Annotated in this window: 26 protein-coding genes; 19 read left to right on the forward strand and 7 right to left on the reverse strand. The window is 61.7% G+C overall.

Annotated features, from left to right (window positions below; genetic code table 11):
- Nucleotides 1–115 precede the first annotated feature (115 nt).
- The 3 genes from actP to acs form a co-directional block, all read right to left on the reverse strand.
- On the reverse strand, nucleotides 116–1,777 hold the full coding sequence (gene actP / locus GKN89_RS23110) for a cation/acetate symporter ActP (protein ID WP_063919657.1): 1,662 nt from the start codon (nucleotides 1,775–1,777) through the stop codon (nucleotides 116–118).
- The gene (locus tag GKN89_RS23115; RefSeq protein ID WP_019453431.1) at nucleotides 1,774–2,085 is read right to left on the reverse strand and encodes a DUF485 domain-containing protein; all 312 of its coding nucleotides are present in this window, start codon (nucleotides 2,083–2,085) and stop codon (nucleotides 1,774–1,776) included. The genes actP and GKN89_RS23115 overlap by 4 nt, the downstream gene beginning before the upstream one ends.
- Nucleotides 2,086–2,176: 91 nt before the next feature.
- A complete protein-coding gene (gene acs / locus GKN89_RS23120; protein WP_154747846.1) occupies nucleotides 2,177–4,135 on the reverse strand; it encodes an acetate--CoA ligase in 1,959 nt (652 codons plus the stop codon).
- 901 nt (nucleotides 4,136–5,036) lie between these two features.
- On the opposite strand from acs, the gene gltP reads away from it, so the two are divergent.
- Both gltP and GKN89_RS23130 read left to right on the forward strand, forming a co-directional pair.
- Entirely contained in the window at nucleotides 5,037–6,353 is a 1,317-nt protein-coding gene (gltP, locus tag GKN89_RS23125) for a glutamate/aspartate:proton symporter GltP (protein WP_015376334.1), read from the forward strand.
- Nucleotides 6,354–6,628: 275 nt separating this feature from the next.
- Nucleotides 6,629–7,972: a condensation domain-containing protein gene (locus GKN89_RS23130; protein WP_154747847.1), complete on the forward strand. Its 1,344-nt coding sequence runs from the start codon at nucleotides 6,629–6,631 to the stop codon at nucleotides 7,970–7,972.
- Between the two features lie 42 nt (nucleotides 7,973–8,014).
- Here GKN89_RS23130 and GKN89_RS23135 read toward each other — a convergent pair whose 3' ends face one another.
- Together GKN89_RS23135 and GKN89_RS23140 are read right to left on the reverse strand one after the other, a co-directional pair.
- Nucleotides 8,015–11,110 carry an amino acid adenylation domain-containing protein gene (locus GKN89_RS23135; protein WP_154747848.1) on the reverse strand — a complete coding sequence of 1,032 codons (3,096 nt, stop codon included), beginning with the start codon at nucleotides 11,108–11,110 and terminating at the stop codon, nucleotides 8,015–8,017.
- 64 nt (nucleotides 11,111–11,174) lie between these two features.
- The gene (locus tag GKN89_RS23140; RefSeq protein WP_154747849.1) at nucleotides 11,175–12,785 is read right to left on the reverse strand and encodes a condensation domain-containing protein; all 1,611 of its coding nucleotides are present in this window, start codon (nucleotides 12,783–12,785) and stop codon (nucleotides 11,175–11,177) included.
- A gap of 533 nt (nucleotides 12,786–13,318) precedes the next feature.
- Between GKN89_RS23140 and GKN89_RS23145 the strand changes: the two genes are divergently transcribed.
- The 3 genes from GKN89_RS23145 (at nucleotide 13,319) to GKN89_RS23155 (ending at nucleotide 19,680) form a co-directional block, all read left to right on the forward strand.
- Complete coding sequence (locus tag GKN89_RS23145) at nucleotides 13,319–15,412, forward strand: TonB-dependent receptor (RefSeq protein ID WP_063919661.1); 2,094 nt, start codon at nucleotides 13,319–13,321, stop codon at nucleotides 15,410–15,412.
- 78 nt (nucleotides 15,413–15,490) lie between these two features.
- A complete protein-coding gene (locus tag GKN89_RS23150) occupies nucleotides 15,491–18,400 on the forward strand; it encodes a condensation domain-containing protein (RefSeq protein WP_370520291.1) in 2,910 nt (969 codons plus the stop codon).
- A gap of 47 nt (nucleotides 18,401–18,447) precedes the next feature.
- Nucleotides 18,448–19,680: a YncE family protein gene (locus GKN89_RS23155; protein ID WP_063919663.1), complete on the forward strand. Its 1,233-nt coding sequence runs from the start codon at nucleotides 18,448–18,450 to the stop codon at nucleotides 19,678–19,680.
- A 59-nt stretch (nucleotides 19,681–19,739) separates the two neighbouring features.
- Here GKN89_RS23155 and GKN89_RS23160 read toward each other — a convergent pair whose 3' ends face one another.
- Nucleotides 19,740–22,022 carry a TonB-dependent siderophore receptor gene (locus GKN89_RS23160; protein WP_025159574.1) on the reverse strand — a complete coding sequence of 761 codons (2,283 nt, stop codon included), beginning with the start codon at nucleotides 22,020–22,022 and terminating at the stop codon, nucleotides 19,740–19,742.
- A gap of 285 nt (nucleotides 22,023–22,307) precedes the next feature.
- Here GKN89_RS23160 and fes point away from each other — a divergent pair, with 285 nt between their 5' ends.
- The 9 genes from fes (at nucleotide 22,308) to GKN89_RS23205 (ending at nucleotide 35,208) form a co-directional block, all read left to right on the forward strand.
- On the forward strand, nucleotides 22,308–23,687 hold the full coding sequence (gene fes / locus GKN89_RS23165; RefSeq protein ID WP_370520292.1) for an enterochelin esterase: 1,380 nt from the start codon (nucleotides 22,308–22,310) through the stop codon (nucleotides 23,685–23,687).
- Nucleotides 23,662–23,868, forward strand: a complete 207-nt coding sequence (locus tag GKN89_RS23170; RefSeq protein ID WP_019453420.1) for an MbtH family protein — start codon at nucleotides 23,662–23,664, stop codon at nucleotides 23,866–23,868. The genes fes and GKN89_RS23170 overlap by 26 nt, the downstream gene beginning before the upstream one ends.
- 32 nt (nucleotides 23,869–23,900) lie before the next feature.
- Nucleotides 23,901–27,845 carry an enterobactin synthase subunit F gene (locus GKN89_RS23175; RefSeq protein WP_370520293.1) on the forward strand — a complete coding sequence of 1,315 codons (3,945 nt, stop codon included), beginning with the start codon at nucleotides 23,901–23,903 and terminating at the stop codon, nucleotides 27,843–27,845.
- Nucleotides 27,846–28,020: 175 nt separating this feature from the next.
- On the forward strand, nucleotides 28,021–29,289 hold the full coding sequence (gene entS / locus GKN89_RS23180) for an enterobactin transporter EntS (RefSeq protein ID WP_019453418.1): 1,269 nt from the start codon (nucleotides 28,021–28,023) through the stop codon (nucleotides 29,287–29,289).
- A 212-nt stretch (nucleotides 29,290–29,501) separates the two neighbouring features.
- Nucleotides 29,502–30,707 (forward strand): isochorismate synthase, encoded by a 1,206-nt coding sequence (locus tag GKN89_RS23185; protein ID WP_019453417.1) that lies wholly within the window; start codon nucleotides 29,502–29,504, stop codon nucleotides 30,705–30,707.
- 7 nt (nucleotides 30,708–30,714) lie between these two features.
- Nucleotides 30,715–32,343, forward strand: coding sequence for a (2,3-dihydroxybenzoyl)adenylate synthase (locus tag GKN89_RS23190; protein WP_154747851.1), 1,629 nt, complete (start codon nucleotides 30,715–30,717; stop codon nucleotides 32,341–32,343).
- Nucleotides 32,344–32,346: 3 nt separating this feature from the next.
- Nucleotides 32,347–33,207: an isochorismatase gene (locus tag GKN89_RS23195; protein ID WP_154747852.1), complete on the forward strand. Its 861-nt coding sequence runs from the start codon at nucleotides 32,347–32,349 to the stop codon at nucleotides 33,205–33,207.
- Between the two features lie 243 nt (nucleotides 33,208–33,450).
- Nucleotides 33,451–34,470, forward strand: coding sequence for a PQQ-binding-like beta-propeller repeat protein (locus GKN89_RS23200; RefSeq protein WP_370456249.1), 1,020 nt, complete (start codon nucleotides 33,451–33,453; stop codon nucleotides 34,468–34,470).
- A gap of 120 nt (nucleotides 34,471–34,590) precedes the next feature.
- The gene (locus GKN89_RS23205) at nucleotides 34,591–35,208 is read left to right on the forward strand and encodes a DUF2238 domain-containing protein (protein ID WP_154747853.1); all 618 of its coding nucleotides are present in this window, start codon (nucleotides 34,591–34,593) and stop codon (nucleotides 35,206–35,208) included.
- 97 nt (nucleotides 35,209–35,305) lie between these two features.
- Here GKN89_RS23205 and GKN89_RS23210 read toward each other — a convergent pair whose 3' ends face one another.
- Complete coding sequence (locus GKN89_RS23210) at nucleotides 35,306–35,932, reverse strand: transcriptional regulator (RefSeq protein ID WP_019453414.1); 627 nt, start codon at nucleotides 35,930–35,932, stop codon at nucleotides 35,306–35,308.
- 316 nt (nucleotides 35,933–36,248) lie between these two features.
- Here GKN89_RS23210 and GKN89_RS23215 point away from each other — a divergent pair, with 316 nt between their 5' ends.
- The 5 genes from GKN89_RS23215 (at nucleotide 36,249) to GKN89_RS23235 (ending at nucleotide 40,035) form a co-directional block, all read left to right on the forward strand.
- A complete protein-coding gene (locus GKN89_RS23215; protein ID WP_154747854.1) occupies nucleotides 36,249–37,523 on the forward strand; it encodes a cation:dicarboxylate symporter family transporter in 1,275 nt (424 codons plus the stop codon).
- Nucleotides 37,524–37,577: 54 nt separating this feature from the next.
- Nucleotides 37,578–37,967 carry a RidA family protein gene (locus GKN89_RS23220; protein ID WP_019453413.1) on the forward strand — a complete coding sequence of 130 codons (390 nt, stop codon included), beginning with the start codon at nucleotides 37,578–37,580 and terminating at the stop codon, nucleotides 37,965–37,967.
- A gap of 21 nt (nucleotides 37,968–37,988) precedes the next feature.
- Nucleotides 37,989–38,960 (forward strand): threo-3-hydroxy-L-aspartate ammonia-lyase, encoded by a 972-nt coding sequence (locus tag GKN89_RS23225; protein ID WP_154747855.1) that lies wholly within the window; start codon nucleotides 37,989–37,991, stop codon nucleotides 38,958–38,960.
- Nucleotides 38,961–38,986: 26 nt separating this feature from the next.
- Nucleotides 38,987–39,493 (forward strand): YbaK/prolyl-tRNA synthetase associated domain-containing protein, encoded by a 507-nt coding sequence (locus tag GKN89_RS23230; protein WP_063919671.1) that lies wholly within the window; start codon nucleotides 38,987–38,989, stop codon nucleotides 39,491–39,493.
- A gap of 119 nt (nucleotides 39,494–39,612) precedes the next feature.
- On the forward strand, nucleotides 39,613–40,035 hold the full coding sequence (locus tag GKN89_RS23235) for a hypothetical protein (RefSeq protein WP_230329028.1): 423 nt from the start codon (nucleotides 39,613–39,615) through the stop codon (nucleotides 40,033–40,035).
- Nucleotides 40,036–40,381 lie beyond the last annotated feature (346 nt).

The raw sequence follows: 40,381 nt of genomic DNA on the forward strand, positions 1-40,381 counted from the left end.
AAAAGCGCAGCTACGCTGCGCTGCTTTACCCAACTTCTCTCCGACAGGCAGCCAGAGAAAAGGCCCCGAAGGGCCTTTGATTAGGGTGTGTTTGCTTTTTTCACTTATTATTCGGTTAATGCGAGCTGCCCTGAGAGATGCCCAGCCCGGTTTGCGAACGGACAAACTGGGCCCGGAAGCGTTCCCTTTCTTGCTGTCCAGCCAGCGAGCCGTCGGTTATCGAGAACAGCCAGGTGCCGACAAAGGCCACGATCATCGAGAACAGTGCCGGATATTCATACGGATAAATCGGTTTTTCATGGCCGAGGATCTGCACCCAGATCGTCGGGCCGAGGATCATCAGAATCACCGCCGTCAGCAGGCCCAGCCAGCCGCCAATCATCGCGCCACGGGTAGTCAAACGCGACCAGTACATCGACAGGATGATGATAGGGAAGTTACAGCTGGCGGCGATGGAGAACGCCAATCCGACCATAAAGGCGATATTCTGCTTCTCGAACAAAATCCCTAGCGCAATGGCGACCAGCCCCAGCACCACGACGGTGATCTTGGAGACCTTCAGCTCATCGCGCTCGGTCGCCTTGCCGTTTTTCATCACGCTGGCGTAGAGATCGTGGGACACGGCCGAGGCGCCGGCCAGCGTCAGGCCCGCAACCACCGCCAGAATGGTGGCGAAGGCTACCGCCGAGATAAAGCCGAGGAAGAAGTTGCCGCCAACGGCATTGGCCAGGTGCACCGCCGCCATGTTGGTGCCGCCCAGCAGCGCGCCGGTGGCGTCTTTGAACGCCGGATTGGCGCTGACCAGCAAGATGGCGCCGAAGCCGATGATAAAGGTCAGGATATAGAAGTAACCGATAAAGCCGGTGGCGTAGAACACGCTCTTGCGCGCTTCCTTGGCGTCGCTGACGGTGAAGAAGCGCATCAGGATGTGCGGCAGGCCGGCGGTGCCGAACATCAGCGCCAAACCGAGCGACAGCGCGGAGATCGGATCGGAGACCAGGCCGCCGGGGCTCATGATGGCGATGCCTTTCGGGTGCACCTTCACCGCTTCGGCGAACAGGGTATTGAAGTCGAAGTTAACCGACTTCATCACCATCAGCGCCATAAAGCTGGCGCCTGCCAGCAGCAGCACCGCTTTGATGATCTGCACCCAGGTGGTGGCCAACATGCCGCCGAACAGCACATACAGCACCATCAGAATGCCGACCAGGATCACCGCCACGTGGTAGTTGAGCCCGAACAGCAACTGGATCAGTTTGCCGGCGCCGACCATCTGCGCGATCAGATACAGCGCCACCACCACCAACGAGCCGCAGGCCGACAGGGTGCGGATCGGTTTCTGCTGCAGGCGGTAAGAGGCGACGTCGGCAAAGGTATAGCGGCCGAGGTTGCGCAGGCGCTCCGCGATCAGAAACAGAATGATCGGCCAGCCGATGAGGAAGCCGATGGAGTAGATCAGGCCATCATAGCCCGAGGTGTAAACCAGAGCGGAGATGCCGAGGAACGAGGCGGCGGACATGAAGTCGCCGGCGATCGCCAGGCCGTTTTGCAGGCCGGTGATACGCCCGCCTGCGGTGTAGTAGTCCTGACGGGAACGGGTGCGTTTGGACGCCCAGTAGGTGATGTACAGGGTGGCGCCGACAAACAGGATAAACATCACGATCGCCTGGATGTTCAACGGCTGACGATGCACTTCGCCGCCGATGGCGTCGGCGCGGGCCAGGCCGGGCAACAGCAGTAGCGCGGCGGCGGAGAGGGCGGAACATAAGCGTTTCATTGTTTCACCTCGCGCAGAATTTCTGCGGTGAGGCGGTCAAACTCGCCGTTGGCGCGAAACACGTAGATTCCGGTCAAGACGAAAGAGATCACGATCAGCCCGACGCCGACCGGGATCCCGCGGGTGATGGTCGATCCGACGGCGATCGGCGTGCCGAGCCACTGAGGATCGAAGGCGATCAATAGAATAAAACCGACATACAGCGCCAGCGTAATCAGCGAAAGCAGCCAGGCGAACCGGCCGCGTTTTCTTACCAGCTCTTTAAAGCGCGGGTTTTCTTCAATCCCTTGATAAATGGTGTCATTCATCAGTGTGTCTCCAGTCGGTATTGAGAGAGTACGCCGCGCCAGGGCCGCTCAACGGCGCGTTATCCGAATGAGCGGCCTGAAGCGGCGTAAATTATGACGGCACTTTCATTGATTGTTTTTCTTCCAACAGCTTGTCGACTACGGCCGGATCCGCCAGCGTGGAGGTATCCCCCAGGTTGCTGGTGTCACCGGCGGCAATTTTGCGCAGGATACGCCGCATGATCTTGCCGGAACGCGTTTTGGGCAGCGAATCTGTCCAATGCAGCACGTCCGGCGTGGCGATCGGCCCTATCTCTTTGCGCACCCAGTTGCGCACTTCGGCATAGAGCTCCGGCGTTGGTTCTTCGCCGTGGTTCAGCGTGATATAGGCGTAGATCGCCTGGCCTTTGATGTTATGAGGAATGCCGACCACCGCCGCTTCGGCGATTTTCGGATGCGACACCAGCGCGGATTCGATCTCGGCGGTGCCCAGACGGTGGCCAGAGACATTCAGCACGTCGTCGACGCGGCCGGTGATCCAGTAATAACCGTCCTCGTCGCGGCGGGCGCCGTCGCCGCTGAAGTACATGCCTTTGAAGGTCGAGAAGTAGGTCTGCTCGAAGCGCTCATGATCACCGAACAGGGTGCGCGCCTGGCCCGGCCAGGAGTCGACGATCACCAGGTTGCCTTCGCAGGCGCCCTCCTGCGGTGTGCCGACGTTATCGACCAGCGCCGGCTGTACGCCGAAGAAAGGCCGCGTGGCGGAACCGGCCTTCAGCTCAGTGGCGCCCGGCAGCGGAGTAATCATGAAGCCGCCGGTTTCGGTTTGCCACCAGGTGTCGACGATCGGGCATTTCGCGTTGCCTATCTTGTTGTAGTACCACTCCCAGGCTTCCGGGTTGATCGGTTCGCCGACCGAGCCCATGATGCGCAACGAATCGCGCCGGGTGCCCTCGATCGCCTTGTCGCCTTCGGCCATCAGGGCGCGAATGGCGGTTGGCGCGGTATACAGAATGTTGACCTGATGCTTGTCGATCACCTGCGACAGGCGGTTGACGCCCGGGTAGTTAGGCACGCCTTCGAACATCAGGGTGATGGCGCCGCAGGCCAGCGGGCCATACAACAGATAGCTGTGACCGGTGACCCAACCCACGTCGGCGGTGCACCAGTAAACGTCGCCATCGTGATAGTCGAAGACATACTTGAAGGTCATCGCGGCGTACACCAGGTAGCCGCCGGTGGTGTGCAGCACGCCCTTCGGCTTGCCGGTCGAGCCGGAGGTGTACAGGATAAATAGCGGATCTTCGGCGCTCACTTCTTCTGGTGGGCAGTCGGCGGAAACGTCCTGAGTCAGCTCATGCCACCACAGATCTCGCCCTTCCTGCCAATACCCCGGTTTACCGGTGCGTTTGAACACCACCACGTTCGCCACGCTGACCACGCCGGGATTTTTCAGCGCGTCGTCGACGTTCTTTTTCAGCGGCACGGCGCGGCCGGCGCGCAGGCCTTCAGCGGCGGTTATCACCAGTTTGGCGTTGGAATCGATAATGCGTCCGGCGACCGCTTCCGGCGAGAAGCCGCCGAAGATCACCGAATGGACGGCGCCGATGCGCGCGCAGGCCAGCATGGCGACCGCCGCCTCCGGCACCATCGGCATATAGATAGCCACCACGTCCCCTTTTTTCACGCCGAGCTTTTTCAGCACGTTGGCGAACTGGCAGACATCATGATGCAACTGTTTGTAAGTCACTTTCTTGGATTGGGTCGGATCATCGCCTTCCCAGATGATGGCGGTTTGGTCGCTGCGCTCGGCCAGATGGCGGTCCAGACAGTTGGCCGACAGGTTCAACGTGCCGTCTTCAAACCAACGAATGCTGACGTGGCCCGGATCGAACGAAGTGTTTTTAACTTTGGTATAGGGTTTGATCCAGTCCAGGATTTGGCCATGCTCACCCCAGAAAGCCTCTGGGTCTTGAACCGACTGTTGATAATACTGTTGGTATTGTGCCGGATTAATCAGGGCGCGTTCTGCAATTGCAGAAGGAATAGCGTGTTTATGCAGTTGGCTCATAGCTTTTCTCCTTGAAGTTGTTAATGATATGTCAACTGAAGGTTAAGTATAGTTTGCTACGATTCTTTGTTTCTTTTTTGCGCGGCAGATCACGCAACAAAGATATTGATTTGTAATAGTTCTGTCGCATTTGCAGGGCGTATCTATCTCTTTGGCGTTTAAATCATCATAAACCCGCGTTTTTAGCCAAAAATACTTATCTAAAGAACAAAAAAGAATAAACAACGCCGAGACTATTTACCCCGTGATTAATAGCGTGGGGAAATATTGGCATTATTCCGCGCTATAAATCTTTTTGGATTATTTTTCGCTATTAATATTCGAAGTTGGTATTAACGCGATATAACGATAGACGGCACATCCTGAAATAACGTTTTATTAACCTTTAATTCCTGATGAAAGGTCGGGTGATACCCGAGGGTATTCACTCTGCGGTATCGCTCGATTTTTAAGCTAAATATAAAGTGGCGCTGCATTTATGAGGGAAAGTGTCACTCGGTAAATTCTCATTTAATTGACTTTTGAGTAACAAAATATAAACATTTGTCGTGGACTAAATATGCAGAATGGACGAAAAATAACGCATTTTAATGGCGTTCAAAAAAACGTCGTCGGCACGGTTATGTACTTCATTATATGAAAAATTATGTTTTTAATAACAAGCAATTATGCCATTTGAAATAGTAACGCGAAATTTTTGTGATTCGATTCAGCGCTCAACCCTGACAAATCAAGGCTTGCAGAGCATGCCGCCCGGATGATACAGATTTATACTGCGTCGCACCCAGGGCAGGTGAACGCTTCCACTGAATTAACATAAGCCTGTAATAAATGATTAAGTATTCTTTTCGCTGTGTTGCGACTTTGTACGGCGGAAAGAGTCTTTGAGGACTTTTTGGGTATGAAAAGTGTAAAAATTAGCCTGGCTTGGCAAATCCTGATCGCGTTGGTACTGGGTATTATTGTTGGCGCGGTATTGCACAACCAGACCGAATCTCGTGAGTGGCTGGTAAGCAATATTCTCAGCCCGGCGGGTGATATCTTTATTCGTTTGATCAAGATGATTGTGGTGCCGATCGTTATTTCCACGCTGATCGTCGGCATTGCCGGCGTGGGCGATGCGAAAAAGCTGGGCCGCATCGGATTGAAAACCATTATTTACTTCGAAGTGATCACCACCGTTGCCATCGTGGTGGGGCTGACGTTAGCCAACGTATTCCAACCCGGCCACGGCATCGATATGTCGACGCTGACCACGGTGGACATTTCGCAGTATGAGAAAACCACCGAACAGGTGCAAAGCGGTTCGCACAGCCTGGTGGCGACCATTCTGTCGTTGATCCCGTCGAACGTCTTCTCGTCGATGGCCAAGGGCGACATGCTGCCGATTATCTTCTTCTCGGTGCTGTTCGGTCTGGGTTTGTCGTCGTTGCCGAAAGAGACCAAAGAGCCGTTGCTGAAGGTGTTCAAGGCGGTGTCCGAGAGCATGTTCAAAGTCACCCACATGATCATGCGCTATGCGCCGATCGGGGTGTTTGGCCTGATTGCGGTCACGGTAGCCAACTTCGGTTTCGCTTCGCTGCTGCCGTTGGCCAAGCTGGTGGTGCTGGTGTACTTCGCCATCGCTTTCTTCGCCCTGGTGGTGCTGGGGGCGGTCGCCCGGCTGTGCAACCTGCGCATCTGGACGCTGATCCGCATCCTGAAAGACGAACTGATCCTGGCCTATTCCACCGCCAGCTCGGAAACGGTGCTGCCGCGCATCATCGAAAAGATGGAGGCTTACGGCGCGCCCAAGTCGATCACCAGCTTCGTGGTGCCGACCGGTTACTCCTTTAACCTGGACGGCTCGACGCTGTATCAGAGCATCGCCGCTATCTTTATCGCCCAGCTGTACGGCATCGAGCTGTCGCTGGGGCAGGAGATTGTGCTGGTGCTGACGCTGATGGTCACCTCGAAAGGGATCGCCGGCGTGCCGGGCGTTTCGTTCGTGGTGTTGCTCGCCACACTGGGCAGCGTCGGCATTCCGTTGGAAGGCCTGGCGTTCATCGCCGGCGTGGACCGTATCCTGGATATGGCACGCACCGCGCTGAACGTTGTGGGCAACGCGCTGGCGGTGCTGGTGATCGCCAAGTGGGAACACCAGTTCGATCGCAAGAAAGCGCTGGCTTACGAAACGGAGTTCCTGGCGCAAAAGGTGAAGCCGGCCAATCAGGCCTAACCACCGAGTATCGCCTACGTTAAAAACGCCCCGGGCCCCGCGCCTGGGGCGTTTTGCTTTTATGTCCTTTCAGCTTGCCACTTTCTTTTCTCTGCCCCCGCTACGTGACTTGCATCCCCGCTTAACAGAATCTAAAGTGTTACCAAATTATTGGAAATGATAATAGATGTTATTATCATTTTCATTTGATGATGTATGGAAACACGCAAAAGCGGTTGAACGGCGGAATGTCGTCCGTGCGGCGCTTTTATTCAGGCTTATCAAAGGTAGGTAACATGTCGGACACCGCTTTGGCCTCTGAATGGTTGCCGCTGGCGCCAGCGCAGCTTGATTTCTGGGAAGAATACACCTTGCACCCCGGGCAGACCTTATCCACCGTCGCGCATTGCACCGAACTGTGCGGCGCGGTAGAGGAAGAGGCGCTGTGTCGGGCGATCGCCGTCACGCTTGCCGAAACGCAGGCGTTTGCCCTGCGCTTTGGCGAACGGCGTGGCGACCATCCTCCGCCGTTACGGCACGATCCTCAGCGCATACCGTCATTGCAACGCATCGATCTGCAAGCGCATCGCGATCCCTGGCAGGCGGCGCAAAGCCTCATGCGCGAGGATATAGCGCAGCACCGGGCGCTGCACAGCGAAGCGTTAGCCGCAACCTGGCTGCTGAAGCTGGCACCGGAGCGCTACCTCTGGTACGTGCGCGCGCACCATATCTTGGTCGACGGTTTCGGCATGGCGCTTATCGAACACCGCTGCGCCGCGTTATATGCGCACTACCTCGGCCAGGGCAACGCAGGCATCCCTCTGGGCGCCTTTGGCCCCTTTCAACAGGCCGAGCTGGCCTATGCCGACTCCGAGCGCTGTGAGCGCGATCGGCGCTTTTGGCAAGCCTACCTGTCGTCGTCGCAGGCGCTGCCGACGGTGCGCAAGGGCGGCGCGGCGTACGGCGTGCGGCGTTTGAGCGCCAACCACCGGCTGCCGGCGGCGGTGTCGCAACGTTTAACGCAGCTGGCGGAGCGCAGCGGCATCAATTGGCCCGACTTGCTGGTGGCGCTGTCGGCGGTCTGGCTGTTTCAAGTGATGCCGCAGCACACCCGGCAGGGCGATACGCTGCCGATGTGGATGCCGGCGATGAATCGCCGCGGGCAGGCCGCCACCAATGTGCCTTCGCTGGCGGTCAATACCCTGCCGCTGCTGGTGTCACCGTCGCAAGCGGAGACGCTGGGGGGCTTTCTGACCGCTCTGACGCAGCAGCTGCGCGAGCTACGCGGCCACGCCGGCTATCGTCTGCGGCAACTGGCCGTCGATCGCGGAGTGGCTCCGGACTCGCGTTTCTTTATTTCCCCTTTCATTAATGTGCAGCCCTTCGATGCGCCCCGTTTCACCGGCTGCAGCGGTGCCCGGCGCGTGCTGGCCGGCGGTTCGGGTGACGGTTTCAACCTGACTTATCGTGGCCGCACCGACGCCCGCGATCTGCAGGTGGATATCGATATCTATCTGGAGCAGTTCCCGACGGAGGATGCGCTGAACTATGGCGAGGCACTGCAAGAATTCCTGTTGCGTGCGCTGCAACGGGATGCGTGGGAACAGCCGCTGGCGGGTCTGACGGCGCTACCCGCCTGATAAAATACGGGCGGGGGATGTCCCCGCCCGAGTGGCATGGCTTCAGTTGGCCAGTAACGCCGCCACTTCACGCGCGTTCTTGCACGGCAGGAGCGAACTGCTCACCAACCGGGTGCCGAAGGCGTCATTGAGGCGCTCCGCCACCTGTTTGATATGCGGCAGTTTCAGCCCCATGGCGATAAACGCCGTCTCTTCTCCCCATTCCGGGCGCGGCGTCACGCCGATCGCCTGCCAGTAAATGGTCAGGATCTCTGCGCTGCGCGCCAAAGGCGCGTGCGGCGGCGGTGCCGCACAGGCGTTCAACGCCGGCGCGGTTTGCTGGTGGCTCAGGTCGGCGCGGATGCGATGGCGGTCGGTTTTACCGTTGGCAGACAACGGCAGCGCCTCGGCATGGATAAAGCGCGTGGGAATATGGGTACAGGGCAGATAGCCGGTGGCGAAGGCACGGATCTCGGACAGCGGCAGCGGTTTGCCGTCGCGAGTCAGATACAGGGCGCCGAGCGCCGCCTCGTTGTTCTCTCCGCTGGGATAATCCACCACCACCATATCCTGAATCGCCGGATGACGGCGCAGCACGTCTTCGATTTCCGGCAGTGAGACGCGTACGCCGCGGATCTTCACATAGCCGTTCACTCGGGTCGCGAACATGATGTTGCCGTCCGCGCGATAGTAACCCTGATCGCCAGTGCGGAAAGCGCGTAGCGGCTGCCCATCCGGCCCTTCGAGGGTGATGAAATCATGCTGCTTCAGCTCCCCCTGTTCCAGATAGCCCAACGCCAGGTTGACCCCGGCGGTATGGATGCGGCCGACCACGCCGGCCGGGCAGTGGCTGCCGTCGTCATGACAGATGAAATAACGGTTGGCCGGCAGCGTGCGGCCGTAAGGCACGGTGCCGCTCTCCTGCGGGGCGATCGGGTGCCAGATGCTCCAGATGGTGGTTTCGGTCGGCCCGCCGAGCGAGAACAGCGCGAGATCCGGGCGCAGGGTGCGCAGGGTTTGCACCGTCGCCGGCTTGATGTAGTCGCCGCCTTGCGCCACCAGACGCAGCGAACGCAGGCTGTCGGCCGTCTTGCAGGTGAGCAGCATCTCCAGAATGGCAGGCACCGAACACCACAGGGTGACCCGATGTTTTTCCACCAGCTGATTCCAGCTGATGGCGTCTTTTTCCTGATGCGGCGCCGGCAGCACCAGCGTAGCACCGGCGCACAGCGAACCGAACAGATCGAACATCGACATGTCATGGTGCGGCGGCGTGACGGAAATGAACACGTCGTCGGCGGTGACCGCCCAGCGCTGCTGGGTCTGGTGGACGACGTTGGCGGTGGCGCGGTTGTTGAGCACCACGCATTTAGGCTTGCCGGTGGTGCCGGAGGTGTACAGGTAGTAGCTCGCGGTCAGGCTGGCGCTGCGTTCCGCCAGCGTCTGTTCATCCGCCAGCGCAGGCGCGCGATCCGTCGGCGCCAGCAGGATCGCCGGCGTGACGCCGATCGGCGTCTCCAGATCGCCGCCGTGCACCACCAGCGTTGGCCGGCAGTTCTCCAGCAGGTAGGCGGTACGTTCCGGCGGCGAGTTGATATCGATAGGCACCCAGATCACGCCCTGCAGGGCGCAGGCGAGGCTGAAGATGACCTGTTCCGGGCTGCGCGGTAGATACAGCGCCACCACATTGCCCGGCTGCACGCCGCGGCTCTGCAGGTTGGCGATCGCCGTGGCGATCCGCTGGCCCAGCTCATTATAGGTCAGCGTCTGCTCGCCGCAGATCAGCGCGTTGCCGCCGTTCTGCGCGCCAAACAGCCGCTCGGCCAGCTGCGCCAGATAAGGATAAGGCGCGTAATTCGCTTCGCTGTCGTTGTGGCGGTAATGCGCCAGATCGATGAAGTCTCGCGGCGCGATTGTCAGGTCGGCGCGTTGGCAACTGTGCAGGATGCGCTGCTGCAAGGCCGCCAGCATGGCCTCGACTTGCTCGCCGTGCAGCGCCTGTTCGGCGTAGTCCACGCACAGCTGCAGGTTCTTTTCACTGTCCAGCGTCAGGCGAATGTCGATGGCGACCTGCGGCGTTTGGGTCAGGCCGTCGTGGAAGCGCACTGGCGCCTCGGCCGGCAGCGTTTCCCAGCCCAGACAGTTGGTCAGGATCACCGGCAGCGCCGGGCCGCCCTGGCTTTGGCCGAGCAACTGTCGCGCCAGATCGACGCCGGAAAATGTCAGGTGGTCGAGCGCGCCAAGCACGTCGTCCTGCAAGGCTTGCGCACGCTGGATAAAGTCTTCGCCGTAGCGGGAATAACGCACCGCCACGAAGCTGGAGGCGTTGCCCAGCGCGCCGTCGGCGGCGGGGAACGCCACCGGTACGCCGACGCACAGCTCGCCGTCGGTGGTCCAGTGGGCCAGCGTATCGAGGATCAGCGCCGACAGCAGGCTGTTGCGCAGCAGCGCATGCGGCGATCCCAGGCGGCCGAGCCGTTTTAGCGTGTCGTGCGGCAGCGTCAGGGTGGCGCGGCGATAGCGTGATGAGGTGAGATTGGCGAGCGGGGCGCGCCACGGCAATGCCGACGGGGTGGTGACATCCTGCAGCTTGTCGCGCCAGTAGGCCGCATCGGCCTGACGCTGCGCCGCCGGGGCGGCCGGGGGCGGCAGCGCGGCGGCGGTCGGCGCCAGAGGGCGATCGTCGAACAGGCGCGCGATCACGCTGGAGATCCCCTGGCCGTCGAGGATCAAGGCATCGAAGCTGGTGAAGATCAGCGTATCGTACGGCGATCCCGTCGGATCCTGCTGTTCGGCAAGCTGGATCACGGCGATGCGCCACAGCGGCTGGCTCGGATCGTGGCGCTGGTGGGAGTAGTGCTCGCGCAGCTGTTCGAGCTGGCGCTGCGCTGCTGCGCCGTCAAGAGAGCGCAAGTCGTGGCGATCCAGGTGCAGCGCAACCTCCGGGCGCACGTGCTGCGTGCCGCGCTGCACATCGATGCAGGTGCGAAGCGCCGGGTAGTGCTGTACCAGCTCGGTCAGACGCGCTTCAAGGCGCGGCACATCCAGCTGCCGGGCGCGGTATTCGCGAAAGTCGTGCATCGCCACGCCGCCGAGCGGCCATCGATCGCTGCGGCCAAGAAGATAGGCCTGCTGCAGTGCGGTTAATGCTGTCTCCATGATACTTCCCTATAGTCGCTAACCGATTAAAACGAGTCGGGCGCCACGCGCCCGGAAACCGATCTCAGTGCTGCGGCGCCAGGGCGGCGAGCAGCGTTTTTGCATTTCGCCCCGCCTCGGGCGAACGTTGGCAAATCAGCGCCGCCAGCGCCGCCGGGGAGGGATGGGCCGCCAGATCCTGCGCCGTCAGCGCCGCCGTCAGATACTTGTTGAGCACCGTCAACAGCGCATTCACCCCGGCATCCGGCAAGGCCAACCGGTGGATATCGTCGTGGTCGCGTAAGTCGGCCTCGAGGGCCACCCGCGCCAACAGCCGATGCAGCACCTGGCGCACCGGTGCCTGCTGCGCCAGCGCGTCGGGCGTACATTGCGCCAGCAGCTGCGACAGCGGGCGATCGAATGCCCCCGCTTGCCGCGCAGCCAGGTGCAGCAGCGCCCGGTAACAGGCCAGCAGGCGCGGCAGCACGTGCTCGGGAAACGCGTCCAGCCGCACGTCCCAGTTGATCAAAATGCCGTCGTCGACGTGGGCGACCTGCGCATCCAGCGCCACCTGCGGCCCCTGAGAGATCACCCAGCCGAGACGGCCGAAGGTGTCGGCGACCCGTTCGGAAAACAGCGTCTTGCCGCGGATGCCGAAGCCGGCGGTAAACACCACCGGCGAAGGCTGCAGGCTGCCGTGCAGGCGCGACAGATCGCGCATCACACTGACGCCGGGGTAATCCGCATGCTCGATCAGCTCCGCCAGCTGCGTCATCAGGCGTTGGCAGAAGGCGTTCAGGTTTTCCGTCGGGTTCAGTTCCACGCCGAGCAGCACCAGGTTAGAGAAGTCGCCGATCAGGCGCTGCGCGTCCTCCCGCTCGCTCTCGCGGTGGAACAGCGGCACGTTGAGCCGAAAGCGCGTCATGTTCCAACCCTGGCCGACGGCCAGGGCGAACAATGCGAGAAACAGCGTCGAGAGGGAGGTGTGGTGCCGTTTGGCGACGTTCTCCAGCGCGCGGCTCTCTTCTGCATTCAGCTGTACGGCCAGGCGATCGCTGCGGCAGCGGTCCGGCGTGCGCAGCAGGCGCGGCGCCGGCGGCACCTGCGCCAGGCGTTCACGCCACCAACGTTGGCCGCGTTCGCGCCGCTGGCGCAGCGCGTCGTCGGCGTCGCGTTGCGCGAGGTGATCGAAATAGGCCGGCGGCGCGTCATGGGCAGGGGGCGGCGGGCATTGGTGATAAAACGCCGTCAGATCTTCCATCAACAGGCGAAAGCTCATGGCATCGCCGGCGATCATGTCGAGATCGACATGCAGGCGGCTGCGCCCCGCCGGCAACAGGCTCAGGCTGATATCGCAGGGAACGCCTTGCTCCAGCGGCAGCAATTGAGTGCTTTTCGCCTGGCGTTTGGCGGCGAGCGCGGCCGCCAGCGTCGTTTCATCGGCGTGTCGCCAGTCGTCGAGATGCAAGGTATGTCGGGGGCCGGGAGGCGCGATCGTCTGCCGGCCATCGTCGGTAATGCGCAGGCGCAACAGCGGATGACGCAGGTACAACGCCTCGACGGCCTGGCGTAGCCGAGCGATATCCAGCTCGCCGCCGTCGAACTCCGCATACAGATGGGCGGCCATGCCGCCCAGAGGAGGAGCGGACTGTCGGCCAACCCAATAGGCGGCCTGCATCGTGGTTAAAGCTTTCATCGGGTATCCATTTTGATTCAGCCAACGAGACTGCAAGAATATATCCAAATGTTAATAGGAATGAAAATTATTATTATTTAATCCGTTTGACGCGAGGGTGCTATCTATAAGGGGTTTTAGCTGTAACGGGCAGGCATGGGGTTGGATATGAATAATTTATTCATATTATTCTTAGCATTGTAATTATTGTCTGTTATTGCAGCGCTTGTTTTACCTGCGAAAGTATAAGGTTTTCTGGCGGTTATCGTGGCCGCTCTCACACCTTTATTGATAATGATTTGCATTAGAAAATGCAAAATATTATCATTCTTAACATTATTTTACGTTTTTATACAAGCCGTCGGCCACTCCGCCGGCGGCTTGGCCGTGGACGGGCTGCGCCCGTTCGGCCGCGCAAGGCATAGGTTTGCCGCAGGGATAAGCAACAGAAAGGTCGGGAAGGCCGCAGCGTCATGGTCTGTGTGAGTGTCGATGTAGGTTGTGTAAAAAAAATCAAATTTTGTGCACCTCTGGGATGAAAGGAGAAGACATCTATGGGCAAGCATTTTGCGGCTCAACGGCATGAAAGCGTAGGAAACGGGGAAAAGGCGGGGTTAAGAGCCATTGGGGCATTTTCCTCCGTATTTTTAGGCGTGTGTTCACTGGCGATCGGTAACGTCAACGCGGCGGAAACTAAGAGCAACGAAACCTACCAGGACGCGGAAACGCTGCTGGTCACCGGTGAGAAGATCAAACGTTCCATTTTCGACACCGGCTCCAGCGTGCAGGTGTTCGACAGCAACCGCATTGCCTCGATGCCCGACGCGGTGCAGATCCCCGATCTGCTGCGCATGACCCCCAACGTGGTGGATCTGGGCATCGGCAACGAACTGCCGACCGTGCGCGGTATCGACGGTTCCGGCCCGAACGTCGGCGCCAATGCTTTCCTCAGCGGCACCCGCCCGCGCCTCAATCTGTCGTTGGACGGCCGTTCGCTGACCTATAACGAACAGGCGTTCGGCCCGCAGTCGCTGTGGGATCTGGATCGCGTCGAAGTGTTCCTCGGCCCGCAAAGCTACATCCAGGGGCGCAACGCCATCGCCGGCGCCATCGTCATGGCCAGTAAAGACCCGACCTTCGAATGGGAAAGCGCCTTCAAGGGCGGGGCAGGCAACCAGCACTCGTCACAGTTGGCCGCCATGGCGTCCGGCCCGCTGGTGGAGGATCAGCTGGCGTTCCGCGTCAGCGTCGATCGCCAGCGCCGCCGCAGCGAGGCTGACCTGCCGGCCTATGCGCCAGTGGGTGATCCGCGTGAAGTGGAAGCCACCACCGCCCGCGCCAAGCTGCTGTTCAACCCGGCCGGCCTGCGCGATCTGACCACCAAGCTGACCTTTAACCACTTCGGCAGCACCGCGCCGCAAAACGAAAGCCTCAACCCGCAGCCGCATCCGACCAATCCGCGTCACGATCCGCGCCGCGCCGTGTTCAAAAGCAACATGAACAGCACTATCTGGGATCTGGCCTGGGAGTCCTCCGATGCGCTGACGTTTGAAAACCGCGTTATCTACACCGATTTCAACATCAACCGTCCGACCGCTTACAACATCCAATACGCCGAGATCGACGGCCAGGAAGTTCACGTGGAGCCGGTGGTGCGCTTCGGCGGCGCGGACAGCCGCCTGCACGGGCTGGCGGGGTTGCGTTATTTCCACGGCACGCAGGATGAGTTCGTCAACATTTTCGGCGGCTCGACCTTCAAGGATAAAACCGATACCCATTCGGCGTTCGCCGAGTTGACCTATGCGCTGACGCCGCAGGTGGACGTGACCGCCGCCAGCCGTCTGGAACGCGAACACCGTCGCCGCGACGGCGGCAGTCAGGCGGTGCGCATCGACTTCGATGAAACCTACACCGTGTTCCTGCCGAAACTGGACGTGGCCTGGAAACCGACGGATACCCAAACCTACGGCGCCAAGATCGCCCGCGGTTATAACGCCGGCGGCGGCGGCATCACGATCGGCACGCCGGTGGTCAGTTACACCTACGGTTCCGAGTATGTCTGGAACTACGAGCTGTACACCCGCCATCACCTGAAAGACGCCAACGTGGTGCTGACGGGTAACATCTTCTACAACGATTACAAAGATATGCAGCTGCCGTACTCGCTGGGTGAGAACTCCAGCGTGATCCGCAACGCCGACAAGGTGGAAACCTACGGGGCGGAAATCGGCGCCACCTGGCAGCCGCGCTGGGACTTCGAGCTGTTCGGCAACCTCGGCCTGCTGAAAACCGACATCAAAAAGTTCTCGGGCAGCGGCGTGGAAGGGCATGAACTGGCGCGCGCGCCGGCTTATACCGCCAACATGGGTGCCAAGTATCAGTTCCTGAAAGGGTGGGAGCTGAGCAGCAACGTGGCGTTCACCGACTCCTACTATTCGCAATACGACAACGACTCGCGCGGGCGCATCGGCTCCTATTGGACGGCCAACGCCCAGCTGGCTTACACCTTCGACTACGGCCGCGCCACGCTGTATGCGAAGAACCTGTTTGACTCCGACCGCCGCGAGATGATCCGAAGCAATGACATCTACACGGCGACGCTCCAGCGCGGCCGCCTGATCGGCGCGGCGGTTGAGCTGAATTTCTAACGCTATCGCAATGACGGGGGACGAATGTCCCCCGTTTTGTGCGCTATCCCGGCATGGCCGGGCAAAGGAGATAACGCAGTGATCGGTGATTTTGACAGCATTCTGAGCGATGAAGAGGCCCAGCGGCTGGAGAGCGCGTTTCAGGCGCTGGGCGCGGAATCGGCGAACGGCGAGCGGCCGGTGAGCGAAGCCGAAGAGCGGGCATGGTTTGCCCATCTGCAGCAGGGTGACGCACGCGGGCAGCGGGCGTTGGCCTGGCGCCTGACGGGGGAAGTGGATATCGCCCGGCTGACGGCGGCACTGCAGGCGCTGGTGCGGGAGACGCCGGGCGTGGACGTGCGCTACGTTTTTGATGACGAAAACGGGCTGGTTAAACGCGCCGCCGGTTCGGCGCCGTTGCCGGTGAGCCTTCGTCAGGTGGCGGACGAACAGCACGCCATTGGCTGCCTGCTGCAGGCGCAGGCGGCACCGTTTGAACTGGAAGGCGAAGCGCCGCTGCGCGGCTTGCTGTTGCTCACGCCGGACGGCGAGGTGATTTTGGGCGCAGTATTGCATGACATCCTGGCGGAAGCGCTGCCGTGGCGCCATCTGCCGCCGATGCTGTCCGCCCGTTATAACGGGGACCCAGTGCCTCTGCCTTTCGCCGCTGAGCCGGTCGAGCTGCCGGAAAGCCCGGAGCCGCAGCTGCCTTGGCTGCGCCAGGCGGTCTCGCTACAGGATTACCGCAGCCCGGCGCAGCGTGCTGAAGCCTTGCCGCCGGTGGGTTCGCGCGTGGTCACTCGCATTGCGCGCACGTTGCTGCCCGCCAACAATACGCCGCGAGCATTGCTGGCGGCGGTGGCGGCACGGTTTGCCGAGTTCGTCGCCGCACAGGCCGGCGGCCAAACGGTGCAGCTGTGCGTGCCGGTAGCCGAAACGGCGGAATTCGTCGGTCTGGAACTGGGCCTGACGGCGGCGCCGCTGATGCGTCTGACCGTGCAGCATGGCGAGCACGACGTCGGGCAGCGGCTGCTGGCGCAGACCGTGGCTGAACAGCCGGACCCGCAGCGGGCACAGCTGCTGGTGGCCTGGCGCGACGATCTGGCTGCAGAGTGGCGGCTGGAAGGCGTTCACGCCGAGCGCCTGCTGCTGCCGCCGCTGCATACGCCGTTTGAACTGGCGCTGCTGCTGGGCTTGCCGGAAGCGGAGGTGCTGACGCTGGAGCTGGTTACCGATCCGCGTTTGTCCCCACATGCCGCGCCTTTCCTGCTGGAACAGTTCAGCGCCTTCCTGGCCGGGCAGCAAATTGCCGTCGCATTGCCGGCGGCTGAGGCCGCCTCCCCGGCGATTACCGCGCCGGCGGCGAACGGCGACGCGGACGAAAGCGTTGCGCCGCTGATTTTGCAGGAGTTCCGTGAGGCGCTGGTGGCGCCGGAAATGACCCTGGATGAAGACTTCTTCGATCGCGGCGGTCATTCGCTGGTCGCCACCCGGGTGATCGGCCGCTTGCTGAGCCTGCATCAGATCGAAATCAACATTAACGACCTGTTCAGCCATCCGACGGCGCGTGGGCTGGCGGGGTATGCCAAACGCCTGAACGTCGCGCAGCCGAATGCCGCGGTGGTGACCGCCGACGATCATGATCGGGCGCAGGCGCCGCTGTCGTTGGCGCAGGAATCGCTGTGGAAGGTGTATGAAGCCTTTGGCCATGACGAGATCTTCAACCTGCCGTTCTCTTTGCGTTTCTTCGATGCAGTGGATGAAACGGCGCTGCGTCAGGCGTTTATCGACGTCATGACTCGCCATACCGTGCTGCGTTCACGCTTTGTTGAGCAGCAGGGCGAGGTGGCGCAGGTGGTGGTGCCGGCTGCCGAACTCGCGGACTACTCGTGGTTCCGCTTCTCTCACGAGACGCCGGCGGGCAACGCCGCCGCCCTGTTGGCCGATGCCGGCCAGCACCGGTTCGATCTGGCCGCCGAGCTGCCGCTGCGCGTCACGATGCTGCGCGATGCGGACAATGGCCAGCAGTTGCTGTCGCTGCTGTTCCACCATGTGGTGCTGGATGAATGGTCGCTCAACCTGATGATGGACGAGCTGGGCGTCGCTTACCGCCATCGCGTCGCTGGCCAGGCGCCGCAGTGGCGCGGGCAGCCGCCGCAGTTCCACACCTTCGCCCGGCAGCAGCGAGCCTCCGGGGTGCAGCAGCAGCATCTGGACTACTGGCTCGACGCGCTGCGCGGCGCGCCGGTCGGCCAGCCGATCTTCCGGCAAGAACCCTCTACCCATCCGGCGGTGCCGGCGCCGGCGGACGTCAACGGCGGCTGGCTGGAGTTCGAGGTCGATCCGGCCGTGGCGGAGGGCCTGTATCAGCTCGCTCGCCGCAACAACGCTTCGCTGTTCAACGTGGTGTATGCCGGTATTACCTCGGCGCTGCGCCTGCTCGGCGGCCCGGCGGATCTGCTGGTGGGCACCTCGACCTCCGGCCGTAACGACGCCGAGTTCTTCGATACCGTCGGCTACTTCACCACCGTGGTGGTGCACCGCGTGCGCTTCGACGAAGGGCTGACGGTGGCCGGCTTGGTCAGCCAGGTGAAAAACACCATCAACGGCTCGCTGCCGTACACCGATATTCCGATCGATCTGGTGGAGGAAGGGCTGTTCGGCGTGGACGCCGACCGCAAGAACCATATGTTCGAAGTGTTTATCCAGATCCACAGCCGCATCAAGCTGAACGGCGAGTTCCGGCTGCAGGACGGCAGTGCGATCGCCTACCGGCAGGTGGAGCCGGAGAAAGCAGAATCGCTGCTCGGCCTGCAGTTTGAGGTGATGGAAGACGATCTGGCCGGGAAGAAATCCCTGCGGGTGATGATGACCTACCGTCAGGATCACTACAGCAAGGAACAGGCTGATTTGATCGCCGATGGCGTTCAGCACGTCTTTACCCAGTTTGCGCAGCACATCGCTGGCGATATCGCTCTGGCGGCGCTGCCGCCCGGGCCGCAGGCATGACGTTGTTTCACTCTAACCGAAAGCATGATTTTCAAGGAGATAAAAGGATGTCTGGAACCCTAGCAACCCCGCGCGCGTTACTGTCGCTGCTGGTGGCGGCCTCTCTGGTGGTCGCCGGCGCCGCGCAGGCGAACGATGTCGGCATCAAACCGCAGGACATCAAGCGCGAGGCGCTGTCGTCGACGGTGGTGGAGATGGCCTACAGCACCTCGCAACAGGCGCTGTTCGTCAGCGCGCCGGACTGGAAGGAAGAGGCGCGCTCCCGCGTGCTGCGGCTGGATCCCAACACCCTGGCGATCAAGGCGGAGATCCCGCTGCAGGTGAAAGGCTTCGGCGTGGCGCTGAACGATGCGGGCAATCGCTTGTACCTGACGCAGGCCTTCAACGGTGAAGTCGGGGTGGTAGACACCACCACCAACCACGCGCTGGGCAGCATCAAGCTGCTGGACAAAGCGGTGCTGGAGCAGGCTTACAAGCAGGCGGGCATCAGCGGCAAGCGCCTGGATTTCCTGCTGGCGGAGCTGAAGAAATTCAAAATCACCGAGGACTACCTGTACCGCCTCCGCGAGCTCAAGTATGACGCGCAAAGCGGCCGTCTGTTCCTGCCGGGCCTGGGCTTCGGCGTCGACAGCGTGCTGTACGTGGTCGATACCAAAGCCGGCAAGCTGGAGAAAGTGATCCCGGGCTTCGGCTACAACGCGGTGGGCATCACGCTGGATGAGAAGGGCCGCAGGGTATTCGTTTCCAACATGCAGGGGCAGGTGATCACCCTGAACGCCGACACGCTGGCCATCACCGCCACACACGAAGTGCAGGCCGATCAGCTGCTGAATCTGGTGTATGACCCGGCGAGCAATCGCCTGCTGGGCGTCGATCAGGGCATCGATCGCGACGACTACCGCAACCATCATCTGGGGCACGACTATGTGAAGCGCAGCAGCGGTCACCGGGTGTTTGCGCTGGATGCGGACAGCGGCAAGGTGCTGGCCAGCGAGCTGACGGATGAGGTGCCGATCGGCCTGCTGCTCGATGAGCGCAGCCAGCGGCTGTATGTCGCCAATCGCAAAGGCGTGCGCGTGGATCACGGTGCCGGCACGCTGACGGTGTTCGACGCCAAGACGCTCAAGCGCCTGCAAACCGTAGACCTGCCGCCGCACCCTAACAGCCTGGCGTTGGATCCGAAAGGCGACGCGCTGTTCGTGACGGTGAAAAACGACGGCGCTTCCACCAAGGCCGGCAAGCCGGAAAGCGTGGTGCGCATTCAGCTGCATACCAAATAACGCAATGGAAAGATAAAAAAAGGGGCGCCGCGGCGCCCCTTTGTCGTTGGGTCATGTCATCAGAAGTGGGTGTTGATGCTCATGTAGTAGGTACGGCCCGGTTCGTTGTAGGTGGCCGCGCCCGCGCCGGCGATGTTGACCGCGCCGGTAATCGGGTCGCCCACGTTCTGCGCGTTACCGGCGCGGAACTGGCGTTTATCGAACAGGTTGTCGATACCGGCGGTGACGCTGACGTTTTTGGTCAGGTCATAGGTCGCGCTGGCGCCGACGACGGCATAAGGGCTGACCTCGCGGGTTTCGCCGCCGGTGGCCGGTTTACCCTGGTAGTTGTACTTCTTCGGCTTCTGACGGCCGTACCAGGTCAGGGTGGACTGCATCGACAGATCCTGCGTGGCCTGCCAGCTGAGAGTCGAGTTGACGGTGAACTTCGGGATCACCGACAGGTAATCGCCGGTGGTCTTGTTCTTGTTCTCGATCATGTAGGTGGCGTTGTTGCTCCAGGTGACGGTCTCGCTGACCGGCACGTTCAGCGAGCCTTCCAGCCCTTGTACGACCGCTTTCGGTACGTTCTCCCACTGATAAACCGCCGTGCCGGTGCTGCTGGTGGCGATGCGCGAGTTACCCGCTTCAATCTTGTTGTGGTAATCGTTGCGGAAGTAGGTTACGCCGGCCAGCCAGCCTTCGTTATGGAACTCCAGCCCGATCTCTTTGTTGACGCTGGTTTCCGCCTTCAGATCGTCGTTGCCCAGCAGGTAGCAGCCGTTTCTGACATCGCTGCCCGCACACCCCTGGCCTTTGCTGTACAGCAGGTAGTTGCCGTTGGTCTGGTACAGGGTCGGTGCCTTATAGGAACGCGCGATGCCCATTTTCAGCGTGAAGTAGTCGCCCAGTTCCTGCGACAGGTTCAGCGCCGGGCTCCAGTTGTTGCCGGATTCTGAATGCAGATCGTAGCGCAGGCCCGGCGTCAGCATGGTGGTGTCGGTCAGCTCGATATTGTCTTCGGCGAACAGCGAGAAGATATGCGCGGAAGCGTAAGGGCTGCGCGTGCCGTTGCCCATGCCGGGAATGGTGCCGCCCATCAGCGTTTGGCTGGTGGAAGTACCGTCTTTCATCCGCTGTTGGGTCCACTCGGTACCCAGCGTGGCGGTCTGTGAAACGCCCAGCTCAAACGGCACGCTGACTTCGCTGTGCGCCAGGAAGTCGTCCAGCTTGGTGGTGCCGAACCCGGTATTTTTGGTGTCGAAGATGCCTTCGGTGCCGCCGGCCAGTCCTTCGTTCAGACGGGTGTTGCGGGTGCGCTCGAACTGCACGTAGTTGTTGGTGCTCACGCCGTTGTCCCAGGCACCGCGATGGGTCAGGCCGAAGGTTTCACGGTAGATGCGGTTGGTCTCTTTGCCGTAGTTGCTCTGCACCAGGGCATTGGTGTTGGTGTTCTGGGTATCGCCGGAATACAGGTTGCCCTGACGGCCATAGGCATACTCGAACTCCAATGACTGCAGATGGGCGAAGTCCCAGTGCAGCAAGGCGTCGATGTTTTTATCGACCACCCCTTCGCGCCCGGCGGGCAGGCTGCTGGCGTAGGCGCCTACGCGTTCGGATTTATGTGATTCGTTAATGTCCCAGGCGTCGGCCTGCGTTTTGCTGTAGCCGCCGAACAGGCGGAAGCTCAGGGAATCGCTCAGCGGGCCGGACAGGCTGAAGTCGGTGCGCTTGGTGGCGCCCTCCTGCTTGTGCTGCGGCACGTTGAAGTAGCCGTTCAGCGAGCCGTGCAGCGCATCGCCGGCCTTCTTGGTGATGATGTTGACCACGCCGCCCGCCGCGCCGTTGCCGTAGCGCGCCGCGGCCGGGCCGCGCAGCACTTCGATGCGTTCAATCATTTCCGGCGGTACCCAGGCGGTATCACCGCGCGAGTCGCGCTCGCCGCGCCAGCCCTGGCGCACCGAGTTGCGGCTGGAGGCCGGTTTGCCGTCGATCAGCACCAGGGTGTTTTCCGGGCCCATGCCGCGGATATCGATCTGGCGGTTGTTGCCGCGCTGGCCGCTGGTGGAGTTGCCGGTCAGGTTAACCCCGGGCATGGTGCGGATAAGTTCGCTGATGTCGCGCGCCGGCGGGCGTTTCTTGATCTCGTCGGCGGTGATGGTGGACACCCCCGGCGCCTGCAGGTTCTGCCGGGCGGCGGTGACGACGATGGTGTCTTCGCCGCGCGGTTTTTTATCCGTGGCGCCGCTGTTTTCTTCCGTGGTGGTGGTATCAGCCTGCTGTGCGGCGTTGGCGAACGCGGACGCGCCCAATCCCAAGCCGATAAGAGTGGCTAAAGAATAACGTGATAGCTTGCTTTTCATTTGAGTGTCCTACCTTGCTGCCATCCCTCGCCGAATGGAGAGAAGGGCGGTTGTAGTTTTTTGTGTAGTCGGAAATAGAAAATCGGCTGCGGCAAGGGATGCCATTGATGTATCCCCGATCCCTGTCCGTTGCGCGCAATACCAGCACGATCTCCAAGCCTTACACACTATTGCAAATGCAAATTATTATCAATAGTATTTGGCGTACAGTGCGTTCGGGCGGTGGCCGGCGATAGGGAAAAGTCGACGTTCCCGGTGCCGCCAACTACAAAATGGGTAGGCGTTGTGAATACAGAACTACAGTCAGAAAGCAGCAGATTATTGGCCAGCAGCAATGCGGGCAGTCCAGGGTGGTGGTTGACGGTGGCACGACGCGGTACGCCATGGGTAGAACCGGCGGGTAACGGCCGGTGGCGAACCACCTTTTTCTGGCGCGATCCTCAGGGATGCGAATTGACCTCCGCCTACCGTCGCGTGTGGATCAACATCAACTGCCTGACCGACCATCATCAGTCGAATCCGCCGCAAAGCCTGCAGCGTTTGGCCGGCACCGACGTGTGGTACTGGCAGACCGAGCTGAGCGGCGCCTGGCGCGGCAGCTACTGCTTTATCCCCTGCTTTGACGAGCGGCCGCCGGCGTTCAGCGGCGACGATGCGCACGCCAACATGCACAACCTGCGGCACTGGTGGCACCAGGTGTTCGCCAGCGCCACCCCCGATCTGCTCAACCCGTACCGCTCCTGGCAAAGCGCCAGCGGCCACAGCGTCTCCGGCCTGCACATGCCGGATGCGCCGCCGCAGCCGGTATGGCGTTCGTTCGATGAGTATGAAATAGCCAGCGGGCGCTGCACGCCGCCGCTGCCGGCGCGTTTGCAGCGCCATACCTGGCAGAGCGAGCGTCTCGGCAACAGCCGCGACGTCTGGATTTACACCACCGGCGACAGCAAGCCGGCCGAGCGCCCGTTGGCTATCCTGCTCGACGGCCAATTCTGGGCGAAGCAGATGCCGGTCTGGGAGCCGCTGATGCAGCTGACCCGCGAAGGGGCGTTGCCGGAAGCGGTGTATGTGCTGATCGATATCATCGATCTGCCGCACCGGTCGCGCGAACTGACCTGCAAAGACGACTTCTGGCTGGCGGTGCAGGAAGAACTGATGCCGCAGCTGGCCGACTGGGCGCCGCACAGCGACAAACCGGCCGATACGGTGGTGGCGGGGCAAAGCTTTGGCGGCCTGGCCTCCCTGTATGCCGGGCTGCGCTGGCCGCAGCGCTTCGGTGCGGTGATCACCCAGTCCGGTTCCTACTGGTGGCCGCGGCGCGACATGCTGCAGCTGCCGAGCATTCCCGACGACGCCTGCTGGCTGATGCAGCAGGTAGAACGTCACGGCCTGGGCAACCACGGCGCGCTGAAGGTCTTTATGGAAGCCGGTTCGCAGGAAAAGCTGGTGCATCGGGTCAGCGGCGAAATGGCGGCACGCCTGAGCGACGCCGGCCATCGGGTGCACTACCGGGTGGTGGAAGGCGGGCATGACGCGCTGTGCTGGCGCAGCGGCCTGACCGACGGGCTGCAGGCGGTATGGGCTTCCGCTTTCGCCACAGCTTATCCGGCATCGGCGACGGCAACGGCACGAGGAACACATGATGGAAAGCCTGAATCCGTTCGATGATCTACAGCAGCGCAGCCTGGTGCTGCGCAACGTACAACAACAATACAGTTTGTGGCCGGATTTCCGCGCCATTCCGTCCGAGTGGACGATCGTCTTCGGCCCGGCGGCGCGCACCGAGTGCGCCGAATGGCTGGAACAGCATTGGCAAGACATTCTGCCGGTCGCAGCACGCGAGGCGTGACCGGCGCCAGGTAATCACGGGAGCAATAAGCAGTGTCACACACCCCTAACTCTCTCAGCGGCCCGGCGCTTGCGGGCGAATGGCCGCTGGTCGCGGCGCAACCCGGCATTTGGGTCGCCGATCAAATTTCCCCGCATCGCAATGCTTACGCGGTGGCGCACGCCATCGAACTCAACGGCCCTGTCGCCGTGGAACCTTTGCTGCAGGCCATTACTCAGGGCCTGGGCGAGGTGGACATGCTGCGCCTGCGTTTTGCGGAACGCGACGGCGTGCCGGTGCAATGGCTGGATGACACGCTGGCGATACACGCGCCGGAACTTGTTGATCTGACGGCGTCGCCGGACCCCGAAGCCGCGGCACGCGCGCTGATGGATATCGATCTGGCGAGCGATCTGCGCGCCGGCAGCGGCGCGCCGCTGTATCGTCATGTGGTGATGCGCCTGGCGGATGACCGCTGGTTCTGGTATCAGCGCTATCACCATCTGCTGGTGGACGGTTTCAGCTTCACCGCCATCGCGCGCCGCGTGGCGGCGATTTATAGCCACCTTTGCCGCGGCGACGCGCTGGAACCGACGCCTTTCACGGCGTTCAGCGACGTGGTGGCGGAATACCAGGCTTACTGGCAGGCCCCGGCCTGGCAGCGCGACGCCGATTTCTGGCTCGAAAAAGCACGGCAGCTGCCGCCACCGGCCACGCTCTGCCCGCAGCCGCTGGCCGGGCAAACGCCCACGCCGCGCATCCACCGGCTGGAACAGCGCTGCGATCCGCAGGCCTTCGCCGAACTGGTGCAGTGCGGCGCGCAGCAGAAGCTGAACGCCGCCGATATGGCGGTGGCGCTGGTGGCGCTGTGGGTGTCGCGTCTGAGCGGCCAACCGAGCTTCAGCGCCGGTTTTATCTTCATGCGCCGTACCGGATCGGCCGCCCTGTGCGCCGCCGGCCCGGTGATCAACGTGCTGCCGATGGAGATGCACCTCGAGCCGCAGGCCACGCTGTATGAGGCCGCCACCCGCATCAGCCGCGAGCTGAAAACGGTGCGCCGCCATCAGCGCTACGATGCCGAACAGGTACAGCGCGATCTGGGGCGCATCGGCGACGGCGAACCGCTGTACGGTACGGTCTTCAACTTCAAAATGTTCGATTACCAGCTGGATTTCGCCGGTATCGAAGGCATTACCCACGATCTGGCCTCCGGGCCGGTGCGCGATCTGGAGATTGCGCTGTTTATCGACGAACACCATCAGCTGAAGGTTGAACTGCTGGCCAACGCCGAGCGTTACAGCCGTCAGGAACTGCTGGCGCATCTGCAGCGGTTGCCGCTGCTGCTGGCGCAGTTCGCCGCGCAGGCAACGTTGCCGATCGGCGAAGCCGATATGCTGACCGCCGACGATCACGCGCTGCTGGCGCGGGTCAACGACACGGCGCACCCGGTGCCGGCGACCACGCTGAGCCAGCTGCTGGCGCAGCAGGCGAAAACCACGCCGGACGCACCGGCGCTGGCGGATGCGCATTTCAGCTTCACCTACCGCGAAACGCGCGAGCAGGTCACGGCGCTGGCGCGCCAACTGGTGGCGCAGGGCGTGCGACCGGGCGACATCGTGGCGGTGGCACTGCCGCGTTCGGTGTTCCTGTCGCTGGCGTTGATGGCGATCGTGGAAGCGGGCGCCGCCTATCTGCCGCTGGACACCGGTTATCCGGACGAGCGGCTGGCGATGATGCTGGAAGACGCCGCGCCGCGGCTGGTCATCACCAACCCGGCGCAGCAGGCGCGTTTCGCCGACAAGGGCGAAATCTTGCTGTATGACGCGCCGCTGGCGGCCGATCACGCCGCTGGGGTGGCGATCGCGGGCCCGACGCCGGACCATGCGGCCTATATCATCTTTACCTCCGGCTCCACCGGGCGTCCGAAAGGCGTGCTGGTCGGCCATCAGGCGATCGTCAACCGCTTACTGTGGATGCAGCACCAGTACCCGCTGGGGGCGGACGACGCGGTGCTGCAGAAAACGCCATGCAGTTTCGACGTCTCGGTGTGGGAATTCTTCTGGCCGCTGATGGTCGGCGCCCGGCTGGTGATGGCGCCGCCGGAGGCGCACCGCGACCCGCAGCAGCTGCAACAGCTGATCGCACAACATCGCATTACCACGCTGCACTTCGTGCCGTCGATGCTGGCGGCCTTCGTCGCTGCCCTGGACGACGACGCGGCGGTGGCGAGCTGCGCCGCGCTGCGCCAGGTGTTCTGCAGCGGCGAAGCGCTGCCGGCGGAGCTGTGCCGCCTGTGGCAAAGCCGCACGGCGGTGCCGTTGCACAACCTCTACGGCCCGACCGAGGCGGCGGTGGACGTGACCTGGCATCCGGCCTACGGCGACGCGCTGGCGAAGGTGACCGGCGCCAACGTGCCGATCGGCCTGCCGGTATGGAACACCGGGTTGCGCATTCTGGACGCGCGCCTGCGGCCGGTGCCGCCGGGCGTGGCGGGCGATCTGTATCTGACCGGCGTGCAGCTGGCGCACGGCTACCTTGGCCGGCCGGATCTGACCGCCAGCCGCTTTGTCGCCGATCCGTTCGGCGAGGGCGGACGGATGTACCGCACCGGCGACGTGGCGCGCTGGCTGCCGGACGGCGCGGTGGAATATTTGGGCCGCAGCGACGATCAGCTGAAGATCCGCGGGCAGCGTATCGAGCTGAGTGAAATCGACCACGCCTTGCTGTCGCTGCCGGGCGTGCGCCAGGCGGTGACGCACGCGCTGGTGTTGCAGGGCACGCCGGTGGACGCCGGCGGCGATGCGCGCCAGCTGGTGGGTTATCTGGTGATGCAACCCGGCGCGAGCTGGGATGCGGAAGTTTTGCGTGCGGCGCTGGCCGACCGCCTGCCGCCGCACATGGTGCCGGTGGCGTTGGTGGAAATGCAGGATTTGCCGCTGAGCGCCAACGGCAAGCTGGATCGCAAGGCGTTGCCGCAGCCGCAGGGCGGTGAACGCAAGGCAGGACGGCCGCCGCAGGCCGGGTTGGAAAGCGAGATCGCGGCGGTATTCGCCCGTTTGCTGCAGCGCGAGCAGGTGTTCGCCGACGACGATTTCTTCGCGCTCGGCGGCCATTCGCTGCTGGCGATGCGCCTGGCGGCGGAGCTGCGCCGCGATCTGGGCAAGGCGGTGTCCGTCGGCCAGGTGATGGTGGCGTCGCGCGTTGAGCAACTGGCCGCCTTGCTGGCGGAAGATCGCACGCAGGAAGAGGCCGATCGCAGTGGCTTCGACAGCGTGTTGCCGCTGCGCGTCACCGAGGGGCCGACGCTGTTCTGTCTGCATCCGGCATCCGGCTTCTCCTGGCAGTTCAGCGTATTGCCGCGCTATCTCGACCAACACTGGTCGCTGGTCGGCATCCAGTCGCCGCGGCCGGATGGCCCGCTGGCGCTGAGCGAAGACATGGATCAGGTAGTGGATGCCCACTTGCAGACGGTGTTGCAGGTGCAGCCGCACGGGCCGTACCACTTCATCGGTTATTCGCTTGGCGGCACGCTGGCGCAGGGCATCGCCGCCCGGCTGCAGGCGCGCGGCGAGCAGGTGGCGTTCCTCGGCCTGCTGGATACCTATCCGCCGGAGACCCAAAACTGGGACGTGATGCTGGACGACAACGTGTTGAAGGAAGTGCAGCGCGAGCGCGAGCAGTTCCTGGCGGTGTCGCAGGACACGCTCGATCCGGCGCTAGGCGAGACGCGCACGGCGATGTTCGACAATATCGAAGCTAACTACGCCGATTCGGTGCGGTTGCTGTCGCGTACCCGCACCGCCCGTTTCCACGGCCAGGCGACGCTGTTCGTCGCTAAACGCACGCTGCAGGAAGGGATGGACGTGCAGCAAACCTGGTCGCAGTACGTCGATGCGCTGCAGGCGCACGAGCTGGACTGTGCGCACGTCGATATCGTTTCGCCGGCGTCGTTCAAAGTGCTGGGGCCGCTGCTGAACCGGATCTTGCGCACGCTGTAATGACGCCCTCATCCCGCCGCCAGACACGGGGATTATCCCGCGTTTGGCGGCGTTTCTTGCGGTCGCTCACAATTGAATATCAATGAGTTTTATTATCATTATTGATTTCGTCATCTGTGCTAGCATAGCGCCCCGCAACTGCAGAATCCCCGTTTAAAGATGTGGTGAACAACCGATGAGTAGCAAACCCTCCATCCTGCTTGATTTTAGCCTGCTGAAAACCAACCGGGCTTTCCGCGCGGTGTTCTGCGCGCGCTTTATCTCCATTGTGGCGCTGGGGTTGATGGCGATCGCCATCCCGGTGCAGATCCAGGCGTTGACCGGTTCCACCCTGCAGGTCGGGCTGGCGGTGACGCTGGCCGGCGGCGGCATGTTCGCTGGGCTGTTGATGGGAGGGGTATTGGCCGATCGCTATGAGCGACGCCGGCTGATTCTGTTTGCGCGTTCCACCTGCGGCGTCGGTTTTGTCGGCCTGTGTCTCAACGCCCTGCTGCCGTCGCCTTCGCTGGCGGCCATTTATCTGCTGGCGGTGTGGGACGGCTTCTTCGGCGCGGTGGGGGTGACGGCGCTGCTGGCGGCCACGCCGGCGCTGGTGGGCCGCGAAAACATCGTGCAGGCGGGCGCCATCAGCATGCTGACGGTGCGCTTCGGCTCGATTCTTTCTCCGGCGATCGGCGGCCTGGTGATCGCCCATATGGGCATCGCCTGGAACTACGGTCTGGCGGCGTTCGGCACCCTGCTGACGTTGCTGCCGCTGCTGAGCCTGCCGCAGCTGATGCCGCCGCCGCAGCCGCGTGAACACCCGCTGCGCGCGCTGGCGGGCGGTTTCGCTTTCCTGTTCCAGAACAAGGTGATCGGCATGGTGGCGCTGATCGGCGCGCTGCTGACCATGGCCAGCGCGGTGCGCGTGCTGTACCCGGCGATGGCGGAAGGTTGGCACATCGACGCTGCCCACCTCGGTTATATGTACGCCGCCGTGCCGCTCGGCGCGGCCATCGGCGCGTTCACCAGCGGGCGCGTGGCGCACGTGGCGCGCCCCGGCTGGGTGATGCTGCTGACGGCAATCGCGGCGTTCGCCGCCATTGGCCTGTTCGGCCTGATGCCGTGGTACAGCCTGGCGTTGCTGTGTCTGGTGGCTTTCGGCTACCTGAGCGCGCTGAACTCGCTGCTGCAATACGGTCTGATCCAGAGCCTGACGCCGGACAACTTCCTCGGCCGCATCAATGGCCTGTGGACGGCGCAGAACGTGGTGGGCGATGCGCTGGGCGCGTTGCTGCTGGGGGCGATGGGCGCCTTTATGCTGCCGGCGATGAGCGCCAGCGGCTTTGGCTTCGGCGCGGCGGCGCTCGGCATCCTGCTGTTGTTCGCCATGACCGGTTTACGTCAGGTCACGATGCACAAACCGGAGCCGCAGAACGAGCCTCAGCCGGCCAGTGAAAAGTAACTCGATGCGTTAATTCGACGCTGTGGGATCAAATAGCAATGCTTATCATCGGCATGCGTAAAACCCACAGCGTTTATGTCATGATTTCGAAATGAAAGAAGTGCTTACGTTTATTGACATAGCAAATATCGGCGAGTAATTTAGCGCGGAATTAACTCAAATGATAATCATTATTATATTGGTTATCACTTCAAATTCTTGAGGGCGAAGCGATGGATACTGCCGTGAACGACATCAATCGAAAGGAAGTGCAGGAGTGCGAAGAGCAGCGATTTGCCGCTGATTTTTCTCCGGCGTCGGGCTTCTTCTTTACTTCTCCTTTCCGCAGTCTGACCACCACCGGTTGTTTCAGCCGCATTCGCCTGCCGGCCGCAGACGGCGCCGATCTGAACGGCGAGTTCCAGCGCAGCGTACGGCAGGCGTTTGCCGAGGCCCGACAGGCCGGCATCAAAAAGCCGCTGCTGTGCGGCGCCATCCCGTTCGATACCCGGCAGCCTTCGGCGCTGTTTATTCCGCAGCAGAGCCGCTGGTTCGATCGCGCCGCCTTTATGGCCGGCGTTAGGCCGGCGGCGGACGGGCCGGAGCTGGCCGGGGTAACGGAGCTGCCGCCACAGCAGCCGTTCATGAACATGGTCAGCGACGCCGTCGACGCGATGAAGGCCGGTGAGTTGGACAAAGTGGTCTTGTCGCGCCTGCTGGAGATCGAAACGCGTCAGCCGGTGGATCGCCATGCGCTGATGGCGCGCGTGATTGCCCAGAACCCGCACGGTTTCCATTTCCATGTGCCGCTGGAGCAGGGCGCACTGTTGGGTGCCAGCCCCGAATTGCTGCTGCGTCAGGACGGCGGCCGTTTCTATTCCAACCCGCTGGCCGGTTCCGCCCGGCGCGAGGCCGACCCGCAGCGCGATCGCGAAGTGGGAGAGCGGCTGATGGCCTCGGCGAAAGATCGCCACGAGCATCGCATCGTCACCGAAAGCATGCGTGACGTGCTGGCCGGCCGCTGCCGCTACCTGAACGTGCCGCAAACCCCTGAATTATTGACCACCACCACGCTGTGGCATCTCTCCACGCCGATCGACGGCGAGGCGGCATCTCCCGACGAAAACGCCCTGTCGCTGGCCTGCCTGCTGCACCCGACGCCGGCGCTGTGCGGCATGCCGACGGCCGAGGCGCACGCCCTGATCGGCAAGCTGGAGCCGTTCGATCGCGGCCTGTTCGGCGGCATCGTCGGCTGGTGCGACGACGAAGGCAACGGCGAGTGGGTAGTGACTATCCGCTGCGGCACCGTTGACGGCAACCGGGTACGGCTGTTCGCCGGCGCCGGCATCGTGGAAGACTCTTCACCCGAATCTGAATGGCATGAAACAGGCACCAAACTCAGCACCATTCTGCGTGCCTTTGGTATGAATCAAGGATAACGACAAGATGAGCATTGCCTTTACCCCCTGGCCGGTGGAGTTCGCCAGCCGCTATCGCGAGCGCGGCTACTGGATTGACAAGCCGCTGACCGAGATCCTCGAACGCCAGGCCAACAACGACGCTCCGGCGATCATCGACGCCCAGGGCAGCCTGTCCTACCGCGAACTGCAGCAGCGCTCCGATCGCCTGGCGGCCGCTTTGCTGCGCCGCGGCGTGAAATCCGGCGACACCGCACTGGTGCAGCTGGGCAACGTGGCGGAGTTCTATATCGTGTTCTTCGCGCTGCTGAAAATTGGCGTGGCGCCGGTCAACGCGCTGTTCAGCCATCAGCGCAGCGAGCTGAACGCCTATGCCGAGCAGATCAAACCGGCGCTGCTGATCGCCGATCGTCAGCACGCACTGTTTGCCGACGATCAATTCCTGAGCGCCTTCCGCGATGCGCATCCTTCGCTGCGGGTCGTGGCGCTGCGCAGCCAGGCCGAGGGAGAGCTGGCGCTGGCCGCCTGGCTGGGCGAAGCGAGCGACGATTTCGTCGCGCAGCCTTCCGCGGCCGATCAGGTGGCGTTCTTCCAGCTTTCCGGCGGCAGCACCGGTACGCCGAAGCTGATCCCGCGCACCCACAATGACTACTACTACAGCATTCGCCGCAGCGTGGAGATCTGCCGTTTCGATGCGCAGACCCGCTATCTGTGCGCGCTGCCGGTGGCGCACAACTATCCGATGAGTTCGCCGGGCGTGCTGGGTGTGTTTTATGGCGCCGGGCTGGTGGTGTTCGCCGCCGATCCGGACGCCGGGCAATGTTTCCGCCTGATCGAACAGCACCAAATCAACGTGACGGCGCTGGTGCCGCCGGCGGTCACGCTGTGGCTGCAGGCGATCGAAGAGTGGGGCGGCAATGCCCAGCTCGTCAGCCTGAAACTGCTGCAGGTGGGCGGTGCCAAGCTGGGCGAAACGCTGGCGGCGCGCATTCAGAACGAAATCGGCTGCCAACTGCAGCAGGTGTTCGGCATGGCGGAAGGGCTGGTGAACTACACCCGACTGGACGACGACGAGCGCCACATCCTGGCGACGCAAGGGCGGCCGATGTCGCCGGACGACGAGGTATGGGTGGCGGATGACGACGGCAATCCGTTGCCGGCGGGCGAGGTCGGGCGGTTGATGACGCGCGGGCCTTACACCTTCCGCGGTTACTACCAGAGCCCGGCGCACAACGCCGATGCTTTCGACGCCGACGGTTTCTACTGCTCCGGCGATCTGATCAGCATCAGCGAAGACGGTTACATCACCGTGCAGGGGCGGCAAAAAGACCAGATCAACCGCGGCGGGGAGAAGATCGCCGCCGAGGAGATCGAGAACCTGCTGCTGCGCCATCCGGACGTGATCAATGCCGCGCTGGTATCGATGCCGGACGCGCTGATGGGGGAGAAGAGCTGCGCCTATATCATCGCCAACGCGCCGCTGAAACCGGTGGTGCTGCGCCGTCACCTGCGTGAACAGGGCGTGGCGGACTTCAAACTGCCGGATCGCTTTATTCAGGTGGACAGCCTGCCGCTGACCCCGGTCGGCAAAGTGGACAAAAAACGGCTGCGCCAGCAGCTCGAAGCGCAATTACAGACTCAGGCTCAGGGAGATTAATCGATGGCCATTCCAAAACTTAATGATTACGCGCTGCCGACGGCGGACGAACTGCCGCAAAATAAAGTCACCTGGCAGGTGGAGCCGCAGCGCGCCGCGCTGTTGATCCACGATATGCAGCAGTATTTCCTCAACTTCTGGGGCGAGGACAGCGCGCTGATTAAACAGGTGGTGGAGAACATCGCCAACCTGCGCCGCTACTGCAAGCAGCAGGGCATCCCGGTGTTCTATACCGCGCAGCCGAACCAGCAGAGCGATGAAGATCGCGCGCTGTTGAACGACATGTGGGGGCCGGGCCTGAACAAACACCCTGAGCAGCAGGCCGTGACCGCTGCGCTGGCGCCGGACGAAGACGACACGGTGCTGGTGAAATGGCGCTACAGCGCCTTCCATCGCTCGCCGCTGCAGGAGATCCTGCAGGAGTCCGGCCGCGATCAGCTGATCATCTGCGGCGTGTATGCGCACATCGGCTGCCTGACCACCGCCATCGACGCCTTCATGCGCAACATCCAGCCGTTCATGGTGGCCGACGGCCTGGCGGACTTCTCGCGCGACGAACACCTGATGGCGCTGCGCTACACCGCCGGCCGCTGCGGCCGGGTGGTGACCACCGCGTCTCTGCTGCCGGCGGTCGGTATCGCCAGCATCGATGCGCTGCGTCAGCAGATCCTGCCGTTGCTGGACGAAGACAGCGAGGACATGGGCAACGATGAAAACCTGATCGATTACGGGCTGGATTCGGTGCGCATCATGGAACTGGCGACTCGCTGGCGCAAGATCCGCAGCGACATCGACTTTATCGCGCTGGCGCGCAACCCGACCATCGACAGCTGGTGGGCGCTGCTTTCCGAAGAGAAAGCCTGATTTTTAATAACGATAATGCGGCGGCCGTCTGGTTTGACATAAAACGCCGCTCTTTTGAGCCATATCCAAAATAGTTGCAGCTGCATCAAGGCGGCAAGAACGTGAGTCCCCAGGAGCTTACTCAGGTAAGTGACTGGGGCGAGCGAGCGCAGCCAACACCGATGTAGCTGCAAGTATGAAGGACATAAGGAGATTTTGATGAATACTTTGATTACCAAGGGAAAACGTGCGGCATTCCCGCTGATGCTGCTGTCCACGCTGCTGTTCTCCAACACCTTGCAGGCGCAAACCGCGCCGGAAGTGCTGCGCAAGCCGGTCGGCAAAGGCGCTTATGAAATGGCTTACAGCCCGAGCGAAAACGCGCTCTACCTGGCCACCTCGCAGAGCCGCAAGCTGGACAAGGGCGGCATCGTCTACCGTCTGGATCCGACCACGCTGGATGTGACCCAGATTATCCATAACGACATCAAGCCGTTTGGCGCCGCCGTCAATGCCAAGACCGGCACGCTGTTCTTCGGCAACACCGTCAATAACTCGGTAACCGCGATCGACGCCAAAACCGGCGACGTGAAAGGCCGCCTGGTGCTGGACGCGCGCCAGCGCTCCGAAACCGTTAAGCCGCTGGCGCCGCGCGAACTGGTGGCGGATGCCGACAGCGATACGCTGTACATCACCGGGCTGGGGGATTCCAGCGTGGTGTGGGTGGTGGACGGCAAGGATCTGACCCTGCGCGCCACCGTGACCGACACCGGCAAATACGGCACCGGCCTGGCGCTGGACGCCGCCGCCAAACGCCTGTACGTCACCAACGCCGACGGCGAGCTGGTGACCATCGACACCCAGAGCAACAAGGTGCTGTCGCGCAAGAAGCTGGATGAGTCTAAAGAGCACTTCTTCCTGAATATCAGCCTGGATACCGCCACTCACCGCGCTTTCATCACCGATTCCAAGCAGCCGCAGGTGCTGGTGGTGGATACCCGCAACGGCAACATCCTGAGCAAGATCGACGTGCCGGAATCGCTGGCGGTGCTGTTCAACCCGGCGCGCAATGAGGTTTACGTTACCCATCGCCAGGCGGGCGAAGTGAGCGTGATCGACGCCAAGAGCTACAAGGTGCTGAACACCATCAAGACGCCGACCCATCCGAACAGCCTGGCGCTGTCGCCGGATGGCCAAACGCTGTATGTCAGCGTCAAACAGGCTTCCAGCCGCGAGAAAGAAGCGACCGCGCCGGACGACGTGATCCGCGTAGCGCTGAAATAATCTCACCCAGATAAGCACACCTCGAACAGGCGAAGCGGCGACGCTCCGCCTGTTTTTTTTCGCCGTGCGATCTGCGGTATAAAGAGGGGATTGCCTTATTGACCCGAAGGAACGTTGGATATGCCCGTTTCACGCTCTCCGCTGTTGTTGTCTGTGATCACCCTGCTGCTGCTGGCGGCGCTGATCCACAGCGGCATTCATCCTTACGATCGCACCACCTGGCTGATGGAAGTGGCACCGGCCTTGATTGTTTTGCCGCTGCTGTGGCTGACCCACCGCCGCTACCCGCTGACGCCGCTGCTCTACACGCTGATTTTCTTCCACGCGCTGATTCTGATTTTCGGCGGTATGTACAGCTATGCCCGCGTGCCGCTGGGGTTTGAGGTGCAGCAGTGGCTGGATCTTGATCGCAACCCGTACGACAAACTGGGGCATTTCTTTCAGGGATTGGTGCCGGCGCTGGCGGCGCGCGAGATCCTGCTGCGCGGCGGCTATGTACAGGGGCGCAAGATGCTGGGCTTCGTGGTGTGCTGCATCGCGCTGGCGATCAGCGCCCTGTATGAGCTGATCGAATGGTGGGCGGCGCTGGCGCTGGGCCAGGGCGCCGACGAGTTTCTCGGCACCCAGGGCGACCCGTGGGACACCCAGTCCGACATGTTCTGCGCGCTGCTCGGGGCGATATGCGGCCTGTTGCTGTTCGGGCGCTGGCAGGATCGGCAAATCTCTCGCTTAGGCTGATAAACCTCAAATGATCACATAGCAATAGCCCGCCGTATGGCGGGTTTTCTATGAAAAAACGTAAAGTAACCAGGCGGGGCTGAAAGGCGCCGCCTTTTCACTCTTCTTTCGCATAGAGATACACCGAAGCGCGGGAAACGCCGAGGTGCTGCGCCACGATTTCCATCGCCTTTTTCACCTCGAGCAGACCTTGCTCCCTCAGTTCTTGAATCAACCGCTTTCTGTCCGGCGTTTTCAGCGCGCGCGGCGTGGTGGCGTGGCGTGCGGCGAAGCGATCGATACGGTTGCGGATGGCCTCCGCGCCGCTGGGCTCCAGGTGTTCCGTCACCGCGCCGGCCGCCGTTTGCGTGAACTGCGCCAGCGCGCTTTGCATGCCGCGGAACAGCGTCATATCAACGTTTAAACAGAGTGCGGCGACGTAGTCGCCCTGCGCATTCTTGATGCCGATCGAGGTGCTTTTCGCCGGGCGACCATCGGCGAACTGGTTGCCGTAGTTGGCGATCACGCTGGGAAACTCCGCCGAAGCGATGCGAGCCAGGCCAAGTTCCGTCGCCGCTTGGCCGACTTCTCGTCCGGACAGGTTGTTGTGGATCGCCAAAATGGCGTGTTCGGGATTTTGCAGATCGTGAACCACCACTTCGCAAAACGGCGCGAAGGTGGCGCTCAGCCCCTCGGCAATCACGTTTAACTGGGATAACAGCAAATTTTCCGGCACTTCAGGCATAGGGCACTCCGATCACTCTCTTGGCGGCGTTGGCTCATTTCGAACCAGATCCAGATGAAGAACATACCACAAGTGCGGCGCACGGCGGTTTTCATCTGGCGCCTGGCGACACTAAAAATGATCCTGCTCCCAATTCTGCACTTCCCGATTAGCATTTGACTGTCGCGCAGGTATATAACATTATCATTGGACTTATTTTCTAATTTTAGATTATTTGTTTTGAGTATGACAATGTTCGTGCGTTAAAAGCCGTATCGCACACACCGGGGTTTTTCAGCGCTAGCTTCAACGGCCCGCAAGGGCATGGAGAACAATAATGTCTGCAACTTCAGTCGTCGGTTCTGCACGAAAACCTTTTTACTCCACGCTGACCTTTCAGTTGGTGGTAGGGCTGGCGGCCGGTGGCGCGCTGGGAGTGCTGTGGCCGCAAATTGGCGCTCAGCTCAATCCGCTGGCGGCGGCCTTCGTCAAGCTGATCAAAATGGTGGCCGGCCTGATTGTGTTTCTCACCGTGGTGGCCGGTTTTGCGCAGGTTAAACGCGGTGCCGGCGTTGGTCGCCTGGGCATGATCTCGGTCTGTTATTTCGAAGCGGTCAGCACGTTGGCACTGCTGATCGGCCTGGTGATGGGCAATCTGTTTGAGCCGGGTAAGGGGCTGGCCTTGCATGCTGATGCCGCCACGGTGCTTAAACCGGCGGAGCCCCTGCAAGGCGTGGACTTCGTGATGAGCATTATCCCGAAAACGGTGGTTGATGCGTTAGCCAGCGGCATCATGCTGCAAATCTTGTTGGTGGCTCTGCTGTTTGGCTATGCGCTGTACGCAATGGGCGATAAAGGCAAGCCGGTGGTTGATTTGGTGAATCTGCTTACCGAAGCCACCTTCAAAGTGGTCAATATCATCCTCAAGCTGGCGCCCGTTGGCGTATTTGGCGCGGCGGCGTTCATGCTGGGCAAATACGGCATTGGCGCGCTGATGCCGGTGATGAAATTGGTGGGGCTGGTCTATCTGGGGTGTCTGTTCCTCATTGTGGTGGTGTTTTCCGTGGTGGCCTGGTTGACCCGTTTTAGCCTGTTCGGTTTCTTAAAACTCATCAGGGAAGAGCTGATCATCGCCTTTACCACCACCTCATCGGAAGCCGCCTTGCCGGGCCTGATGAAAAAACTTGAATTGGCCGGCTGTAGTAAAGCCACCGTCGGTTTTGTCGTGCCGACCGGTTACTCCTTGAATCTGGACGGCTCTTCAATCTACATGACGTTAGCGGCGCTGTTTATCGCTCAGGCCGCCGGTTTGGAGCTGAGCCTGGCGCAACAGGCTGGCCTATTGATGGTGTTTCTGCTGACCTCGAAAGGCGTAGCCGGCGTGACGGGCGGCGCTTTCGTCACGCTGTCCGCTTCGCTGTTGATGTTTCCAGAGATACCGATGGAGGGGCTGGCGCTGATTCTTGGCGTGGATCGCTTGATGGATACCATGCGTACGTTGACCAACGTGGCCGGCAACGGCGTGGCGACCATGGCGATTTCTTACTGGCAGAAAGAGCGTGTGGGTTTTCAGGCGAGGCTGCCTGAAGCTGCCGTGCGCAAACCCGTCTGAATGCCGCCCTGCGCGGTTGCCGCAGGGCTTTTCGAACCTGTGCAAGGATTAAATATGAAGCATGATGTGGTTTACAACGGATCCGGCGGCTTTCCTCCCGCCGGTCATTACTCACCCAGTTGCACGGCCAATGGGACGGTCTATATCTCTGGCCAATTGCCGATCGCCTTTTCCGGTGAGAGTCTTGCCGGCGAACCTTTCGCGCGGCAAGTCCGCCAGGTGCTCGACAATCTGGATGCCTGCCTGGCAGGGGCCGGCGTCGGCCGCGCGCAACTGGTTCAGGTGCGCGTCTATCTGACGGATATCGATTTGTGGCCGACCTTCAATGCGCTGTATGCCGAATGGATCGGCGAGTTTCGCCCTGCGCGCGCGGTGGCCGGCGTATCGCAGCTGCATTATGGCGCCGCCGTGGAAGTGGAAGCTGTCGCGTTGGCCGCCCTTTAACCCTTACTGACAGGTAACGCTATGACCGATTTGATTTTACCCGTTTATGACGACGTGGCCGCCGCCGCCGCGCGCATCAAGGATTATGCTCACCGCACGCCGGTGCAGACTTCACGCACGGTTGACGACGATTTCGGCGCCAGCGTATTTTTCAAATGCGAGAACCTGCAGCGCATGGGCGCCTTTAAATTTCGCGGTGCGATGAATGCCTTGCTGCAGTTTTCTCCGGCGCAGCGCAAGGCCGGGGTAGTGGCCTTTTCTTCCGGCAATCATGCACAGGCGATCGCGCTGGCTGCCAGGCTGCTCGACATTCCCGCCACGATCGTTATGCCGCACGACGCGCCGGCGGCCAAAGTGGCTGCGACGCGCGGCTATGGCGGCAAAGTGGTGGAGTACAACCGTTATCATGAGGATCGCGAGCAGATCGGCCGGGATCTGGCGCAGCAACAGGGATTAACGCTGATCCCGCCTTACGATCATCCGCAGGTGATCGCCGGGCAGGGTACCGCGGCTAAAGAGCTGTTCGACGAGGTCGGCGAACTGGACGCGCTGTTCGTTTGCCTGGGCGGCGGCGGGTTGCTGGCCGGCTCTGCACTCGCCGCGCGTCGGCTGTCGCCGGGTTGCCGAGTCTATGGCGTAGAGCCTTTGGCGGGCAATGACGGGCAGCAATCATTCCGTACCGGCCGCATCGTTCACATTGAGACGCCGCAGACCCTCGCCGATGGTGCACAGACGCAGCATCTGGGCCAACATACTTTCCCGATTATCCGCCGGGACGTTGACGACATTCTGACGGTGACCGACGATGAGCTGATTACCGCCATGCGCTTTTTCGCCGAACGGATGAAAATGGTGGTGGAGCCAACCGGCTGCCTGGGGTTCGCCGCCGCCTGCGCGCAGAAATCGATGCTGCGGGGAAAACGCGTCGGTGTGATCATCAGCGGCGGCAACGTCGACATTCGCCGCTACGGCGAGTTGCTGGCAGGTCAATAGAAACAGGCGGATGACGAGAGAGAACCATGGTGACAGACAAGACGGTATTTGAGCAGGTCGTGGCGCTGCTGAGCGCCGGAGAGGCCGCATTCCGGGTGATAGAACATCCGGCGGAGGGGCGCTGCGAAGCGGTAGCGGCATTGCGCGGCACCGAACAGGGGCAGGGCGCCAAGGCACTGGTGTGCCAAACGCGCATCGACGGAGCCAAGCATTACATTTTGGCGGTGCTGGCGGCGGACCGTCAGGCGGATCTGCAGCGGTTGGCGGCCGAGTTGGGCGGTAAAAAGGCGTCGTTGGTCAGCCCGGCGGAAATCGCGACCCTGACGGCCTGCGTGCCGGGGGCGATCCCGCCGTTCAGCTTCCACCCGCAGCTCAGGCTGGTCGCCGATCCGGAGCTGTTTGAGCGTTACGATGACATTGCGTTTAACGCCGGCGATCTGCAACGCTCCGTGGTGCTCAATGCGCAGGATTATCTGCGTATTGCGGCGCCTGAGTTTATTCATTTCGCGCGTACGGAGACGATGGCGGAGTGAGAAAAAGAGCGTCTGTTCAGACGAGTTGAACAACAACGCTGAACTGCCGTTTACCGCCGGTTCAGCGTTTTTATGCTATATCCTTTGTTCGGAACCGCTGGCTGAACGAGAGACTGAGTTTGATCACCAATCCCCTATCCCGCAAAGAATACGCAGTATGGATGTCGTTAACGATAGGGTTCAGCTTTGCGTGGTTAAATCTTTTAGAGCTCTATAACAACGACGCATTATTCTTTCAGAAATTGACGATTTCCGTCATCAATAACGTTTCGTTCGCCGATGTCATCGCCTCTTACCTGAGGCTGATTCTGTATCTTCCTTTCGGCGTGTTGGCGATCGTGCTGACGCTGCTGTTTTGCGCCCAGCGGTTATGCGATACCCGGTTCTTCGTGCTCGCCTGGCCGGTTTCTCTGGCGATCTTCCTGGCCTTTTGGTTCATCAACGTCGCTTTCCCCGGGCATCTCAATCTGGTATTAGCCGCCAAATCTTGCGTACTGGCGCTGATTGGGCTGATTCCGCCGAGCCAACGAAAGCCCGAATAATCGAACGCAGTTCGATGGAGAGTCCTGTCTCTGAAAAGCAAAAACCCAGCCATAGGCTGGGTTCTNCAACCGGCGCTGGCGCCGTGTTGAACAGAGCTTCAGCGCTGGCCCGCAGGGTGAGGCCTTTGGCCGAATAATCGAACGCAGTTCGATGGAGAGTCCTGTCTCTGAAAAGCAAAAACCCAGCCATAGGCTGGGTTCTCTAAATAGGGTGCCCGGACTCGGACAACCGGCGCTGGCGCCGTGTTGAACAGCGCTTAGCGCTGGCCCGCAGGGTGAGGCCTTTGGCCGAATAATCGAACGCAGTTCGATGGAGAGTCCGTATCCCAGAAAGCGAAAAACCCGC

The sequence above is a fragment of the Serratia sp. YC16 genome (genome assembly GCF_009707615.1).
Lineage (GTDB): Bacteria > Pseudomonadota > Gammaproteobacteria > Enterobacterales > Enterobacteriaceae > Serratia > Serratia surfactantfaciens.

What these genes read in the sequence shown, in the direction of transcription:
- actP (WP_063919657.1), bottom strand. Translation starts at nt 1,777, where the DNA reads ATGAAACGCTTATGTTCCGCCCTCTCCGCCGCCGCGCTACTGCTGTTG.
- GKN89_RS23115 (WP_019453431.1), bottom strand. Translation starts at nt 2,085, where the DNA reads ATGAATGACACCATTTATCAAGGGATTGAAGAAAACCCGCGCTTTAAA.
- acs (WP_154747846.1), bottom strand. Translation starts at nt 4,135, where the DNA reads ATGAGCCAACTGCATAAACACGCTATTCCTTCTGCAATTGCAGAACGC.
- gltP (WP_015376334.1), top strand. Translation starts at nt 5,037, where the DNA reads ATGAAAAGTGTAAAAATTAGCCTGGCTTGGCAAATCCTGATCGCGTTG.
- GKN89_RS23130 (WP_154747847.1), top strand. Translation starts at nt 6,629, where the DNA reads ATGTCGGACACCGCTTTGGCCTCTGAATGGTTGCCGCTGGCGCCAGCG.
- GKN89_RS23135 (WP_154747848.1), bottom strand. Translation starts at nt 11,110, where the DNA reads ATGGAGACAGCATTAACCGCACTGCAGCAGGCCTATCTTCTTGGCCGC.
- GKN89_RS23140 (WP_154747849.1), bottom strand. Translation starts at nt 12,785, where the DNA reads ATGAAAGCTTTAACCACGATGCAGGCCGCCTATTGGGTTGGCCGACAG.
- GKN89_RS23145 (WP_063919661.1), top strand. Translation starts at nt 13,319, where the DNA reads ATGGGCAAGCATTTTGCGGCTCAACGGCATGAAAGCGTAGGAAACGGG.
- GKN89_RS23155 (WP_063919663.1), top strand. Translation starts at nt 18,448, where the DNA reads ATGTCTGGAACCCTAGCAACCCCGCGCGCGTTACTGTCGCTGCTGGTG.
- GKN89_RS23160 (WP_025159574.1), bottom strand. Translation starts at nt 22,022, where the DNA reads ATGAAAAGCAAGCTATCACGTTATTCTTTAGCCACTCTTATCGGCTTG.
- GKN89_RS23170 (WP_019453420.1), top strand. Translation starts at nt 23,662, where the DNA reads ATGGAAAGCCTGAATCCGTTCGATGATCTACAGCAGCGCAGCCTGGTG.
- entS (WP_019453418.1), top strand. Translation starts at nt 28,021, where the DNA reads ATGAGTAGCAAACCCTCCATCCTGCTTGATTTTAGCCTGCTGAAAACC.
- GKN89_RS23185 (WP_019453417.1), top strand. Translation starts at nt 29,502, where the DNA reads ATGGATACTGCCGTGAACGACATCAATCGAAAGGAAGTGCAGGAGTGC.
- GKN89_RS23190 (WP_154747851.1), top strand. Translation starts at nt 30,715, where the DNA reads ATGAGCATTGCCTTTACCCCCTGGCCGGTGGAGTTCGCCAGCCGCTAT.
- GKN89_RS23195 (WP_154747852.1), top strand. Translation starts at nt 32,347, where the DNA reads ATGGCCATTCCAAAACTTAATGATTACGCGCTGCCGACGGCGGACGAA.
- GKN89_RS23200 (WP_370456249.1), top strand. Translation starts at nt 33,451, where the DNA reads ATGCTGCTGTCCACGCTGCTGTTCTCCAACACCTTGCAGGCGCAAACC.
- GKN89_RS23205 (WP_154747853.1), top strand. Translation starts at nt 34,591, where the DNA reads ATGCCCGTTTCACGCTCTCCGCTGTTGTTGTCTGTGATCACCCTGCTG.
- GKN89_RS23210 (WP_019453414.1), bottom strand. Translation starts at nt 35,932, where the DNA reads ATGCCTGAAGTGCCGGAAAATTTGCTGTTATCCCAGTTAAACGTGATT.
- GKN89_RS23215 (WP_154747854.1), top strand. Translation starts at nt 36,249, where the DNA reads ATGTCTGCAACTTCAGTCGTCGGTTCTGCACGAAAACCTTTTTACTCC.
- GKN89_RS23220 (WP_019453413.1), top strand. Translation starts at nt 37,578, where the DNA reads ATGAAGCATGATGTGGTTTACAACGGATCCGGCGGCTTTCCTCCCGCC.
- GKN89_RS23225 (WP_154747855.1), top strand. Translation starts at nt 37,989, where the DNA reads ATGACCGATTTGATTTTACCCGTTTATGACGACGTGGCCGCCGCCGCC.
- GKN89_RS23230 (WP_063919671.1), top strand. Translation starts at nt 38,987, where the DNA reads ATGGTGACAGACAAGACGGTATTTGAGCAGGTCGTGGCGCTGCTGAGC.